The following is a 56,648-nucleotide window of genomic DNA, read 5'->3' as shown; positions in this document are numbered from 1 at the left end:
AGCAGCAGCGCTTCCCGGCATCACCGGCGATAACCTGCTCGCGCTGTTGGAAGCCCGTCTGGACAACGCCGTGTACCGTTTGGGCATTGCCTCGACGCGTCGCGCTGCCCGCCAGCTCGTTGGTCACAAGCACATCACCGTAAACGGTGAAGTGGTGAACATCCCTTCGTACCACCTCCGTCCCGGCGACATTGTTGCCGTTCGGGAGAAGTCGAAGTCGTTGGAAGCCATCACCACGAGCCTTTCGGTTCGCAACTCGCGCCAGTTCTCCTGGCTGGAGTGGGACGGCAAGGAGTTGGCTGGCAAGTTCATCAACGCCCCCGCCCGTGAGCTGATTCCGGAGAAAATCACCGAGCAGCTCATCGTCGAACTGTATTCGAAGTAAATAGCGCTACTGGTAGCGGCCCGGCAATTTGTCGGGCCGCTCTTGTGCTTATACTTCACCCAATTTTTTTACATTTTTTACGCCCCACATATGTCAATCTTAGCTTTTCAGATGCCGGAGAAAGTGGTGATGGAGAAATCCGACGACTTCACCGGGACGTTTGAATTTAAGCCGCTCGAGAAGGGCTACGGCGTCACCATTGGCAATGCGCTGCGTCGCATTCTGTTGTCGTCGCTGGAGGGTTTCGCCATCACGTCGGTGCGCACCAACAGCGTGCTGCACGAGTTTTCGACCATCGAAGGGGTGATTGAGGACATGTCCGAAATCATCCTGAACTTGAAGATGGTCCGCTTCAAGAAAGTGAGCGATGCCATCTCGGATAAAATTACGGTGCGCGTGAAAGGCCAGGATTCCTTTTCGGGCGCTGATATTGCCAAGTTCGCCAGCGGCTTTGAAGTACTGAACCCTGACCACGTGATTGCTCACCTGGACCCCAGTACCGAGCTGGAGTTTGAGTTGACGATTGCCCGTGGCCGTGGCTACGTGCCCGCCGACGAGAACAAGCCGGCTGACCAGGTTTTCGGTCAGATTGCCATCGATGCTATCTACACGCCTATTAAGAACGTGAAGTACAGCATTGAGAACACCCGCGTGGAGCAGAAGACCGACTATGAGAAGCTCGTTATCGAGATTCAGACCGACGGTTCGATTCACCCGGAGGAGGCACTGAAAGGTGCGGCCAATATTCTCATTCAGCACTTTATGTTGTTCTCGGACAACACGATGACCCTCGAGGGTCCTCGTGTAACGGAGGACGAGCCGATTGATGAGGAAACCATGCAGATGCGCAAGATGCTCAAGACTCCTTTGGAGGACATGGAGCTCAGCGTACGCGCCAAGAACTGCCTCAAGGCTGCCGACATCAAGACGATGGGCGAACTGGTGCAGCTCGAAATCGCCGACATGATGAAATTCCGCAACTTTGGCAAGAAGAGCCTGACCGAGCTGGAAAACCTCGTTGAAGAGCGTGGTTTGGAGTTTGGGATGGACCTGGGCAAGTATCGCCTGGAGGAAGACTAGATTTTATAGTGTGGAGATGTGATAATGTGGAAATGTGAGCTTCGCGCTCAGCCCACAACTTTCACATCTCCACATTTTTTATTTTCACATTTTATCCACAGTGTGCCCAAGGGGCAGCGGTTCTAATGAGGCCTTTTTGGCCCGCCGTGGTCGCCGCCCGCAAGCACACACTTTTTCAAACGTCCAATGCGACACGGAAGAAAGATTAACCATTTGGGCCGGACTACCGCCCACCGTCACGCCATGTTGTCGAACATGTCGTCTTCGCTCATCCTGTACAAGCGCGTTACCACGACGGTAGCTAAGGCCAAGGCCCTGCGCAAGTACATCGAGCCGCTGCTGACCAAGTCTAAAGACGATACGACGCACTCGCGTCGCATGGTGTTCGCTGCGTTGCAGGACAAGGAGTCGATTAAGGAGTTGTTTGGTAATATTTCGGGCAAAATTGCTAACCGTCCCGGTGGCTATACCCGCATTCTGAAGCTGAGCGATACCCGTTTGGGTGACAACGCCGAGATGTGCATCATCGAGCTGGTGGACTTCAACGAAACGTTGATGGACGCTAAGACGGCTGCTGCAGAAAAGGCTACTGCTACGACCCGTCGTTCGCGCAGCCGTGGTGGTAAGAAAGCCGCTGGCGACGACGCTACTTCGGCTACCGAAGTAACCGGCGAAGCTGTAGCTCCTGCCGCTGTAGTTGAGCACTCGGCTCCGGCTGACACTGCTACTGAAACCGTTAAGGATGGCGAGAGCCGCGAAGAGGCTAAGGCTGACGAAGCTGGTGCTTAATTCGTAGCAATTGCTATAAAGTGAAAAGGGACGCTCCGTAAGGGCGTCCCTTTTTTTGCGCGAAATTTTGCCGTGGCCAGACTAAATCCTACGGCTTGTCGGGGCTGATTCAATCGTTAGCACAGGCAAGGGATGACGCGTTTGCGAAGGCTTTGATATGCTCTTTTACCGGGTGAATTGTGCTTATGCCGGCTGATTCGCGTACGTTTGCAGCATATTTAACTGTTAACAAAACGACTTGCTATGAGCTTCATCTCGCAAATTCACGCTCGCCAGATTTTTGATTCCCGCGGTAATCCGACGGTAGAAGTTGATGTTACGCTCGATTCGGGCGTGGTAGGCCGCGCCGCCGTTCCTTCGGGTGCCAGCACCGGCAAACATGAGGCGGTGGAAATGCGCGACAACGATAAGTCGATGTACATGGGCAAAGGCGTGCTGAAAGCCGTGGAGAACGTGAATTCGCGCATTGCGGAGGAACTGGTGGGCTTCTCGGTGTATGAGCAAGCCTTGCTCGATAAAATAATGATTGAGCTGGACGGCACGCCTAATAAAGCTAACCTGGGGGCTAATGCCATTCTGGGCGTGAGCCTGGCTGCTGCCCGTGCTGCGGCGCAGGATGCGGGCATGCCGCTATACCGCTACATCGGTGGGGTAGGGGCTTCGACGCTGCCGGTGCCGATGATGAACATCCTGAACGGCGGCTCGCACGCCGACAACTCGATTGACTTCCAGGAGTTCATGATTATGCCCACGGGCGCTTCGTCGTTCTCGGAAGCATTGCGCTGGGGTACGGAGATTTTCCACCACCTGAAAGACGTGCTGAAAAAGCAGGGCTTTAGCACCAACGTGGGTGACGAGGGCGGCTTTGCGCCGAACATCAAATCGAACGAGGACGCTATTAAAATTGTGTTGCAGGCCATTGAAACGGCTGGCTACCGCCCCGGCGAGGACGTGTTCATTGCCATGGATGCGGCCGTGTCGGAATTCTACGAGGATGGTGTGTACCACTTCAAGAAGAGCACCGGCGACAAGCTGACTTCGAGCCAGATGGTGGACTACTGGGCTGACTGGGTTAAGAAATACCCCATCATCAGCTTGGAAGATGGCATGGATGAGGATGACTGGAGCGGCTGGAAGAGCCTGACGGAGCGCGTGGGCAAGCAGACCCAGCTGGTGGGCGACGACCTGTTCGTGACCAATGTGGACCGCCTGCAGCGCGGCATCGACGAGAATATTGCCAATGCCATTCTCATCAAGGTGAACCAGATTGGCACGCTGACGGAAACCATCGCCGCCGTGAACCTGGGCCGTCGCAATGGCTACAAGAGCATCATGAGCCATCGCTCGGGTGAGACGGAGGACAGCACAATTGCCGATTTGGCCGTGGCGCTGAATACCGGCCAGATTAAGACGGGCTCGGCTTCGCGCTCGGACCGGATGGCGAAGTACAACCAGTTGCTCCGCATTGAGGAGGAACTTGGTGAGGTGGCGTACTTCCCTGGCAAGAAGATGTAAGTAATCACCTAGTTAGGATACCAAACGACCAATTTCGCATTAGCGGAATTGGTCGTTTGTATTACCTTTATAGCGATGAATCTACCTTCCTTCATTAGCCCGATACTTCGGGTAGTGCGCAGCTTCTATTTTCTGACCGGCGTGGGCTTTTTAGTCTGGATGCTGGTGTTCGATGCCAACGACGTGGGCAAGCAGTTCGACATCTACCAGAAATGGACGGAGTTGCGCAATGAGAAGCAATACTACCTCGACAACATTGAGGTGGTGAAAAAAGACCGGGCCGAACTGATGAGCTCGCCAGCATTGCTGGAAAAATTTGCGCGGGAGAAATACCTGATGAAACGCCCCGGTGAGGACGTATTCGTGTTGGTGCCCCAAAGCGATAATCAATAACGGGAAACGCAGGAAGTGTAGTGATATGGCAATATTGTTGCGTAAAATCTGTGTCCGTATGAATTGCTGGAATTTCTACTAATTCTCCTTTTATTTTTAATCCTTTCCACATGAAGCAACCCTACGACGCGATTTTCCGGAAACCTGTGCGCTGGTGCGTATTGGTGGCCGCGCTGCTCTGGAGCCAGCTGGCGAATGCGCAGACCTACCTTTTGCCGGTTTCGGGCATTACCACTGTAACGACCTGCGCGGGTACGCTCTACGACGATGGCGGGGCGGCGGGGCCTTATTCGGCCAATGCGTTGGGGGGGGGCTACGATGGTGCCCGCCACGGCCGGCAATAAAATCCGGCTGCAATTCAGCCAGTTCAACATTGACCCTTACTACGATGTGGTGCGGATTTATTACGGCAGCTCGACTTCGGCCCCGCTCATTGGGGAGTACACCAACTACAACCTGCCCCCCGCTTCGGTATATGCCACCAACGCCACGGGCAGCCTGACGGTCGTACTCCAAAGTGACTACTACTACTACTACTACTACTACCTGAGCGGCATTGAAGCAGTTACTTCGTGCGTGACGACGATGCCGCTGGCCGATTTGGCCGTGCAGGGGGCGTCGGTTAGTCCGCTGAGCACGGTGGCCGGCAACACGGTGTCGCTGAGCTGCTCCATCTATAACATTGGGGCGGGCGTGGCTACCAGCAGCAACGTAGGGTATTATTTCTCGACTGATGCTATACTGGATGCCAGCGACGTGCTGCTGGGCAATTCGACGGGCTACGCGCTGAATCCGGGCTTGTCGAGCAGCCGTTACGCTTCGGTTACCATTCCGGCTACGACTGCCCCGGGCAGCTATTACATCCTGTTTGCTGGCGACTACCTGAACCAGGTGAGTGAGAGCAACGAAAATAATAATGTGGCTTCGGTGAACGTGACAGTGGTAGCGCCCAGCATTGACCTGACCATTCTGCAGCCTTCGGTGACGCCAACGACTACGGCCGTGGGTACGCCGATATCCATGAGCTGCTCCATTCTGAACACGGGCAATGCCGTGGCACCCAGTAGCAGCATGGGCTTCTACATCTCGACGAACAATACGCTGGATGCTTAATGACATCCTGCTGACTTCGCAGTACAGTGGGCCGCTCACGACGACGTATTCGTCGTCGCGCTACGGCACGGCGGCCATTCCGACGGGCCTGACGCCCGGGACGTACTACATTTTGTTTGTAGCGGATTATCAGGGCCAGGTAGCGGAGACGAATGAGAACAACAACGTTGCTTCTGTGGTAATTACGGTGGCCCCTCCCGGCGTGGATTTGATAGTGCAGCAGCCCTCGCTCTACTACAGCTCGACCGTGCCGGGTGGTACGGTGCAGGCCTCGGCATCGGTATTTACCAAGGCAACGTGACTGCTACGAGCAGCACGCTGGGCTTTTACCTTTCAACCAATACTACGCTGGATGTCAGCGACGTGTTGCTGTCGACCGTGACGGGCGGTGCATTGGCTGCCAACTTGTCGTCGTACCGCTCGGCTAACCTGACGGTGCCAGTAGGTACGGCGGCGGGTAGTTACTACGTGCTGTTCGTGGCCGACCCGGCCAACGCCGTGACGGAAACCAATGAGACCAACAACGTAAGCAGCCTGGCCCTGACGGTAATTGCGCCGACGGTGGACCTGTCGGTGACTTATCCATATGTATCGCCGACTACGGTGGCGGCAGGGGCCAGCGCCAATGCTTCGTGCTACCTCAACAACCTGGGCAATGCGGTAGCCAGCCCGGCTAAGTGCTTGTTCCAAATTAAATAGTTGATGCATTTGGCATAACTAACTGATAGCAAACAAGAAAGAGAAAGGCTAAAAGCTAATGGTTCTGCACTTAACATTGGCTTTTATTTGTCGACTGACAACGTGTTCAGCGCGAACGATGTGCTGGTGGGCAGCCAGCCGAATACCACGCTGTACGGCGGTGGCTATCTGAGCATCTACTCGAATATTACGGTGCCGACCGGCACGGCTACGGGCACGTACTACGTGCTGTTTGTGGCCGCCCCGGCCAACCTGGTGGCCGAAACCAACGAGAACAACAACGTGGCCAGCACCACCATTCAGGTAGTGGCTCCGGGCATCGACCTGCAGATTTCGCAGGTGTTCATGAACCTCACGTCGGTGGCCCCCGGCACGTCGGTTGGGGTTACGTCTTATATCTACAACTCGGGCAACACTACCTCGCCGAGCAGCAACGTGGGCTACTACCTGTCGAGCAACACCACCTTGGATGCCAACGACATGCTGATGAGTACCACCACCGGCGGCCAGCTGGGGGCCAACCAGTCGTCGACCTCGTATAGCAGCGTAACCGTTCCCACGGGTACTGCCGCCGGCAACTACTACCTGCTGGCCGTAGCCGACCCCACGAACGTGGTGAGTGAAACCAACGAAAATAACAACGTGGGCTATTACCAGTTTACGGTGACAGGTCCCTTCACGGGCATTATCGTGCCTTACAGCGGCAGCAATACCGTGACCACCTGCAACACGACGGTGTATGACCACGGTGGATTTGGCAACTACTCGGACAATGCCAACGGTACGCTGACCATTAACCCCGGCACGGCCAACAGCCGCATCCAGCTTTCGTTCAACTCATTTGTGTTGGAAGGCTGCTGCGACCGATTAATGATTTACGATGGCCCGAATGCCCAGTCGCCGCTGCTGGCCACGCTCACGGCCATGCCGTCGCTGCCCATCATGGCTACCAACTCGACCGGTGTCCTAACGCTGGTGTTCACGAGCGATGGCAGCGTGACGTACGCGGGCTTTGATGCCGCCGTGACCTGCGTAACCGCTCCCGTGGTGCTGCCCGACCTACTGCTGACGCAGATTGGCGCTTCGCCTTCGTCGGTACCCGCCGGGGGCAACCTCTCGCTGAGTGCCACAGTGGCCAACCAGGGCGGCGGCTCGGCGGCCAACTCGGCCGTGGGGTACTACCTCTCCACCAACCAGACGCTGGATGCCAGCGACATTCTGCTGGGCAGCAGCGCCGGCACTTCCCTGGCGGTCAGCGCGAGCGCCACCCACCAGCTGGTGGCCGCAGTGCCGGCCAGCGTGACGCCCGGGGCGTACTACGTGCTATTTATGGCCGACCCGCTGAACGTGGTGGCTGAATCGAACGAAACTAACAACCTGGCATCGCTGGCCGTGACGGTAACCACCGGCCTGGCTGCCCGCGAGCAAACGGCTGGCTACAGCGTGGCCGTGGCACCCAATCCCGTGGCCAATGGCAATGCCCTGCGCGTGCAAATGACCGGAGTGGGCGCTACCTGCACGGCTTCGGTGGACCTGTTCAATGCCCTGGGGCAGCGCGTGAGCTCGCAGCAGCTGCAGTTGGGTACCGGCCGTGCCAATCAGGCTGAGATTTCGATGCGTGGCCTGGCTACTGGGGTGTATGTGCTGCACCTCACCGGCCCAAACCTGAACGTGACCCGGCGCGTGGTAATCGAATAACCTGCACAAGCGAACCGGCCTCACCCGTGGGCCGCCGCCCCCGCTTATTTTTGGCCATGCAAGCACCCCCCAACCCCTAACCGAATGCAGTGGCTTCCCGCCGCCAGCGCAGGCTTGCTGCTGCTGAGTCTCACGGCCGTGGGAATGGGCCGCAGTGGCTTGAAAGGCATGCAGCATAACGCACGGCGGCCCAGCCAGAGCCAGGCAGCGGGCCAGTTCCTGCGGGCAGTATTGCGCGCCAATTATTCGGGGGCTTATGGCCGGTTGGCACCGGAAGTGCGGCAGGGGATTAGCCTGCCGAGGTTTGTTGCTGCTGCCCGGCCACTCTGGAAAAGCGGCCAGCGGCCCGGTCGCGGCACGGCCATCGAACTATACAAGCTGGGAATGCGGCTGGGCGATAAGGGCAGCTCGCGGCTGTTCTACAGCTTTTCCTTCGCGGCTGATTCGAGCCTGCGAATCCCATCGGAGTTGCTGGAAGTTACGTTTCGGGACACGGCCAGCCGGGCAGTGCTGGACTTTAGCCTGCGCCCCAACGGCGTAGCGGTGCCAAACAAGCCAACCGGCACAAAACCGCACGGCCGGTAGCAGCTGGTGATTCAGGCTCTGCGCGGGCGTTTGCTAATCTAAGCAGTTTATGGCAGGCATATTTTGCCCAGGCTGATGTCGGGGTTGCCCGCAATGGTTTCGTTAGCCAGCACGGCGAATAGCACGGCTTCTTTGGCATCGGCGGGGATGCCCAGTGCGTCGATGGGTGCAATGCGGACGGCGGGTAGGTGCCGTTGCAGGGCCTGAAGCAGCGCGCTATTGTGGCTGCCGCCGCCGCTTACGTAGCAGGTCGCGTCGGGCTGTTCGGTGGCCGGGAAGCACTGGTGAACGGCAGTGGCTACGCCGGTAGCCGTTAGCTCGACCAGGGTGGCCAACACATCGGCGGGTGGGAGGGAGGAAGTACCGGTTGTAATCTGCGCCTCGTGCAGGTAGGCGGGGGCAAACAGCTCGGGGCCGGTGGTTTTGGGCAGTGGCGCGGCGAAGAACGGATGGTTCAGCAGCTCCCGCAGCAGGGCTGCATGAACGGTGCCACTGGCCGCAATGGCACCGTTCTCATCGTACTCGCGGCCCGGGAAATGCTGCCGCGTCACGGCATCGAGCAGGGTATTGCCGGGGCCGGTGTCGGTGGTGAGGGGCAGGCCGGCGGCGGGCTGGGCCGGCAGGTAGGTGAAGTTGGCAATGCCGCCCAGGTTGAGCAGCAGGCGGTTTTCGGTGGGCGAAGCAAATAACAGCTGGTCGGCGTAGCCGGCCAGCGGGGCACCCTCAAAGCCGTGGGCTACGTGTTTTTGCCGGAAATCGGCCACGGTGCTGATGCCGGTGAGCGCCGCCAGGTGGTCGCCATCGCCGATTTGCAGCGTGGCATGGTATGGAAATTCAGCATGCTGATGCTGATGGTGCGGGGCGTGCCAGATGGTTTGGCCGTGGCTGGCAATGAGGTCGACCTCGGCCACCGCCACCTGCCACGATTGCAGGCAGACCAGCACCATTTCCGCGTGTTGCCGAGCCACCTCAGCGTTTAGGATGGCCACGTCCTGCAACGCCACCGTGGGCTGCGAGATGGCCCGCAGCCGCTGCCGGAATTCCGCAGAATAGGGCAGGGTGGTAAAATGCTCCAGTGTGGTCTGTAGCCCCGCACCATGGCCTTCGCAGTGGCACAGGGCCACGTCCAGCCCATCGAGCGAAGTGCCCGACATGAGGCCGATGATGCGGCGGCTGGGCTGCTGCGCCACGGCGACAAGACGAGCGAGGTAGGGATTCACGGGTAGGCCTTTGAGAATTTTGCGAGAGTATAAAAAGCAGTTTGTGTCCCGTTGTGCCGATTGGCCGGGGGCTAACCGATTTTCTTGCCCGCCATGGCTTGCTGAATGGAAATGTTCATCACGCGCTCGGCATAGGGGCGGGTCAGCTCATCGAGCTCGTCCATGGCTTTCAGAATGGGGTCGCGCTCAGTGCCGGCCAGCGCGGCTTGCACGATGGCTACCTGGGCTGCGGTGGCAGTCAGCTCAGTTTCGGTGAGGTGCTGGCGGTTTTTGCGGGTGAAATTACTCACCTGGTACAACAGCTGCTCGGCGGCGGTGCGGGCTTCGATGAGCAAGCGCGCGGCTACATCGTCCTTGGCATTCACCAGCGAATCCATCAGCATCTGCTCCACTTGCTCATCGGTGAGGCCGTACTGGGGCTTTATTTCCACCTGCTGGCGCGTGTTGGAGCGCAGCTCGATGGCTTCCACTTGCAGGATGCCATCGGCGTTCAGCAGGAAGTTCACATCGACCTTGGGCAGGCCGGCGGGCATGGCCGGGATGCCAGTGAGGATGAATTCGCCCAGCTTGCGGTTCTGGCTCACGAGGTCGCGCTCGCCTTGGTACACGGCGATTTTCAGGTTCACCTGCCCATCCACGCTGGTGGTGTACTGGCGGCCGGCCTTGGTTGGGATTTTCGAGTTGCGCGGGATAATTGGGTCCAGCAGGCCGCCCAGCGTTTCGATGCCCAGCGTGAGCGGCGTCACATCGAGCAGCAGCACGTCGCGCCGGTTGCCGGCCAAAATATCGGCCTGAATGGCTGCGCCCAGGGCCACCACCTCATCCGGATTCAGCGAGTTATTAGCCGGCTGCCCGAAGAACTCCGAAACCGCGTCGTACACCAGCGGCACGCGGGTGGAGCCGCCTACCAGCAGTACGGCATCCAGTTTGGTTTCGAGCTTAGCATCGGCCAGGGCCTGGCGGCAGGCGGCAATGGTGCGGTCCACCAGCGGGCGAATCAGCGCATCGAATTGCGTGCGGGTAAGCGTAACGGGGATGTTGCGGCCGGCCTCATCGGTGAGGTGGGTCGTAAAATCGTCGTGCTGGCTGAGGTATTTCTTGGCTATCTCGGCGGCCAGGCGCAGCTGCTGCTGCAGGTGCGGGTTGGTGTGGAAGGTATCCGAAAGGCCGAAGGTGGCCGTCCAATGGTCCACCACAGCGCGGTCGAGGTCGTCGCCCCCGAGGTAGGTGTCGCCGTTGGTGCTCAGTACCTCAAAAATGCCCTGCTGAATGCGCAGAATGCTGATATCGAAGGTGCCGCCGCCGAGGTCGTACACGGCCACGGTTTTCTCCTCGTCGGGGTCGAGGCCGATGCCGTAGGCCAGGGCCGCCGCCGTAGGCTCGTTCACGATGCGCAGCACTTCGAGGCCGGCCAGACGGCCCGCATCACGCGTGGCCTGGCGCTGCGAGTCGTTGAAATAAGCCGGCACGGTGATAACGGCGCGGTTTACCGGGGTTTTGAGGGCGTGCTCGGCGCGGGCCCGCAACTCCCGCAGGATATCCGCCGAAAGCTCAATAGGGGAGAAGAACCGGTCATCGACCCGGATTTTTACCAAGCCTTCGGAATTATCGTCGATAACCTTGTAGCCGAGCTGGCTGGCGTGCTGGCCCAGGTCGCGGTAGCTTTTGCCCAGCAGGCGCTTCACGGAGTAGATGGTGCGCTGCGGGTCGGTGAGGAGGTACTCACGCGCATCGGTACCAACGATGGGGTCGGCCCTATCGGCGGGAAAATGTACCACCGATGGCACAATGGTGCCCCGGCCCAAATCATTTATGGCGGCGGGCTGGCGGCTTTCGGGGTGCACGTAGGCCACAAGGCTATTGGTGGTGCCCAGGTCGATGCCGACAATGATTTCTTCCTGCTGAAAGCTGCCGGTGGCCAGATTGATTGATACTGTAGCCATATAAACGAGGGGCTACCACTACCGGTAACCCGAAAAATGAAAATAAAAGGTGCCAAAAAGCGCGTTGCAAAAGTACGGGGTAAAGCCCGCCCTCCTGTGGGATGGTAAAGGGCCTCAAAGCATATGAACAGGACTTGCCAAAATCTTATTGAACTATTATTAGAAAAATCAAAACCGAAGTTGCGAGTCTGAACGTAGAGAAAGAACAGCTGTGTAGTCAAGCTCGAAAAGGCCACATGACGGAGTTGTTTAGAAAGTCACAAAAGGTACTCAAACGGTGATGCAGAGCGCAGCGCAGCATCTTGCTCGCATCGTTGAACGGGCCTGACGATGCGAGCAAGATGCTGCGCTGCGCTCTGCATCACCGTTCGGGGACTTTCTAAACAGCTTCGACATAAGGTTTTGATGGTTGTACAGTCTAGCTTACAATTCATTTCAGGTTTCCTTACACCACACCTCCAACCCATTTCCCAAAAGTTTTTTATGAAAAATTTACTTACTCGTCCTCTGTTCCAGGCTGCTCTGCTCGCAACCGCGGCAGGAGGTGTGGTGGCCCTAAGCAGCCAGCACAACACGCTGGAGGCCTCCAGCCACCGCGAAGCTCCGCTCATCGCCGACGACCCGTTGGCTGATAACACCGACCTGTACGCCTTCCGTAGCCCCGACTCGCCTAACAACGACGGTGCCGCCAGCGTAACCATCATTGCCAACTACATTCCGTTGGAGCTGCCCCAGGGCGGACCTAACTACAACACCTTCGGCGAGAACATCCGCTACGAAATTCACGTGAAAAACAACTCGGCTACGGCCGGCGACGACATCACGTACCGTTTCACGTTCACCCGTGCCAACCAGGACCCCACCACGTTCTTCAATATCCGTCTGGGTATGCAGAACCTGAAGACTACTTACATCGTCGAAAAAAGCGTAGGTGGTGGTGCTTTCACCAACGTAACCGTGGGTACAGGCATCGTACCTCCCCCCAACGTCGGCCCGCGCTCCATCAATGGTGCTGCTGGCTTGAACCAGGCGGCCACGTATGCTACGTTGATGAACAACGCCATTATGACGCTGCCGGACGGTACCAAAATCTTCTGCGGTGCCACCGACGACCCGTTCTTTGCTGACCTGGGCGGCATCTTCGACCTGGGCGGCATTCGTGCCCCCGGCGCAGCCCGCGATGGCCTCGCTCGCAAGAACACCCACGCCATTGCGCTGCAAATTCCGGTAACGGTGCTGGCCAAGACGGGCACTGCTGCCCTGACCAGCGCAACCAACATTCTCGATTCCAACTACATCATCGGTGTGTGGGCTTCGGCCAGCCGTCCGGCTACCCGGGTACTTTCGGCCACGGGTGCTGCGTCTACCGTATCGGGCAACTATGTGCAGGTATCGCGCATCGGTATGCCTTTGCTGAACGAAGTAATCAACCCCATCGGAGCTAAGGATGCCTGGAACGCGGGCACTCCTTACGCCGAGGTTGCCGCTACGGACGAATACCTGTCGAACCCGGAGCTGGGCCTGTACATGGCCGATAACACGCCTTCGGCTACGACGGCTCCCAAGCCGGCTGGCCAGACTTACTACGGTGAGGCGGTACCGGGCCTCGGCCCGCTGCGTATTCAGAGCAAGTCGCTGGCCGGCACCGCCGGTCTGCCCCCTGCTGGTTTCGACTTCCGCAACGGTGCTGCCGGCCTGAGCGGCCTGGCTGGCAATGCTGTCCTGAACGGCACGGCGCTGGCCACTACTGGTCCTGCTCCTTATGGCGCGTACCTGCTACGTGCCGGCAAGCCGCGCTCGGTCGATATCCTGCCGATTTTCCATACTGGTGTACCCAATTACCCTCCTTATCAGCTGGCAACCGGCAAAAACGGTAACCCGCTGGCCGCTGGCAAGCCCTTCATCAATAACTTCCTGTTGGTGGGTGGCTCGGCAAGCAACCCCGGTGGCGACATGCTGCGCCTGAACATGGCCGTACCGCCTACGGCTCGTAACTCGGCTAACTTCAGCTCGGAAGGCCTGCTGGCCGCCGCTGTACTGGGCCTGACGAACACGACCTACAACGGCAGCACGGCCGTGCAGAACATCCCCAACATGGACGGCTTCCCGAACGGTCGTCGCCTCGAGGATGACGTGACCCGCATCGAGCTGCAAGCCGTGGGTGGTGTGGTACTGGCCGCCATCGGCCTGTGGTACGACGACTACGCTGCTGGCTCCGCTAACCCCGTTACCCCACAGTTGGGCAACGTGCTGACCTTCAACGCTGGCGTAACTGCCAACGATACGACGTTCAAAGCTGCGTTCCCGTACTCGCAGACGCCCTGGAGCGGCACCAATGCTCAGCGCATAGCTCTGGCTCAGCGTGCTTCGGGCCTCGGATTGTCGCCTAACCTGACCGTGGCTCAGGCCTACCCCAACCCCTTCGCCGACCGCACCACGCTGCGCTTTGAGCTGCCTACCAAAGGCACGATGAGCATTGTTATCAGCGACGTGGCTGGCCGCAAGGTGGCTACTATTGCCAAGGACAAATCCTTCGGCGCAGGTGCCAACGAGTTGGTATGGACGCCGGGCCGCGATGTGGCTCCCGGCCAGTACATCGCGACGCTGTACAACGGCAGCACCGTGGTACAATCGGTACGCATCGAGCGCCAGTAATCGGCACTAGAAGCTAATTGAAAAGAGCCGTCGTTTAGTCCTTGTCTGGACTGGCGGCGGCTCTTTCTTTAGGCGTTATTTTTACGGCTACTCCTCCACTCTGTCATCTTTCTCTGTCTTGAAAAAGTACTTATACCCCAGTCTATTAGTCGTTTTCGGCGTAATGGCGGCTGCCATTTTTTTCTTTAAAAAGCCGGAGGTTCGCACGCCGGAGCTGAAAGACCGGCGCGGTAGCCTGTCGGTTGGCAACGAATGGCTGAACACCAAAGCGGCCATTGAGGGCCTGCTGGCTAAGCTGCGCACTAACCCCAAGGACCAGAAGAGCCGCCTGCTGCTGGCCCAGGCCTACATGCAGGAGGGCCGCGTGACCGGCGACCACCCGTATTACGACGGCGCCGCCATGAACCTGCTGGAGCAGGTGCTGGCCGCCGAGCCCGAAAACTTTGAGGCCCTGTGCTGCAAAGCCTCGCTCTGCCTCACGCAGCACCACTTCGCCCAGGGCCTCGGCATTGCCGAGCAGGCCCAGAAGCTCAACCCCAACAGCGGCTTCGTGTATGGCCTGCTGACCGACGCCAATGTGGAAATGGGCCATTACGAGGAAGCCATTAAAATGGCCGACAAGATGAACCAGGTGCGCCCCGACCTGCCGGCCTACGCCCGGGTGAGCTACCTGCGCGAGATTTACGGCGACGTGCCCGGGGCCATTCAGGCTATGGATATGGCCGCCAAAGCCGGCTACATTGGCCTGGAGCAAACCGAATGGACTCGCGTGGCCCTCGGCCACCTCTACGAAGTGAGCGGCGACACGGCCCGTGCCCGGGGCTACTACCTCATGGCCCTGGCGGCCCGCCCCGGCTACGCGTATGCGCTGGCCGGCCTGGGCCGCATGGCGGCGGCCCGCAAGGATTACCCGCGTGCCATCAAGCTGTATCAGGAAGCCCGTATCACGGTGAAAGACTATGCTTTTGCCGATGAGCTGACCGACCTGTACCGCCAGAACGGCCAGCCCGACGAAGCTGATAAAATGGCCAAGGAGTCCATCGATATGTTGGCCAATGCCGCCAAGGAGGCCGACAGCAACGAGGAGATGGGCCACTATGCTGACCGCGAGTTGGCTTACGCCTACCTGAAAACCAATGAGTTGGACAAGGCCCTGGAGCACGCCAAAATAGAGTACGCCCGCCGCCCCGACAATATCGATGTGAACGAAACTATGGCTTGGGTGCTCTACAAGCGCGGGCAGTACGCCGAAGCCCAGAAGTACATGCAGGTGGCCCGCCGCACGGGCTCGAAAAACCCGGTGCTGCTGTGCCGCGCGGGCCTCATTATGAGTAAGATGGGTAAGATGGCCGAGGGCCAGGCGCTGATTGAGAACTCGCTGAAAACCGCGCCTTACCTCAATCCTGAAGTAGAAGCGGAAGGCAAGAAGCTGCTGGCGGCGCGGTAGGGTGCGGGGCTTGCCCCCGCCCGCCGTTCGCTCCATAATAATTCCGTTCAACGACGGGCGGGGGCAAGCCCCGCACCCTACCTATGACAACCCTTTTCCCGTTGCGAGGAATGCGTCTGCCGCGCCGCGCCCTGGTGGCCCTGCCGCTGCTGGTGGCGTTGCCAGCCGCCGCGCACGTCCTCAACACGGACCTGAGCAAGCTCTCGCGCACCGAGATTTTCTGGACTTACCTGCAGCTAGGCTTCACGCATATCATTCCGCTCGGGTTCGACCATATTCTCTTCATCATCAGTCTCTACATTCTGGAGCCGCGCCTGAAGCCGGTGCTCATGCAGGCCACGGCGTTTACGGTGGCGCACTCCATCACGCTGGGGCTGGCCATGTACGGGTTTATTCAGCCACCGTCGTCGGTTATCGAGCCGATTATTGCGCTGTCCATCCTGTTTGTGGCCATTGAGAACATTATTACCGACAAGCTCAACCCGTGGCGGCTTGTCATTGTGTTTGGCTTTGGGCTGGTGCACGGCATGGGCTTTGCCAGCGCCCTCACGGGCTTGGGGCTGCCGCAGAAAGACTATTTCGGCTCGCTCATTTCCTTCAATGTGGGCGTGGAGCTGGGCCAGGTTTCGGTGATATTGCTGTGCTGGGCGCTGGTAGGCCGCTGGGTGGCCGATAAGAGCTGGTACAAGCAGCGGGTCGTGATTCCGGTGTCGGTGGTTATCGGCCTGATAGCGGCTTACTGGACCGTAGAGCGGGTGTTTTTTGCCTGAATAATAAATTGAAATTCGCACACCCTCGCCGGGCCTTTTCGCCGTAGATAGCGCAAGCCCACCCCGCACTCATGGCCCTCCGCCCGTACTTCACGCTGCTGCTGCTGCTCAACTACCTGCTGGTAGTGGGAGCGGGCCTCGTGGAGCGTCCGGCGCGGGTGATTGACCGGCCCTTTGCCTACGTGCACAGCCACGATTGCCAACTGCGCCACACCCTGCGTCTGGGCTGTTTCGATGATTGCAACGGCGTGCAATACACCGTGAAAAAAACCGGCGAGCGGCCGCCTTTGCAACAGCTGCTTACCTCCCTCAAAGGCCTGGATACGCACTGCCTCACGGAGCTGCGGGTGGCGTTTGTACGGCCGGTTTTTACTGCTGCCGGGGCCCGGTGTGCAGCCCGCGTAGTGGCCGTGCCCGTGGGCTATCGGGGCCAGATTGAGTTGCCGCCCCGTCGGGGATAAGTTGAGTTTTGGCTGCGGTTGGGTTCGATTCCAGCTGTTGCCACCGGGCGCGGCTGCGATTAGCTGGTCGTGCCACTTCCTCTTATCCAATAATCCGACGCAGCCTGCCGGGCTACCGTGCCTGGGCGCGTTCAACTCCTCATTCCATGATTTTCCGGGCCAATTCTCTCCAACCCGTAGCGGGCGCTACGGGCGTTATCTCCCGCGTGCAGCTGCCCTCGGCGGGCCGCATTGCCAGCTCGTTGTTTGATGCGGGCAACAGCCGGACACTGCCAGCCATCAGTGAGACGGCCCTGCGCGACCAGCAGCGCGACCACCTGGCGCAGCAGCAGGCACAGCACCGGGCGCAGTGCCGCGCCAACTGCATGAGCAAGGCCAATTTCTAGTCGGCCTATTCTTCCCTTTTATTCAAATGAGCTGCTGGTGGGCGGTGCTTCGGCGCCGCCAGCCAGCCGCCTTGATTTCCGACTAGATGAAACAACTTCTTACTGCTTTATCGGCCTGGGGGCTTGTTCTCGGGCTGTTTTTATTGACCTGCCCGGCGCGGGCGCAGGGCACCGCCACGCTGCGCGGCACCGTGGCCGACTCCCTCTCGGGCCAGCCGCTGGCGGGCGTGAGCGTAGGGCTGCAAGGCCAGCCCGGCAGCACAGCCACCGATGCGCTGGGCAATTTTCGGCTGAGCGACCTCAAGCCCGCAGCCTACACGTTGCGGGTGGGGGCCCTCGGCTACCGCGCCCAGGCCGTGCCCGTGATGCTGAAAGCCGGCGAAACCCAGCGCCTCAACGTGCGCGTGGCCACCACCACGCTCAGCCTGGCCGAGGTGACCGTAAGCCAGCCCCGCGACCCCAACCAGAGCCTGGCCGCCATCTTGCACATCGACCAGCTGCTGCGGCCCGTGAACTCGGCGCAGGACTTGTTGCGCCTCGTGCCGGGCCTGTTTATCGCGCAGCACGCGGGCGGCGGCAAGGCCGAGCAAATTTTCCTGCGCGGCTTCGACTGCGACCACGGCACCGATTTCGCGGTGAGCGTGGACGGGCTGCCGGTGAACATGGTGAGCCACGCCCACGGCCAGGGCTACGCCGATTTTCACTTCGTAATTCCCGAAACGGTGGAGCAATTGAAGGTGTATAAGGGTCCGTATACGGCCCGGTTCGGCGATTTTGCCACGGCTGGCGCGGGCGAGTTCAGCACCAAAACCCGACTGGAGCACAGCCAGGTGAAGCTCGAAGTGGGCCAGTTTGCTACCCGCCGGGCGCTGGTGATGCTGGACCTGCTGGGGCCGGACCACCACCTGCTCAGCAAGCGCCCTGAAAGCGCCTACGTGGCGGCCGAGTACAACTTCACCAACTCGTATTTCGACCAGCCGCAGCACTTCAAGCGCTTCAATGGCATGGCTAAATACACCGGCCAGCTCTCCGACAAAACGGCGCTCACGGTGCTGGGCTCGCACTTCACCTCGAACTGGGACGCCAGCGGGCAGATTCCGGAGCGCGGCATCGAGCAGGGCATTATCTCGCGCTACGGCAGCATCGACCCCACCGAGGGCGGCCGCACCAGCCGCACCAACGCCAGCGTGGTGCTCACCACCGCGCTGCCGCACGATGCCGTGTTGCGCCAGCAGGCGTATTATTCGAAGTACGATTTCAGCCTGTTTTCCAACTTCACTTTCTTCCTGCACGACTCGATAAACGGCGACGAAATCAACCAGACCGACGACCGGAACCTCTTCGGCTACACGGCCACGTATGAGCGCGACGACCAGCTTGGGGCGCGCGCGCTGCACAGCACGCTGGGCGTGGGCACCCGCAACGATTTCTCGACGCTGGGCCTGCGCCACACCGTGCGGCGCGAAACGCTCGATACCATCAGCACGGGCCGGCTGTTCGAGCAGAACATCAACGTATACCTCGATGAAACCCTGACCCTGACCGACCGCCTCACGGTGAACGCGGCGGTGCGGGCCGACTTTTTCACCTTCGATTTCCGGGGCCGGCGGACTGATGAGGCCACCGGCCTAACCGCGCCGCTGGCGGGCCGCGTGGCCCGGGCCCGCGTGTCGCCCAAGCTCAACCTCTACTACCAGCTGTCGCCGGCCGTGCAGCTGTTTGCCCGTTCGGGTTTCGGCTTCCACTCGAATGATGCGCGGGGCGTGATTCAGGGCGTGAATGCCAATGTGCTGCCCCGCGCCATCGGCTCCGAAATCGGGAGCACGTTTAAACCGCTGCCCAGTCTGGTAGTGAATGCCGCCCTCTGGAGCCTGTATTTGCAGGACGAGCTGGTGTACGTGGGCGATGACGCCGTGGTGGAAAGTACCGGCCCCACCCAGCGCTACGGCCTCGATTTGTCGGTGCGCTACCAGCTGGGAAGCCGGTTGTTCCTCGATGGCGACTTCAACTACAACCACGGCCGCCAGCTCGACGCGCCCGAAAAGGCCAACTACATTCCGCTTGCGCCCACCTTCACCAGTACCGGCGGCCTCACCTACAAAGTCCCGAAAGGCTGGAGCGGCAGCCTGCGCTACCGCCACATCGACTCCCGCCCGGCCAACGACGACGGCAGCATCCGCGCCAAAGGCTACTTCCTGCTCGATGCTGTGCTGGCCTACACCACGCCGCGCTTCCAGATTGGGACTTCGGCCGAAAACCTGTTGAACGTGGAGTGGAACCAGGCCCAGTTCGCCACCCAGACCCGCCTGCCCGCCGAGCCTGCCGTTGGCGTTGATGAGCTGCACTTCACGCCCGGCACGCCATTTTATGCGAAGCTGAATGTGAGCGTGTTTTTTTAGGTCGTCCTGCTGCCCGCTGGCACGCGTCGCAGACGCGCGCCAGCGGGCAGCAGGACTCTTTCAATCAAAAAAAAGCCGCTCCGATTCATCGGAGCGGCTTTTTTTTGATTGAAAATGGCTGGTCGTTACTGCACTGCCACCTTCTGGCTCACATGAAACTCGGGTACGCTCAGCTGGTAAATACCGGCCGGCAGCGTCTTCTTCACGCCGAGGCGCAGCTCGTTCGTGCCGTTGTAGAGGCGCACAGTTTCCTGGTGCACCAGGCGGCCCGTCAGGTCGTGCAGCTGCACGGTGGCGGCCTGCTCGCGGTTGGCGGTAATCACCACATCGATGCGGTCGGCGGCGGTGGGGTTGGGGTACACCAGTACCTCGGCGGTGGGTACTTCCTTAGTGTTAGCCAGCACGGCGGCATCGCGGCGGCCGGTCATGGCGCCGGTTACCACGGTGGGAGCAGTGTAGGTGGCCTTCACGAACGCGCCCTGGCTGGGGTTGGCGGTGCTGGCGTTTTTGGCTTTCAGCGTGTACCAGCCTTCGGTGGTGGGCGTGTAGGTGCCCGTGAGGGTACCGGTGCCGGTTTGGCTGCTCACTACGGTGCCAGCGCTGTTGAGCACGGCCACCGTCAGGCTGCGCGTGGCATCGACGGGGAAAAGGGTGTAGGTGACGCCTTTGTTGGCGGCCACGTAGATGCGGCCGGCCGTGCGGTAGGCCGTGGAGGCGGCCGGCAGCTCACCACCCTGCATCAGGCTGCGGCTGTCGGAGTCGCCGAGGTCGTTGGCCAGCTCCCACTCCTGGGTGGTGGTCAGGGCGGGGCGGGTGTAGTCGGTCACGGCGTTGGTGGGCGCCCACACCGAGTAGCCCCGGCGGCCGCTGGCGGCCGTGCCGTTGCACGGCGGGGTGTTGATGGCCACGGTCTGGGTGCTGCTCACCGTGATGGTGGCAGTGCCATTTGCCCCGGAATAGTCCTTCAGCACGGTACCGGGCGCGAAATCGCAGCTCACCGTGTTGTTCTGCCAGGTGGTGAAGTTGTCGTTGATGCCGATGATGGCCTTGGTGCTGCGCTCAATCACGAGGTGGTCGGCGGCTTGGTAGCGCACTCTGTACGCGCCGTCCTTGAAATGCAGGTTCTGGTGGCACCACACCAGGTTCACGAGGTCGTCGCGGGTGGGCAGGTCCACGGTGCTTTTGGGGCTGTGCACGTAGCGCTTGCTGGTGTTGCCCACGTTGAACACGTCCTCAAAAAACAGCATCGGCGAGCCATCCATGGCCAGCGCGGCAGCATACACGGCCGAGAGGCGCGGGTCGAACGGGTCGATGTGCGGGGCCAGCTCCGAGCCGGTATTCCAGCCGGTGTAGTTGCCGTTGGCATCTACCTGGGGCCGCATCGTGTCGTGGTTGTTCACGAAGGGCACCGTACGGTGCACATACGTCCCGTTGATGTTCACCACCCGCGTGCCTTGCTGGTAGCTGGGCAGCGTGCCGATGTCGAAGCTGCCGCCCTGGCTCACAACGTTGTACAGGCCGTTGCGCAGCGAGAAGTCGAACGTGCCCGAGCGGTTGTTCACGTTGGCTACCCAGCCATCCATCTGGCTCGACGAGCCCACCCATTCACCCACGGCGTACATGGTGGCCCCGCCGTTGGCCCAGCCGGCGTTGCTCTGCATATTATACAGAAAGTCTTCGGAGGCGAAGTCGGGGAAGTGCTTCACCGCGTCCATTCGCACACCATCGAAACCGACCTGCTTCTTGTACCAAATCAGCCAGTTGCGGTTGCCGGTACGCATGTAGTCGCTGGCCTGCACGGGGTTATAGGTAGTGGCGTTGGAGCTTTGGCCGTAGGAGCCGGTGTAGTAGCTGATGTCGGGCCCAAACAAGGGGGCGTTCCAGTCGCCGGTGGTGGAATTATTTCCCTGGTTGGGGTTGAAATTCTCCCAGTTTTTCGAGAAGCGGCCCGAGCGGCTGAAATAATCTGCGGCGCTCTCGTCGGTCACCGGCTTAGCGTAGCTCACGTAGCGGAAGTTCTTGTACTTGCTGGTCGTGCCGTCTTCCCAGGCGGCGGGGTCCTGCCCGCCCGCACCGGTCGAGGAACCGGCCCCGTCGTTGTGGTTCAGCACCAGGTCCTGAATTACCTCCACGCCGTTGGCGTGCAGCACGGCCACGGCGCGCAGCAGCTCATCCTTCGTGCCCATACGGGTAGCCAGGAAGCCTTTCTGCCACTTATCGCCCAGGTCGTAGTTGTCGAAAGGGGAGTAGCCGTTGCCCTGGTTGGCGTTTTTGATGGTCGGCGGAATCCAGACGGCATCCACGCCCATGCTTTTCAGGCGCGGGGCCAGGTCGGCGAGGTAGTTGGCCCAGCCATTAGGATAGTTCGAGTTCCAGAAATCCCACCAGAAGCCCTGCATGACTACTTTTTGGGCGTAGGCAGCTTGGTTGCCGACCCCCAGCAACGCGATGGCCAGAGCTAAAGCAAACCGGAATCGTTTGCGGAACGGAAAACGCGGGGAAAAGTGCATCATGTGTGGGAATTGGGTTTTGTGAGGAAAAAATGAAGTACGGCTTGTTAATCAGTAGCAGCGCAAAAACAGCGATTTTGCTGCTATTACAGTGAATCAAGGTAGAAAAAATGGTTCGTATAACCTTGAAATGACAAAATATTATTTGTGCATTCGATTGCATTTTTTGAATAATTGTGCTATGTCAATAATTATTGTTCATCAGGTCGTGGAGGAGTGCTGGCGTTGTGCTCCGGGCCTTGGTTTCGCTCAGGCTCCGGCTTGGTTCGTTTTGGTAAAAGTGCCGGTTGGCGAGTGGTTGCTGCTGCAGCGCGCCGTAGTTTTGGCCCATGGTTAGGTTGAGAGAAGTAGGGGAGTTTGTCAGAGCGTCTGCCGGTAAGGCGCACATCATTGGTTGCCTGGCCGCCACGCTGCTCACCGCCGGCTGCCAGCTGCGCGCCGAGGAGGCGCAAACGCCCGCCAAAAAACGCGTCACTGCTGCTGCTGCCCTCACATCGGCCGCTGTGCCGGCGGTGGCCGTCCCGGTCCCCGATTCGCTGCGCCTGACCCCGGTGCCCGCGCTGGCCGCCGTGCCCGATACCCTGCGCCAGGCCATCGAGCAGCTGCACGCCGCCCTTGGTCCTGCCGCCGCCGCGCTACGCCCCGAAGTGCTGGAGCAGGCCTGCATTGGCTACCTCACACTGCACCCCACCGGCCGCATCGAGCGCGCCGGTCTGCTGGCCGTGGCCGATATGGACCTGCCCAACACCTCCGAACGCCTCTGGGTCATCGACCTGAAGGAAGCGAAAGTGCTGCACCGCAGCCTGGTGGCCCACGGCGAAGGCTCGGGCCACCTGCGCGCCCGCCGCTTTTCCGATAAAGATTCGTCGGCCTGCACCTCGCTGGGCTTCTACCGCACGGCGGGTACTTACGATGGTGTTCATGGCTACTCGCGCCGCATCGAAGGATTGGATAAAGGGCAAAATGCGAATGCCTTCGACCGCTACGTGGTGCTGCACGCCGCCGATTACGTCAGCCCGAAATACGTGCGCCAATACGGCCACCTGGGCTACAGCCGGGGCTGTCCGGCGCTGCCGCCCGCGCAGTTCAAGGCCATTATTGCCACGTTGCGGGTGGGCAGCATGCTGCTCATGAGCGGCCCCGGCCTGGCCTCGCGCTGGCTGGATGGGCCGGCCGCCGGCCGCCGGTTTTTGCAGCGCGGCTGGCGCTAGCCGGGTTGCATCCGGAGAAGCAACGGAATCATTTAGCTCGGCAAATCGTGTTTAAAGTAGCCGCCGGAATTCCCACTCCGTATAAAGCATCCGAAACAGCTGTCGCCCGTGCGCCGGCTGATTTTGCTTCTCCAACCAGCCACTTCGATTATGCATTCGCATCAGCCCAGCATCGTTCAGCGCAAACGCCAAGGCCTGCGTCGTCAGCGCATGGCGCGCCGCGTTCTGCCGTTTTTGGCCTCGTTGTTTTTGGCTACGCCCATGGCCGGCAATATTCAGCAGTCGGTGGCGGGCAGCTCGCGCAACGAGCTGCGGATGCCCAAAATAGAATTTTCGCCCAAAGCCCAGTTCGACCAGGAGCTGCGCACCACCTACAATGCCCTCGGGGCCGAGCAGGAAGGGCTGCGCTTTGAAACGTTCGCCAAGGCCATGACCGGCTACCTCAACCTGCGCCAGGCCGGCAAGCTGGCCGAGGACAAGCAGGTGCTGACGGTTATTGACTTCGACCTGCCCAGTACCGAAAAACGCCTCTGGGTGCTCGATTTGGGCAAGAAAGAAGTCCTCTTTCATACCCTCGTGGCTCACGGCCACAACTCGGGCGAGAATGAAGCCAGCAGCTTTTCCAACACCGACCAAAGCAATATGAGCAGCCTGGGCTTTTATGTCACCGGCAGCGAATACGAAGGCAAGCACGGCCATTCGCTGCGCCTCGAAGGCATGGACGAAGGCGTGAACAGCAACGCCGCTGCCCGTTCCATCGTGATGCACGGCGCCGATTATGTCAGCGAAGACTTCATTAAGCAGAATGGCCGCCTGGGTCGTAGCCTTGGCTGCCCGGCGCTGCCCATGGACCAGTATTCGCAGATTATCGACGTTGTGAACGGTGGCACTTGCCTGTTCCTCAACAAGTCGGACGCGGGTTACTCGTCGCAGTTTTTGAACCAGCAAGTGGCCATGGCTGCTATGGCGCCCCACGCCACGGCCCACGGCATCTCGTAGGTTTCAGCACTGCTGATATTATTGGAAAAGGCTCCCCGCGCAAGCAGGGAGCCTTTTTGTTTTTGGCTGGCTGTCGGAATAAAGACGAAGTGCTACAGCTTCACGCCAAACTTCGCGCCCACGCCTTCCAAATCCTTAACCACGGCATCGAGCAGCGGAATGCCGTCCAGCAATCGATGGGCGGCCATTTCGCGCTCGGGGTCGCCAGGGATGAGGACTTTTTTGCCTTCCACTGCCTGCGCTTGGCGGAAAGTTGAAATCCAGTTATCCATGTGCGCTTTAAACTCGTTGGCAGGCCGGAAGGCATCGACGCGCATGGCGCCGAAAAAGTGTCCCAGGCCCTGCCCCACGGGGTTGGCCGAGGGCTGTAGGAAGGCCACGAAGGGCGGCACCCACGGCCCATAGTTCGCGCCGGAGAGCACGGCCGAGAAAATATCGACCACCGCGCCCAAGCCGTAGCCCTTGTGCGAGCCGGTGGCCCCGCCCAGGGGCAGCAGCGCGCCGCCGTTTTTCACCGCGTTGGCATCGGTGCTGGGTTGGCCGTCGGCGGTTTGGGCCCAGCCTTCGGGCAGGGGCAGGCCCTTGCGCTGGGCAATTTCGAGCTTGCCGTTGGCGGCGGTGGTGGTGGCCATGTCGAGCACGAAATCAGACTGCTCGCCGGCGGGCACGGCTACGGCAATGGGGTTGGTGCCAAGCAGGCGGTCGAGCGAGAAGGTGGGCGCGACGAGCGGCGAGGCGTTGGTCATGGCAATGCCAATCATGTCGTGCGCCAGCGGCAGCATGGCGTGGTAGCCGGCAATGCCGAAGTGGTTGGAGTTCTTCACTGAAACCCAGCCGGTACCTGCCTGCCGGGCTTTCTCAATGGCCACGCGCATGGCCCGGGGGCCCACCACCAGGCCCAGGCCGCCGTCACCATCTACCACGGCGGTACTAGGCGTTTCGTAGGTGACGCCCACGCGGGGCGTGGCGTTGATGCGGCCGGCCTCCCACAGGCGCACGTAGCCCACGAGGCGGGCCACACCGTGGGAATCTACGCCGCGTAGGTCGGCCGAAAGCAGGGTTTCGGTGGCGAGGGTGGCATCCTCGGCCGGGCAGCCCATGGCGAGAAAAACGCTTTCGGTGAAGGTGAAAAGCTGGCTGTAGGAGAAGGTCATGTCTTGAGGAATCGGAGAAATGGGAACGTCATACCGAGCGCAGCGAAGCATCTTTACCGCCACCACTAATCCATTCGATTGGTTTAGTGGTGGCGGTAAAGATGCTTCGCTGCGCTCGGTATGACGCTCAAAGTAAATTATACGGCCAGTATCTCCGCCAAAACCCCTTCCTTCAGTGCGAAAGCCGACGCACGAATCCGCGTAATTTCCGTGATGCCCAGCACGAAATCAATTAGCACGGTGGCTACCACCATCATATTGGCCCGCATGGGCAGGATGCCGGGCAGGGCCTTGCGCTGCTCGTGGTTGCCGCCGAGCAGGTGGCGGTAGCTGCTTTGGAAGGATTCCAGCGCCAGCTCGGTGCAGGGCGGCAGCTCGGCCTCAGTACGCAACTGGCCAGCTTGCATGTCGGCCAGGCTGTCGAAGCTGCCGGATGCGCCGACGATGCCCACCGGCCGGTACTGCCGCACGGCTTCGATGAGCGGCGTGAGCATTGTGCCGAGGTACTGCTGCTCGGCCTCGACGGCGGCGGCGGGAAATACGCCGCTGGGGTCGGGAAAGAACATATCCAGCAGGCGCTGAGCCCCGATTTCGAAGCTCTGCTTCCAGAAAATGGTAGTCTGGTTGGCAATGATGAACTCCACCGAGCCGCCGCCGATGTCCATTATCAGCTGCGATTCCTTCCCCAAATCCACGGCCTGGCGCACCCCCTGGCAGATGAGCTCCGCCTCGCGCTCGCCAGAAATGACGTTGACCTGAATGCCGGTTTGCTCGAAAATGTCGCGCACCAAATCGGGACCATTTTTCGTGACGCGCATGGCGCTGGTGGCGGTGGCACGCACCTCCGTCACGGAGTGCAGCTCCATTTCCTCCTTGAAGCCGGCCAGCGTGTGCAGGGCGCGGTCGTAGGCCGCCGGGGCGATGATGCCCTGGCTGATGCCGCCCTCGCCCAGGCGTACGCCCGCTTTGGTGCGCAGCACGACCACCGGTTTCTGGCCGGGCGTGGTGGGCATTTCCACAATAAGCAGGTGGAAAGTGTTGGTGCCCATATCAATCAGGGCAAGGCGGCGGGGGTGAGGATGGGCGTGATGCATTGAGAAGAAAATATGGCAATGGCAACGAAGGGTACGACGGGCCTGTGCCGAAGCACCCTAAACATGCGCTTGCTTCCTACGTAAAGAAAGAGCGATGGCTGATAAAAATTTTATTTCAACGAAGAAGTGTCCGGTCTGCCAGCAGTGGTCGCACTGGCAGCAGCAAGCCACCGACCGCTGCGAACACTGCGGCGAGCTGCTGGACCCACGCACGCACGAGGAAACCCGGCAGCGCGCGGCTACGGAGCACCTGCGCGGGGGCATTCAGCTCGTGGAAATATACCCCGAAGATGGCGGCCTGGTGCGGTTTTTCAAGACTATTGTGCGGGGCGGGCAGCTGCTATTCGTGGCCATTCTGGGGTTTATTGTGTGGCTGGTAACCGCCTTGGCGGCCTGATATGCGGGTGCCGGCCGTGCTTCGCCACCCTTTGTTTTTAGGCAGCGCCCTGCTCTACGGCGGCTACCAGCTAAACAAGCACTGGCTGCACCTGGCGCTGCCGGCCGGGCTGGCGTCGTACTTGAACGATGTGCTTTTTCTCCCCCTAATGCTCAGCCTGGCCCTGGCCGCACACCAAACCGTGTACGGCCGTGGGGCCACGCTGCCCGGCACCTGGGTGCTGGCCGCCTGGGCCGGCGTAGCGCTGTGGTTCGAAGGCCTGCTGCCGCTCTGGTCGGCCCAGGCCGTGGCCGACCCGGCAGACGTGTTGGCCTACGCGGCCGGGGCGCTCATTTTTCAGCTGTGGATGAATAAGCGCGTGAGGTAAGCTTTAGCCTGCCGTGTTTTAATGAAGCTGTTTAGAAAGTCAAAGGACTCCCAAAAAAGCGCGAAATTTGAGGTGTAACACTCCTTTTTTCGCATTTTAATGGAAGTCCTGTCCAAAGATATGATTCGCCAATGGATTCTGCCCGCGCTCACCTTCTCCGCCCATGGCCGCCCCTCGGTCGTGGAGCCGGCCGAGTTGGTGGAAGCCATTCTCTACAAACTCAAAAGCGGCTGTCAATGGCGATTGTTGCCTGTTAAACAGTTTTTTACGGGCGCATCGCTGACCTGGCAGGGCGTGTACGCCCGCTTTAATGCGTGGCGCAAGGACGGGTCCTGGCAAGGGGTATGGCTCCGCTTGTTGCGCGAAAACGGGGCCCATCTGGACTGTTCCAGCGTCCAACTCGACGGCAGCCACACGCCCGCCAAGAACGGCGGGGAGGCCGTCGGCTATCAGGGCCGCAAGAAAGCCCGTACCACCACAGCCCTCTTCTTGGCCGATAACCGGGGACAACCGCTGGCCTGCGCCAGCCCGCAGGCGGGCAACCACCACGACACCCACCAGCTCAACGCCTTGTTCGGGGAAATCTGCGCCTCGCTCGAAGCGGCTAATATTCCCGTCGCCGGGCTGTTTCTGAACGCCGACAAAGCCTTTGACACCCAAGGCTTTCGTCAGGAATGCGCCCGGCGCGACATCGAGGCCAACATTCCCCGCAACCGCCGCGCCGCCGACTGGCAGACCGACGACGACACCTTTTTCGACCCCGAACTCTACCGCCGCCGCGTCGTGGTCGAACACGCCAACGCCTGGCTCGACGGCTTTAAAACCTTGCTCGTGCGCTACGAAACCAGCGTCGGCAATTGGCTGGCCTGGCACTGGCTCGCCTTCGTCGTCATCTTTTTGCGAAAAATTAATCAAAAGCCGACTTTCTAAACAGCTTCAATATCTTTTTTTCCAAAACGGCAAGCTAAAGTTTGCCTCACACGGCAAACCGGCAGAACGTGCCCAGCGGCAGCTTGCGCTGCCCGGCATCGTGCAGGTAAATCTCGCCCAGCTCGCGCACGGCCTTCTCGCCGGGGAAAATGGCGGTAGTCAGATTATCGAGAATCAGGGCTGAGAAGCCCAGCGAGTACAGGTTCACCACAAAGAAATGGTCCTCTGGGTCGAGGAGCTGCTGGCTGAGCTTGAGCATTTCGTTCAACTCGTCTTCGAGCTGCCATTTCTCACCGTTGGGGCCCCGGCCGTAGGCGGGCGGGTCGAGGATGAGGCCCTGATACTTGCTGCCGCGCTTCACTTCGCGCCGCACGTACTTCATGGCGTCTTCCACGAGCCAGCGCACGCCGTCGAGCTGGCTGGCTTCCATGTTGTCGCGGGCCCAGAAGTTCACCTGCTTCACCGAATCGAGGTGCGTGACGTCGGCGCCGGCGGCGCGGGCGGCCAGCGTGGCCGCGCCCGTGTAGGCAAACAGGTTGAGCACGCGCGGCAATTTGGCGCGGCGCTTTTTCGTCTGATTATAGATGAACTGCCAGTTGGGGTCCTGCTCCGGAAACAGGCCCACGTGCTTAAACGAGGACAGGCCCAGCCGGAATTTCAGCTTCAGGCCATCGGGCCGCTCGTAGGCAATGACCCACTGCTCGGGCATGTCGGGCTTGAGGCGCCACTGGCCCTTTTCGGTGGAGCCGGGCGCACGGGCGAAGGCCGCATCGGCCTTTTTCCATTCCTTGAGGGGCAAGTGCGGGTCCCAGATGGCTTGCGGCTCGGGGCGGGCCAGGATGTATTGGCCAAAGCGTTCGAGCTTCTGGAAGTTGCCGGAATCAATTAGCTCGTAGTCGGGCCAGGGCGAGGTGGTGAGGAAATCGTACATAGAGCGCGCAAAGGTAGGGGCCGTGCCCGGCAGGGTCGGCTAATTGGGTAGTAACCCGGTCCGAGCCTTTTGGGGTTTGGGGCCGTATAGGGGTACAACCAGCTTCCGGCTAGTTGTCGGTTGTTCGTTGTTAAGCAGTGATTCATAAGCAAACTACTTCAGCGTAAAATCAGATGTTTAAAATTCGTAAAGACCCTGAATTACCGGCTTGGGTATTCCTGGCCCTGCGGCTGGGTTCGCTGCTCGCCGTGGCCGTGGTAGCCGCCGTGGTTGTTAAATGCAGCGGGTACTAAAATCTGCGCGCGACATTTTGCGTCTCAACAGGCGCAGGCCACTTCGTGAACATTATGAATACCCAAAGGTGGATACTTGGCAATTACCCCTCTTCTGAAAGGCCGTTGGCAGTGTTCATCGAAAAGTAGCGACCCACCTTGCGAGTACCGCCTAGTTTTAGCAGATGTTAATGACTCTTGCCCCCTGGAAAACCTGCCTCGTTGCCTGCGTGCTGATGCTGACGGCCTGTTCATCGCCGGCGCAGCAGGCCGAGGTGCTGGTGCCGGATTCCTCCCTGGGGCCCCTCACCCCGCGCCGCGACGTATCGGAAGCGCCCTGGCGGGGCCGCGTGCTCGACCGCAACGATTCCGTGCTGGTGGCCACCCGGCCGGTGTACCTGCTCACCCTGCCGGTGCGCCCGCCGCTCGACTCCGCCGGCCTCAACCGCCTGCTGGGCTGGCGCGACAGTGCCTTGTGGCACCGCATTAGCGCAGCTCTGCCCTACGAAGGCGCCCGCCCCAAGGGAGGCGTGAAATTGCTGCTTACCAACGCGGAAGCCGAAAAAATACGCAAGCGCCAGAAGGAGTGGCCCATGCTCAGGCTCACGCAGCAAACCATGCGCACCTATACCACGAGCACGGGAGCACCCGTGCTTGGCTACGCCGCTGACCAGGCGCAGGCTTTCCTGCGCTCGGCCCAACGTTACCGTCGGGGCCGGTTCTACCGCCTGCGCAACGGTGGCGTCGAGAGCTACTACAACGGCCTGCTCAACGGCCGCCGCGGCATTCGGCACCCGCTCCTCGACTCCACGGGCCAGGAGCGCGGCAACTGGGCCGCCGACACCGCGTTTCAGCAAGGCCAGGACCTCCATCTGAGCCTCGATGCCCGGCTGCAGGCCTATGCCGAAAGCCTGATTGGCGGCCGCAAGGGCTACCTCGTAGCCCTCGACCCGCGCACCGGCGAAATTCTCTGCTTCGTATCAGGCCCCACGTTTTCGGCCCGCACCCTCACCGCGCCCGACCAGGCCGGCGTGCGCGCCAAGCTGCTGGAAAGCGAAGACATGCCCCTGATGAACCGGCCCGCCATGCTGGCCAACCCGCCGGGCTCGGTTTTTAAGCTCGTGAATGCCGCCGTGGCCCTGCAGCTGGGAGCTATCACGCCCCAAACCGGCTTTCGCTGCGACCAGTCGCTCATCAGCTGCGTGCACCACCACCCGGCCGGTAAAAACCTCACCCTAGGCCTGCAGTACAGCTGCAATCCCTATTTCTACCAGGTGATGCGCAATATCATCAGCCGCGTGCCCGACAGTCTGGCCACCGACACCGTGGCCGCCCGCCACGCCAACTTGGCCCAGTGGCGCCGCTACGTGCGGTCCTTCGGGCTCGACTCCGTGCTGGGCGTGGATGTGCCGCACGAAGCCCCCGGCTTCCTGCCCACCCCGGCCTACTACGACAAGGTCCGCCGCACCACGCACTGGACCTACCGTTCCATTTATTCGCTCAGCATCGGGCAGGGCGAAATCAATCTCACCGGCCTGCAAATGGCCAATATGGCCGCCATCATCGCCAACCGGGGCTGGTACATCCGGCCGCACCTGGTGCGCAGCGTGGGCGACAGCGGCCCGCTGCCCCGCTTCACCAAAAAGCACTACACCCTGGTCGATAGCGCCAACCTGGCCGCCCTCGTCCCCGGCATGATTGCCGTGATGCAGCGCGGCGGCACCGCCGAAACCTCCAGTCTGGCTGATGTAGGCATCACCGTGGCCGGCAAAACTGGCACCGTGCAAAACGACGAAGGCGACGACCACGCCACCTTCGTCGGCTTCGCCCCCGCCAACAACCCGCGCATTGCCGTGGCCGTGTACCTCGAAAATGCCGGTTTCGGGGCCACCGCCGCCGCCCCCTGCGCCGTGATGGTGATGGAGAAATACCTGAGGGGCAGCATCGCGCCCAAGCGCAAGCGTTGGGAGTCGCGCATCAAGCGCCGCGCTAAGATTGAGGATTAGGGCGACGCGGGCCGTGCCCCACAGGGGTCCCATGAGGCGCACACGGGGGGCGACGACGCCAGGGCCATTCATTACTTTTGCATCATGCAATTCCATAAATACCAGGGCACCGGCAATGACTTCGTCATGATTGACGACCGTGTCCATGCTTTCAATGAAACCGACCAGCCGCTGATTGCCCAGCTCTGCGACCGCCGCTTCGGCATTGGGGCCGATGGCCTGATTCTGCTGCGCAACAAGCCTGATTTCGATTTCGAAATGGTGTACTTCAACGCCGATGGCCGCCCCAGCTCCATGTGCGGCAACGGCGGCCGCTGCACCGTGGCCTTTGCCAAATACCTCGGCCTCATCGGCGACGAAACCCATTTTCTGGCCGTGGATGGCCCCCACGAAGCCCGCGTGGAGCCCGACGGCACTGTGCGCCTGCGCATGATTGATGTAGCCGCTGCCCAGAAAGCCGGGGTAGGGGAGGCCGACGTTTTCCTGCACACCGGCTCGCCCCACCACATTCATTTCCTCGACCCTGAAGGCGGTCAAAAACTGGTAGATTTCGACGTGTACGGCATCGGCCACGACATCCGCCACGACTCGGCCTACGACCCGGCCGGCACCAACGTCAACTTCGTGGAAATTCCCGCCGACCCCGCCCAGCCCTGGCCCGTGCGCACCTACGAGCGCGGCGTGGAAGACGAAACCCTGAGCTGCGGTACCGGCGTAACGGCCGTGGCCCTGGCTGCCTCGCAACGCGGCGCGGCCTCGCCCGTGCGCCTGCAAACCATGGGCGGCGAACTGGAAGTAAGCTTCGAGCAGCGTCCCGACGGTGGCTTCGAAAACGTATGGCTGAGTGGCCCGGCGGTGCGGGTTTTCGGCGGGGAGGTGTAAGGCGGGTCACCTCACCCCCTGACCCCCCTCTCCAAAAAAGAAGGGGCACCGGCTTTGCTCCAGACAGATGAAGCCGTTAATGAAAATAGCCCAGCGCAATGCGCCGGGCTATTTTCGTTTTATTCCTGCTCCGAACCGGTGCCCCCTCTCTGCGGGAGAGGGGGGCAGGGGTGAGGTTAACCGTGAGGCTACTTCTTCAGCATCGCCAGCAGCTCTTCAGCGGCTTTCTCCGACGAGGCGGGGTTCTGGCCCGTAATCAGGTTGCCGGCCGATACGACGTAGGGCTGCCAGTCGGCGCCTTTCGAGTACTGGCCGCCGTTTTCTTTCAGCATGTCTTCCACCAGGAAAGGCACTACGTTGGTCAGCTGCACGGCCTCTTCTTCAGTGTTGGTGAAGCCGGCTACCGACTTGCCTTTCACCAGCGGCTCGCCGTTGGCGGCTTTCACGTGGCGCAGCACGCCGGGGGCGTGGCACACGGCGGCTACCGGCTTGCCGGCGTTGTACATGGCTTCGATGAAGGCAATGGACTTCTTGTCTTCGGCCAAATCCCACAGGGGGCCGTGGCCGCCGGGGTAGAACACGGCGTCAAAATCTTCGGCCTTGATGGTGTCGAGCGTCACCGTGCTGGCCAGGGCTTGCTGGGCGGCGGTGTCGGCCTTGAAGCGCTTGGTGGCATCGGTCTGGGCGCTGGGGTCGTCGCTTTTGGGGTCGAGGGGCGGCTGGCCGCCTTTGGGCGAAGCGAGCGTAACATCAGCGCCGGCATCGATGAAGGTGTAGTAAGGCGCGGCGAATTCTTCGAGCCAGAAACCGGTTTTGTGGCCGGTGTTGCCGAGCTCGTCGTGCGAGGTCAAAATCATTGCAATTTTCATGGTATCTGGGTTTTAGTGGTAATGAAAAAAAAGAGCGGCCGGCGTTAGTCCAGCAGCTGGTAAAAAGTGACGGCGCGCTCGGCCAGCAGCGGCCCTATCTGCTTCACCACCAGCTCTTGGTAGTGGGCCGAGTCGCGGTGGGCTTCGAGGGCCGCCTGGTCGGCGTATTGCTCGTAGATGAAGAACTTAGTGGGCTCTTTCGGGTCCTGGTGCGCGGTGTACACCAGGTTGCCGGGCTCATCGGCCCGCACGGCGGCGGCGGCTTGTAACAGCAGCTGGCGCACGGTTTCTTCCTGGCCGGCCTGGGCCTGGAAGTGGGCCGCTACGCAGATAATGGATTTGTTGGAGGACATGGGATAGTGGGGGGATTGGATGATGTTGAAACGCTGTGAGAACGTCATGCCGAGCATTCTGCGCATCAAGCAGAGACCGAGGCATCTCGCGTGTGGCAGTAACTCACTCGCGAGAAAAGGATTAGTGGTGGCACGCGAGATGCTTCGGTCTCTGCTTGATGCGCAGAATGCTCAGCATGACCGCCTATTAGGCTATGTGCTGATTACGCCACTTTTACCACGGCCTTGCCGGTGTTCTCACCCTTAAATAAGCCCATGAAAGCGGCCGGAATCTGGTCGAAGCCTTCCGTAATGGTTTCCTCGCCTTTCAGCTGGCCGGCGGCGTACCACTCCGTGAGCTTGGCCACGCCCTCGGGCCAGCGGCTGTAGTAGTCGCTCACGATGAAGCCCTGCAGCTTAGTGCTGGTTTTCAGGAGCTTGCCTTCGGGGCGGGGGCCGGTGGGCGTTTCGGTAGCGTTGTAGGTCGAAATCTGACCGCATAGGGCAATGCGGGCGTGCTTGTTCAGCAGGTCGTACACGGCGTCGGTGATGGCCCCGCCCACGTTGTCGAAGTAGCAGTCCACGCCGTTGGGGGCGGCGGCGGCCAGGGCTTTGGCAATGTCGGGCGTGGTTTTATAGTTGATGGCTTCGTCAAAGCCCAGGGCTTTGAGGTGGGCCACCTTTTCGTCGGAGCCCGCCGTGCCAACCACCCGGCAGCCCTGAATTTTGGCCAGCTGGCCCACAATCAGGCCCACGGCCCCGGCCGCGCCGGATACCACCACCGTTTCGCCGGCCTTGGGCTGGCAGATGTCGAGCAGGCCAAAATAGGCCGTGAGGCCGGGCATGCCCAGCAGGCCCAGGAAGTAGCTGGCAGGGGCTTTATCTACCGGCACGGGGTTCAGTGTTTTGGCATCGGCCACGCTGAATTCCTGCCAAAGCAGGTTGCCCACTACGGTGGTGCCTACGGCCAAGTCCGGGCTTTGGCTTTCAATGACCTCGGCTACTACACCGCCCGCAATCGGCTGGCCCACTTCAAACGGTGCCACGTACGATTTTGCCGCGCTCATCCGGCCCCGCATGTAGGGGTCGACGGACACGTACCGCGTTTTCAGCAGCACCTGGCCGGCGGCAAGGGCAGGCGTTTCGCGGGTTTCGAACTGGAATTGCTCGGCCGTGGGCTCGCCCTGGGGGCGGCTGGCGAGCAGAATGGCTTGCGTTTTCATAGGAATAAGGTAGTGAGTTCAGCGAATAAAAAATAGCCGTGCCAGCGTGGTGGTGGCACGGCTATTTCAATCTGGCCGGCCCGAAAGCCAGCGTGCTTAGGCGTTGGTCGTGGTGGTAAGGCTCACCTCAATGTTGCCTTTGGTAGCGCGCGAATAGGGGCAGATGCCGTGAGCGGCTTCCACCAGCTCCTCGGCCTGCTTCTGTTCGAAGCCGGGCAGGTTTACGTGCAAATCGGCCGAGATGCCGTAGCCGCCGTCCTCCGCTTGGCCGAAGCCAATGAGGGCTTCCACGGTCACGTTTTCCAGGCGCACTTTGGCCTGGCGGGCGGCCACGCCCAGCGCGCCTTCGAAGCAGGCTGCGTAGCCGGCGGCAAACAGCTGCTCGGGGTTGGTAGCGCCGGTTTTGCCGGGGCCGCCCATCTCTTTGGGCGTGCTCAGGGTCAGGTTAAGAACGTTGTTGTTGGAGCTAATTTGGCCGTCGCGGCCGCCTTTGGCCAAAGCCTGGGCAGTGAAGATTTTTTCGATTTTCATCGGATTGGGTAAGAAAAAAAGTTAAGCGCTGGCCGCTAAGCCAACTGGGTAAGTAAATGGGTTAGGTGGGTGCGCAGGGCCGTTATCTCGCCTTCCGACATCTGCATCTTGTCGAGCATGAGCAGCGGAATCTGGTCGGCCCGGGCTTCGAGGGCCCGGCCTGCCGGCAGCAGCGCGATGATAACCGACCGCTCGTCGCGCGGGTCGCGGCGGCGGCTGAGCCACTGCTTCTGCTCCATGCGCTTGAGCAGCGGTGTGAGCGTGCCCGAGTCGAGCAGCAGCTTTTCACCCAACTCCTTCACCGTGAGCTTCTCGTGCTCCCATAGCAGCAGAAACACGAGATACTGCGGGTAGGTAAGGTCGAGAGCCTGCAACAGCGGCTGATAGGCCTTGGTGAGCAGCCGCGAAACGGCATAGAACGGGAAGCACAGCTGGTTTTCTAGCTTCAGCAGTGAGTTCTTAGCGGACGGTTCAGGAGGAGTTGCCATGGGGTTTCGAATAGGTAAACGGATAACGGTTGTGTAATGTTTGATTGTGCGCAATTTATTTTTTTAATCTTAAACGCGAGAACGTCCCGCCACAACCCCACCGCCCAATACCTTTGCCCCACCATGCACCTGCGCGCCCTCGAACCCGACGACCTCGAATTTCTCTACGCCCTCGAAAACGACCCCGACATCTGGGGCGTGTCGGATACGCTGGCGCCGGTGTCGCGCCACGCCCTGCGCGAATACCTGGCGCATGCCGGCGCGGATTTATACGTAGTGCGCCAGCTGCGGCTGGTGATTACTACTGAGATAGGTAGCCTTGCCGTGGGTGTGGTGGACCTTTTTGACTTCGACCCGCTGCACCTGCGGGCGGGTGTGGGCATCACCATTCTGGCCAGCGAGCGCCGCCACGGCTATGCCCGCCAGGCCCTGGAGCTGCTGAAAAACTACGCCCGCCAGCTGCTGCGCCTGCACCAGATTTACGCGACTGTAGGCACTGATAATACCGCGAGTTTGAAGCTGTTTCGGGCCGCTGGCTTTCGGCGCGTGGGCATTCGGCACGGTTGGCTGCGCACCGCCACCGGCTGGCAGGATGCCGTGGAATGGCAGTGCCTGCTCCAGCTTTATGCCGGGATATAAAATATATGATAAACTTATATTAGCCTGATAGCGTGTAGCGTTAGTAGGTGCTTAGCAAAGTAAGCCGGGGTATATCCTTTGGCCGAAGGGCTGCGTATACACTTGCAAGCGTTGCGGCTGCGTAGGTAGAGAGTCCCTCCGGCGCGGCGCGAAACCCCTTTTCCTGCTAATTTTCATGCCCCCTTCTTCGACGGTGGAAGTGCCTTTGCGCGCCTCTGCCACCGCTGCCCGGCCCAGCGAATCAGCTGCCGAAAATAACGCCCCTTATACGTTGCCCGACCTGGTGTGCTTTGCGCACTTGCATTGGGATTTCGTGTGGCAGCGCCCCCAGCACTTGCTGTCGCGCTTTGCCCAATACGGCCGGGTGTTTTATGTCGAAGACGCTTTCTGCCACAACGACAACCTGGTTGAGCCGCACGTTGAAATCAAGCTTCGCGACAACGGCGTGAAAGTGGTGGTGGTGCACCTGCCCGCGCGCCTGCGCGAAGACGAAGCCGCCGCCGACCAGGCCCAGTTCGAAGTCCTGAGTCACTATTTTGCCGAGCAGAGCGTCACGAACTACGTGTTCTGGTACTACACGCCCATGGCCCTGGGCAAGTCGCGCCAGTTCACGCCCAAGCTCACCGTGTATGACTGCATGGACGAGCTGGCGGCCTTCAAGTTTGCCCCGCCCGAGCTCAAAAAGCGCGAGCAGGAGCTCTTCGCCAAAGCCGACCTGGTGTTCACCGGCGGGCACACGCTCTACGAAGCCAAGCGCGAGCAGCACCCCGACGCGCACCCCTTCCCGAGCAGCATCGACAAAGCCCATTTTGGCCAGGCGCGGGGCCCCATGGCCGAGCCCGCCGACCAGGCCGGCATTGCGCACCCGCGCATCGGCTTTTTCGGCGTGGTGGACGAGCGGCTGGATATTGAGCTGCTGCGCGAGCTGGCGCAGAACCACGCCGAGTGGCAGTTTGTCATCATCGGCCCGGTGGTGAAGATTGACCCGGCTACCCTGCCGCGCACGCCCAACGTGCATTACCTCGGCGGCAAGGATTATAAGGAACTGCCTGCCTATTTAAAGGGTTGGGACGTAGCCACTCTGCTGTTTGCTGATAACGAAAGCACGAAGTTTATTTCGCCTACCAAAACGCCCGAATACCTCGCCGCCGGCAACCCCGTAGTGAGCACGCCCATCCGCGACGTGGTGCGGCCCTACGGCGACCTCAAGCTGGTGCACATTGCCGATAACGCCGCCGATTTCGGCGCCGCCATCGCCAAGGCCCTCACCCAGCGCACCGACGCCGACTGGCGGCAGCGCACCGATGATTACCTGGCCACCATTTCCTGGGACCAGACCTGGCAGCAGATGGTGAAACTGATGCAGGCGCGCCTGGGTGCCAAAAAGCCCGATGCTTCCACCACCATGACCGGTGTGCCGCTCATGCCCACCAAAGTATCGGAAGTAACGCTGCCGCCCATCGTCTAGCCTGTTGGTAGTCATAATGGACGGATCCAAGCCGCCGCAAGCTGGCGTAGCGTGCCTCCGAAACACGCATAAATTCTGATTATCAGTTAGTTAAAATAAAAATATATAACGCTCCCTTCTTACTGCTTTCCATACCCTGCACTATGTTTGATTACCTCATCGTTGGAGCCGGTTTTGCCGGTAGCGTGCTGGCCGAGCGGCTGGCCACCCGCAGCAACAAAAAAGTCCTTATAATTGACAAGCGCAGCCACATTGCCGGCAACGCCTACGACCATTACAACGAGGACGGTATTCTGGTGCACAAGTATGGCCCGCACATCTTTCACACCAATTCAAAAGACGTGTTCGAGTACCTGGGCAACTTCACCGACTGGCGTCCCTACGAGCACCGCGTGCTCGCCTCCGTGGATGGCCAGCACGTGCCGATGCCCATCAACCTCGACACCATCAACAAGCTCTACGGCCTGAACCTGACCAGCTTCGAGGTGGAAGAATTCTTCGCCTCCGTAGCCGAGCAGGTCGATGTCATCAAGACGTCGGAAGACGTGGTGGTGAGCAAAGTAGGCCGCGAGCTATACAACAAATTCTTTAAGAACTACACCAACAAGCAGTGGGGCCTCGACCCCTCGCAGCTCGATAAGTCCGTGACCAGCCGCGTGCCCACCCGTACTAACCGCGACGACCGGTACTTCACCGACACCTATCAGGCCATGCCCCTGCACGGCTACACCCGGATGTTTGAGAACATGCTCAACCACCCAAATATCAAGGTGATGCTGAACACGGATTACCACGAAATCATGGACTTCATTCCTTTTAAGGAAATGATTTTCACCGGTCCGGTAGATGAGTATTTCGACTTCAAGTTCGGCAAGCTGCCCTACCGCTCCCTCGAATTCCGGCACGAAACCTTGAACAAGGAGAAACACCTCGCCGCGCCCGTGGTGAACTACCCCAACGACAACCTCTATACGCGCATCACCGAGTTCAAGGCCCTCACCGGCCAGGAGCACCCCAAAACGGCCATTGTGTACGAATACCCGCAGGCCGAAGGCGACCCGTACTACCCCATCCCGATGCCCGAAAATGCCGAGCTGTACAGCAAGTACAAGAAGCTGGCCGACGAAACGTCGGGCGTGCATTTTGTCGGTCGCCTCGCCACCTATAAGTATTACAACATGGACCAGGTGGTGGCCCAGGCCCTAACGCTCTACAAGAAACTGACCGAGAAGGAAAACGTCAGCAAGCCCGTCCTGCCCGCCATTTCCGGCAGCACCGCGCTGGTCGAGAAGCTGATAAGCCGCTCGCCGAAGCAAGAGTAGCCGTAGCGTGGACTCTGCGAGTCCGCGTCTCGCCGCGCAGCGGCGAATGCGGGACTCCAACCGTCGCGCAAATCCCTACAACGACCATTCGCCGCATGGCGGCAAGAAGCGGACTCGCAGAGTCCACGCTACTGAGCGAGCCCCGTCAATTTGGCGGGGCTTTTTGTTTTGGGATGGTTTTAGCAGAACGCTCCGTAAATTTGAGGTGCGCGCAAACGCATTTCGCTATAAAAACTACCTGATGTTTGACTTCCTAGGCAAGACCGTCGCCAAAATATTCGGCTCCAAGTCGGAGCGTGATTTAAAGGAAATCGTGCCCTACGTGGCGCTGATTAATGCCGAATATGCCAAACTGGCCGGTTTGACCGATGACCAGCTGCGCGACCAGACCGATGTTGTGCGCGCTCGCATTGCCGAGCGCCTCGCCGGTCTCGACGGGCAGATTGCCGGCTTGCATCAGCAAATCGACACCCAGCCGCAGCTGGACGTGGCGCAGAAGGAAGTATTATTCGAGCAGATTGACGCGCTGGAAAAGCAGCGCAACAAGGACCTCGAAGCGGTGCTGCTGGAGGTGCTGCCGACGGCCTTCGCCATTGTGAAGGATACCGCCCGCCGCTACAAAGACAACGGCCAGCTCGTGGTAACCGCCAATGACCGCGACCGCGAATATGCCACCACGCACGGCAATGTGACCTTCGAGGGCGATAAGGCCATCTGGAGTAACAAATGGCTGGCTGCTGGCGCCGAAATCGTCTGGGACATGGTGCACTACGACGTGCAGCTGATTGGCGGCGTGGTGCTGCATCAGGGTAAAATCTCGGAAATGGCCACGGGTGAGGGCAAAACGCTGGTTTCAACGTTGCCTTCGTTCCTAAATGCGCTGTCGAAGCGCGGGGTGCACCTTGTTACTGTCAACGACTACCTGGCCAAGCGGGACTCCGAATGGAACGCGCCGCTGTTCGAATTCCACGGTATCACCGTGGACTGCATCGACAAGCACCAGCCCAACACGCCGGAGCGCCGCGCCGCCTATCAAGCCGACATTACCTACGGCACCAACAACGAGTTCGGCTTCGACTACCTGCGCGATAACATGGCGCGCGACCCCGAAGAATTGGTGCAGCGCAAGCACCATTTCGCGATGGTCGACGAAGTGGACTCCGTGCTGATTGACGATGCGCGGACGCCGCTCATCATCTCGGGTCCGGTGCCGCGCGGCGATGTGCACGAGTTCTACCAGCTCAAGCCGCGCATCCAGCGCATCGTGGATGAGCAGAAAAAGGTGGTGCAGGCCTACCTCGTGGAAGCCCGCAAGCAGATTGCAGCCGGTAAAACCGGGGTGGAGCCGGGCGACAAAAACGGCGAGGGTGGCCTCATGCTGTTCCGCGCCCACCGCGGCCTGCCCAAGAGCAAGCCCCTCATCAAGTACCTCTCGGAGCCCGGCATCCGCGCCATATTGCTGGCTACCGAGAACCACTACCTGGCCGACAACTCGCGCCAGATGCCCAAGGCTGATGAAACGCTGTTCTTCACCATTGACGAGAAGAACAACCAGATTGAACTGACCGAAAAAGGCCTGGATTTGATTACGGCGCAGGGCGAAGACCCGCAGCTGTTCATCATGCCCGACATCGGCATGGCCATTGCCGACATCGAGAAGAACACCGGCCTCAGCGCCGAAGACAAGCTCCAGCAGAAGGAAAAGCTGATGAGCGACTACAACGAAAAAAGCGAGCGGGTGCACACCGTGAACCAGCTGCTGAAAGCCTATACGCTGTTTGAGAAAGACGACCAGTACATCCTGACCGACGACGGCAAGGTGAAAATCGTGGACGAGCAGACCGGCCGCGTCATGGAAGGCCGCCGCTATTCCGACGGCCTGCACCAGGCCATCGAGGCCAAGGAAAATGTGCGCGTGGAAGACGCCACCCAGACCTACGCTACCGTGACGCTGCAGAACTACTTCCGCATGTACCACAAGCTGTGCGGCATGACTGGTACGGCCGAAACCGAAGCCGGCGAATTCTGGGAAATCTACAAGCTCGACGTGGTGGTGATTCCCACCAACCGGGTGATTTCGCGCCAGGACTCCGACGACCAGGTGTACAAAACGGTGCGTGAGAAATACAATGCCGTGGCCCTAGAAATCCAGAAGTTGGTAGAAGCCGGCCGCCCCGTGCTGGTAGGTACCACGTCGGTAGAAATTTCCGAGCTGATGTCGCGCATGCTGAAGCTGCGCGGCATCCAGCACCAGGTGCTCAATGCCAAGCAAAACCAGCGCGAGGCCGAGATTGTGGCCGCCGCCGGCTACCCTGGCACCGTAACCATCGCCACGAACATGGCCGGCCGGGGTACTGACATTAAGCTGCGCGAAACCTCTAAGGCGTCGGGTGGCCTGGCCATCATCGGCACCGAGCGCCACGAAAGCCGCCGGGTAGACCGCCAGCTGCGGGGCCGTGCCGGCCGCCAGGGCGACCCCGGCACCTCGCAGTTCTTCGTGAGCCTGGAGGACAACCTAATGCGCCTGTTCGGCTCTGACCGTATTGCCAAGCTGATGGACCGCATGGGCATGGAAGAGGGCGAAGTGATTCAGCACTCGATGATTACTAACTCCATCGAGCGCGCCCAGAAGAAAGTGGAGGAGAACAACTTCGGCACGCGTAAGCGCCTGCTGGAGTACGATGACGTGATGAACGCCCAGCGCGAAGTGGTGTATAAGCGCCGCCGCAACGCCCTGCACGGCGACCGCATGGAAGTCGATATCCTCAACATGATTTACGACGTGAGCGAGGACATCGCCGCCGGCCACAAAATCACGGGCGACTTCGAGGATTTCAAGCTGAACGTTATTAAGGTATTCGGCTACGATACTTACCTCTCGGCGCAGGATTTGACCAGCCTGCAGGTGCCGGCCCTGACCCAGAAGCTGTACGACGAGGCCCTGGGCTACTTCCAGAGCAAGAACGAGCACATCGCCAGTAACTCGCTGCCGCTGGTGAACGACTTGCTGAGCAATGGCGCGCCCTACGAGAACATCGCCGTGCCCTTCACTGACGGCAAGAAGCAGATTCAGGCCATTGCCAACCTGCGCCGCGCCCAGGCTACCGGCGGCCACGACATCCTCCGCCAGATGGAGAAAGTGGTGGTGCTAAGCGTAATTGACACTGCTTGGACCCAGCACCTGCGCCAGATGGACGACCTGAAACAGGTGGTGCAAAACGCGGTGTACGAGCAGAAAGACCCGCTGCTGGTGTATAAGTTCGAGAGCTTCGAGCTGTTTAAGCGCATGATTGGCAAGGTGAACGAGGAGACGACGGCCTTCCTCTTCCACGCCGACGTGCCGGTACAGCAAGGTGCCGTGGGCACGAACGAGGAGCAGGACTACTACCTCGAAGACGAGGAGCCCCAGCCCCAGCTCACCGTGGAGCACGAGAGCAACCTCGACTCGCTCGGGGCCGGCCCCGAAGATATCGGCCCCGATTACCAATCGCCCCAGGTAGCCGAGAAGCAAGTGCCTGTGCGCAGCCAAAAAATAGCCAATCGCAACGATAAAGTGAACGTGCAATACATGGACGGCACCGTGAAGCGCGACGTGAAATACAAGTCTGTGGAGCAGGACGTGGAAAGCGGCCGCGCCGTGCTGGTGGACTAGTTCCCAGTCCGGTTCTAAATTGAAAAAGGCGGCCTTCCCACTGGGGAGGCCGCCTTTTTTTCGGTTAGCGCTACTGCCAGAGCCTGCTGTTCTGGTCCATGATGTCGGCCACGAACTCGGCCAGCTCGCGGTAGGCAGCGGGCTGGGCTAGCTGAATGGCCCAGAGCAGGCGAATCAGCCGCGGGTTGTCTTCGGCGTCTTCGTCTTTCATTAGCTCGATGAAAGCCGATAGGGTGGGGGGCAGACCGAAGTCAGCCGGGGACAGGCCGGCGGCGTGGGCGGCTTCGAATATCCAGGTATCGCAGGCCGGCTCCATCACGATGAGGTAATGATTGGCGTGCGCCGGGTGCTGGTAGATGCAATAGCGGCAGTCGGGGCCGAGGCGGGCGGCCACGGGCCGAGAGTTGGCAAACGGGCGCAGATACTTCACGTCGGCGAACTTCTTGTCCTTATCCACCATGCCCACTACGAAGCGCCCGCGGCCCGACTCGGCTTGCTGGCTTAGCACGTTGGCTACTTTGGAGATGCCGTGCTGGTGATTGATGAAGGTGAGCCGGTCGGCGAGGAGGGTGCGGGTGAGGGCGGTATCGACGTGGCACTCGGGTACGAACAGGACGTTTTCAGGCATTGGAGGCCGCGCCGGTCGTGAACCGCTTCATGTTGTAGAATACATCGATGCCATCGGCGCGGATGCTGCGAATTTCCTCGTCGCTGAGCTGGTGCACCTTGGTCTGGTGGTCCTCGTAGTAGGCCGCAAACATGGCCAGCTCGCCGGCCTGCGCGTCGTCGGTGAGCATCGTTTCCAGTATCTCAGTGATGAGGTAGGGGCTATGCGTGTCGATGAAAAACTGATTATTGGTGCTCTCCACGATGCGCCGGCCCAGCTTCGATACATACACCGGGAAGGAGTGGGCCTCGGGCTCCTCGAACAGCAATACTGCGTCGTCGTTGCTCTCGATGGCCGCGAGGTAGAATATGATGCGTTGCAGGGTATCGGCTACGCTGGAATAGGGGTAGGAGTAGATAATGCCGTCCTGGTCCTTGATGATTTCGAGGCGGTGCTCGTCCATGCGAAGCTGGAGCTTCTGGCCGTAGCGCTCGAACATTTGCGCAATTTCTGCCCGTAACAGGGTGTAAGCTTGGATGATTTCGATTAAATTATTGCCACTAGGCGGGTTTAGATAAGCATCACCTGTCTCTTGGTTAATGAAAGTGTTTTTTATAAATGCGTAATTGCGCGGAAGTGAGCCTGTATTGAGATTGGCACCAAAATCAGTAAAGTCTGATTTGATTTTAACGCTGGAAAAGCTTGCGTTATTGAATGTTGTATAAAGGATGTTTTTAGCAGCAAACCCATTATGCATTTCCAGTTTTATATGCTCAAAAGGAATCTTGGATAATACACTGGCATGACTAGCCAAAGTGCTTCTATTGCTAGTTGTGGGAGGGAAACGTTTAAGCAGTTCGTTGTGAAGTTCCTTATCGCAAAACAAATATTCAAACTGTTTACTCTTACTTTCAAACAGCAAAACTGCCACATCCCTATCCGTCTCCACCTTAATCGTATTCCCCACCAGGTTATCATAAAACAGCTGCCGGGGCTCTTCGTACCGGATGAAGCTGCCCATGAACTTCTCGGTCTGCTCGTAGGTGATGCCGCCCAGCAGCGTCATAGCTTCCAGCAGGTTTGATTTGCCCACATTCGGCTCGCCGATAATAAGGTTCACGCGGCGGGGGTGGAGCGTGACGTCCTTGATGGACTTGAAATTCTGGATGCGCAGGAACTTGATGTCGTTTTCCATGAGGAGCGGAGCTTTGGCCAAAAGTACGGGCAAAGCGTAAGGTGTAGGCCAACGCCAGCACTACTGCCCGCCGTACCTTTGCCCCATGACCCTCGCTGCCCGAATCGACCACACCCTGCTGCGCCCCGATTGCACGGAAGCGCAAATCATTCAGCTCTGCGAAGAGGCCGCCGCCCACGGCTTCGCCACGGTGTGCGTACCGCCCTGCTACGTGGCCCTGGCTACGGCTAAGCTGGAAGGTGCGGCGGTGGGCATTTGCACTGTGGTGGGGTTTCCGCTGGGCTACGCCACCTCGGCCGTGAAGTTCAAGGAAGCCGAAGTGGCGCTCTATGACGGGGCCACGGAGCTCGACATGGTTATCAACATCTCGGCCCTGAAATCGGGCAAGGCTGACGCCATTCAGGCCGAAATTCTGGATTTGGCCGATTTGTGCCACGTCCATCAGGCCCTGCTCAAGGTTATCATCGAAACGGCCTTGCTCACGGAGGAGGAGATTATACTGGCCTGCCGCCTGTGCGTGGAAGGCGAGGCCGACTTCGTGAAAACCTCCACCGGCTTTGCCAGCCGGGGCGCGTCGGTGGCCGATACTGCGCTTCTGCGCCGCGTACTGCCCGATACCGTACGCATCAAGGCCGCCGGGGGCATCCGCACCCGCGAAGCCGCGCTGGCCCTGGTGGCGGCCGGGGCCGACCGTATCGGCGCATCCAATAGCCTGGCCATGATTGCTGAAACCGATGAACCGAATGCTGCCTAAGATGCTCGTTGCCTCCCTGTTTTTCGGGCTTACGGCCTGCGCCGGCACTACCCCGCAGGCCCCCCGCGCCAGCGCGCCCGTCGATACCACGCTCAAAAAAACCGCTGCCGCGCCCGCTCTACCCGCCGAGGACGTGACGAAGTATCGCCCCGCGTTTGCCGCGCCCAAAGTCACGCCCATCGCGGCCATCGCGCCCGCCAAAACAACCGTGCTGCCCACCAACCACGTCAACGCCCCGGTAGAGCAGCGCCTGCGCGACCAGGCCTTCACCAACCAGAACGTGAAGTATGCTCAGGGCTACCGCTTGCTGGTGTACCTCGGCCTGGAGCGCGACCAGGTGATGGCCATTCGGCGCGCCATTATCGGCCGCTACCCCGATGAGACGGACTACATTACCTTCAAATCGCCGGTCTACCGTCTTTATATCGGCGACTACCTCACCAAGCTGGAGGCTGCCCGCGCCATGGCCCGCCTGCGTGGTCTCACCCCCAAGCTGGAGCTCGAAACCACGCAAGTGCTGCTGAACAAGACCCCGTAGGGGAGGTAGAGGAAAGAACAAAAACTCCCCTCCTTACCAAGGAGGGGATATTTCAGCGAAGCTGAAATTGGGGTAGTTATGGCGTTGGATGATATCCGGACAGCCAGCCCAAACAATACCGATGCAATTCGTCCAACGCCCCTAACCACCCCCGTCCGAGCTTTTGGCTCGAACATCCCCTCCTTGGTAAGGAGGGGAGTTTGCCCGCCCAACGTCCATCTCGCCCATGTCCGACACCCTCATCCCCCGCATCCAGCAGCTCGCCGTTGCCCACGCTGCCGATACCGTAGCCCTGCGCCAGCACCTGCACGCGCACCCCGAGCTTTCCTTTGAGGAAGTGAACACCGCCGCCTTCGTTACACGGGAGCTGACGAAGCTGGGCCTCACGCCGCAGCCCATTGCCAATACCGGCGTGGTGGCCCTCATCGAAGGCTTGCCTGGCGGCCCCACCATTGCCCTGCGGGCCGATATGGATGCGCTGCCCATCACCGAAGCCAGCGACGTGCCCTACAAATCGACCAACCCCGGCGTGATGCACGCCTGCGGGCACGACGTGCACACGGCCTCGCTGCTGGGCGCGGCCCGCATCCTCAATGAGCTGAAAGGCGAGTTTAAAGGCACTGTGAAGCTCATGTTTCAGCCCGGCGAGGAGCGCCTGCCCGGCGGCGCTTCGCTGATGATAAAGGAGGGGGTCCTGGAGAATCCGGCCGTGGGCCAAGTACTTGGGCAGCATGTATTTCCGCACCTGCCGGCCGGTAAAATTGGCCTGCGCCCCGGCCGCTACATGGCCAGCACCGATGAGCTCTACCTCACCATCAAGGGCAAGGGTGGCCACGGCGCCATGCCCGAAATGAACCTTGACCCCGTGCTGGTGGCCGCCCACATCATCGTGGCCGCCCAGCAGATTGTGAGCCGCCGCGCCAACCCCAAAATCCCCTCGGTGCTGAGCTTCGGCAAGGTCATTGCCAACGGCGCCACCAACGTTATTCCCAACGAAGTGTACATCGAAGGCACCTTCCGTACCCTGAATGAGGAATGGCGCGCCGAGGCCCACCAGCACCTGCGCAAGCTCTGCGAAGGCCTGGCCGACAGCATGGGCGCGGTGTGCGAGCTCGAAATCCGGGTGGGCTACCCGTACCTGGAAAACGAGCCCGCCCTCACGGCCCGCGTACGCGCCGCCGCCGAAGAGTACCTCGGCCCCGAAAACGTAGTGGAGCTCGACCAGTGGATGGCCGCCGAGGACTTCGCCTACTTCTCGCAGGCCGCACCGGCCTGCTTCTACCGCCTTGGCACACGCCACGCCGATGGCCGCTTCGCCGCCTCCGTGCACACGCCCACCTTCGACATCGACGAGCAGGCGCTCACCACCGGCCCCGGCCTCATGGCCTGGCTGGCAATAAAGGAGTTGGGGCAGTAGACTCGTACCGTGGACGCTGCGAGTCCGCGCGTCGGTTGCTCCATCCTCGATACACCATTCGCGGACTCGCAGCGTCCATGGTACCTCTCCCTCATGAATCGATTTCTCTCCTGCTTCCTGCTGCTGGCCGCCCTGCTGGCCCAGCCCGCCGCCGCCCAAACGCGCCGCTCCATCTCCGGCCTGCAGCTCTGGCCCGAAGTGCAGGCCGAGTTGGCCCTGCCCGGCAACGACTACCTGCTCCTGACCGCGCACGGCCAGCAAAATACCGATAACAATCACCTGCTCGGGGCCGAACCTAAGCGCGTGCTGGGCTTCGATGAGCAGCGCCTGAACCTGGCCTACGAGCATTTTCTGAGCGAGCACTGGAGTCTGGGCGGCACCCTCGGCTACTTCACCGCCAGCAGCAAAGACTACCTGCTGATACCCGAAGTGCTGCTGCGCCACCGCAGCCCCCTCGGCCCACTCACCTTCGGCCAGCGCCTGAGCCTGGAGCGCGTTTTTCCCAGCGCCACCGGGGCCAAAAGCCAAACCAACGCCCGCCTCCGTGTCGACCTCGAAAAGCTGCTGCCCGTCGGCACCGGCGGCTTTGCCTTGCGCCCCCGCCTGAGCTATGAGGCCGACACCCACGTTCGCCTCCTCAAGGCCGACACCGACCCCGATGAGCGGTTTATCCAGTTCACCAGCCTGCGCGGCGAGGTGGGCTTCCGCGTGGCGGGCTTGTTCGATTTCACGCCTTGGTTTGCCTATCAGACCAACTACCTGGTCACGCTGCCCCAGTACAACGCGCAGGGCGTCCAGACCTCCGGCGGCAAGCTGAATGCCGTAACCCCGGTGCTGGGCCTCGATTTACGCTTCACCATCATTCAGGGCCAAAGCGCCGAAACCCGCCAGCAACTGCCCACGCAGCACTAAGAACCTATCCAGAAAGCACGTCATGCAGAGCGGAGCGAAGCATCTTTACCGCAACAGTAATCAGTTGCTACTGCGGTAAAGATGCTTCGCTCCGCTCTGCATGACGTGCTTTTTAGCCTAAGCCAGAACGGTCATTCCGATACTGGAGAAGTATGATGGAATATGCCTAACGGTTCCGCTCAGATTCCGCCGGTACCGGAATAACAACCCAGCGATGATGACAAAATTTTAGGCTTCAACTCGGGCTAAATAGTGTTCTGAATAGCTTTATTGGATGATTTTGTCATTAACATAATTATTTAATAATTCCATAATATATCATAATAAGACAAATTGTCTTAAAAATTGCGCATAAACTGGTTGGTATAGAATTTAAGGGAAGTAAGGTGTGCCGCCTGGCGGCTGTGATTTTATCACTTTCCTATAACATTCTATATATCAATAGCAACGCTGCTTTATAACAACCGCCCTTCCCTACGTCCCAGCCGCGTTTTGAGCGCTATGCTGGCCGACATGCTCCGCGAGCCGCAAACGGCCGCCGCGCCGGCCACCCCCGCCTTCGTACCCGCCGCCGACATCCTCGAAACCGCTGCTGGCTTTGAACTGCACCTGGCCCTGCCCGGCGTGAAAAAAGAAGCCGTCACCCTCGACTTCCTCGACGGTCAGCTTGTGGTGTCTGGCACCCGGCCTAGCCCGGCCGCTGCTGCTAAAGCAGCCGCTGCTCCCGCTACGGAAGCTGCAGCCAACGATAACGAAGCCACGCCCGCCGAGGCAGCTCCCGAGGCTCCGGCCACGCCTAAATTCCGCCGCATCGAAACCAGCTACGGCCAATTCTTGCGCACCTTCCGCCTGCCCGAAACGGTGAATGTGAAGGCCATTGCCGCCGAGCTGACCGACGGCATTCTACGCATAACGCTGCCCTTCGACATGGAAAAAGTGACCACCCAGCACATCGCAATTCGCTAAGCGCGGGATGATATATGAAAAAAAGGTACCTCTCGGGGTGCCTTTTTTGCCGCCGCCAGCGTTGTGCTGCTGATAAGCTTGGTTTGGCCTGTTTTCTGCTAAAAGCAACCTTGTCACGCGAAAGCGAATCTTTTCCGCGTTAAGCCGAAAATAACCTTGCCGGACTCATTCGGTTTTCATTCGGCTGATGTTAGACTAGTTCTCCAGTTCACCCATTCAACCTTTTTTCAATTTTTTCCCTTACCCATGCAAGCAAAACAAATGATGCTCGGCCTGCTCGGTTCCGCCATTCTTGGCGGGGGCGTGGCCGTGGGGGGATACAAGCTGCTCGAGCCCGCCCCCGTGGCACCTCAGTCCGTAGCCGCCGACCCCCAGGTGCGTTATACTTCCGAGATGAAGAGCACGCCCTACGCCGTGCCCGAGGGCCTGAACTTTGTGGCCGCCGCCGCTGCTGCAACTCCGGCCGTGGTGCACGTAATGACCGAATATGCCGCACCGGCTGTCGACCGGCGCCAGCAGCAGCAGATGGACCCTTTTCTGCGCCAGTTTTTTGGCGACCAGCTGGAGCAGTTTCATGGCCAGCAGCCGCAGGGTGGGGGCCAGGGCTCAGGCTCGGGCGTGATTATCGCCGCCAACGGCTACATCGTGACCAACAACCACGTTATCGACAAAGCCTCCAAGATTGAGGTAGTGCTGGACGACAAGCGCAAGTTTGAAGCGGAGCTGGTGGGCGCCGACCCTAACACCGACCTGGCCGTGCTGAAAGTGAAGGCTGACAACCTGCCCTTCATCAAGTACGGCAATTCCGACGACGTGAAAGTGGGCCAGTGGGTGCTTGCCGTGGGCAACCCCTTCAACCTGAACTCGACCGTGACGGCCGGCATCATTTCGGCCAAGGGCCGGAACATCGACATTCTGCGCCGCAAGGACAACATGGGCATCGAGTCGTTCATCCAGACCGATGCCGTGGTGAATCCCGGCAACTCGGGCGGGGCCCTGGTGAACCTCAACGGTGACCTGATTGGCATCAACTCGGCCATTGCCTCGCACACGGGCAGCTACGAGGGCTACTCCTTCGCCATTCCCAGCTCGCTGGCTAGCAAGGTGGTCGATGACCTGCTGAAATACAAAGTGGTGCAGCGCGCTCTGCTCGGCGTGCAGATTCAGGAAGTGGATGCCAAGCTGGCTTCCGAGAAGAAGCTGAACACTCTGAACGGCGTGTACGTGCAGGGCCTGACGGCCGGCAGCGCCGCTGCCCAGGCCGGCCTAAAAAAGGACGACATCATTACCCAAATCAACGGCGTGGCCGTGAATACTTCGTCGCAGCTGCAGGAGCAGGTGGCCCGTTTCCGGCCTGGCGACAAGATTAAGGTGAGCTACCTGCGGGGTGGCACCGCCGGCCTGGCCGAGGCTGTGCTGCGCAACGCCACGGGCACCACGGGCATTGTGCGCGAGGATGCCATGGCGGCCTCCATCAAGTACGAGGGCGCTACCATTGCGGCCGTGGAGCCCCGCGAGCTGGCCAAGCTGGGCCTGGAGGGTGGAGCCAAAATCAGCGGCATTAAGGGCAGCAATTTCCGCGAGACGGGCATGGCCGATGGCTTTATCATCACCCGCATCGACAAAAATCAGGTGACTAAGCCTGCCGACGTGAAAAACTTCCTCGACCAGGCCCGCGAAAGCTCGGGCGCGTTGGTAGAGGGCGTGTACCCCGACGGCCGCAAGGCGTACTACCCCATCGGGCAGGAATAGCCCGGCGTAGTTAACAGTTAACCCCTGAAAAAGCCTCTACCGCCTCGGTAGGGGCTTTTTTTGTGGGTGTTGGGCGGATGGTAGCGCTGTTCCATTATGGGACTGATTTGGGCCTGTTGGAATGGGAAGCCATAGGGGGCAGTTTGCTGCGTGCGAAAGAAGGTAGTAGGCTGATGGTCAGGGAAAATAATGAGCTGAAATGAATGGTTTTAGCGTATTTGGCTAATCCGAACCGGGTCATTTTAACGTATGTATTATCCCAAGTCGGGAGCAGGATAACTGTGAATTCAGAATTCCTTCTGTTGCGTGCCCAGCTTTCCCCTGTTAATGGAAAACGTAATCAACACCCTTTATATTCAGAATTTTAAGTCGATTCGGAATGCCGTGCTGCACCCGCGGCGGGTCAACCTTATCATTGGGCAGCCCAACGTGGGCAAGTCGACGGTACTGGAGGCCATGAGCCTGCTGGGGAGCTTTCCGATTGAGCAGAAGAAGCGGTTTATGCGCAGCTTTATTCGGTATGAAAAGCCCGCGCAGCTGTTCCACGACGGCCTGATGACGGCTCCCATCCGCGTCGAAACCGACCGTGATGTGTGCCTGCTGGGCCGCGTGGGTCAGGGCGAGAGCAAGCGCTTTCAGTACGGAGTATTCAGCCAGACGGCCTACCTGCTGCTGCGCGCTCAGCTGGGCCTGCCCCTGCTGGAAGGCCGGGGCCGCACCCGCACCAGCGACGACGCCTAGCTGCTGGCCCGCCTGCACGGCCACCTGGCCAGCGCCGCCGTGCTGCCCGAGCCCGGCTTTATCTACACCGAGTTCGACCGCGATGGCCGGACCGACCGGCCGGGTACCGGCGGGCGCTACCTGGCGTCGCGGCCGGCCTGGCAGCCCCGGGGCGTGAAATCCTACCGCTTCAAGCGCAACGCCCACCTCGACCGGCGCTACGCCGATGCCACCCTGCACCCGCCGCACGGCAACAACCTGGTGCAGGTGCTGGAGGCCAATGCCGACCTGCGCCACGAATTTGCCGCCCTCTTTGCCGACCACAACCTGCGCGTGCGCCCCGATGCCAACCGCTTCGAGGTGATGAAGGAGCTGGACGGCCTGAGCTTCGCCTATCCGTATTCGAGCAGCGGCGACACGTTGCAGCGCTACGGCTTCCATTTGGCGGCCATGGAGTCGAACCGCAATACCGTGATTTTGCTGGAAGAGCCCGAGGTGCACTCCTGTCCGCTCTACGTTTCGCAGCTGGCCGAGCGCATTGCTACCCAGCAGAACAACCAGTATTTCGTGACCACGCACAGCCCCGCCTTTTTCGATTCGGTGCTTGAAAACATGGTGCCTTATGAGAATCGGGTGACGGAGCTGGCTGTATTTGTGGTGTATTACAAGGACTTCCATACTAAAATCCGGCAGCTGTCGGACGAGGAGGTGCGGGGAATGCGCCGCAATAGCATCGACGTGTTCAACAATCTGCACCTGCTGGCCCAGGAGCCACGCAAGGTGTAGAAGGGCTTCGCTTCTGCTTTAATCGCAGAATGCTCAAGATGACAGGCGTTGGCAGAGGATGCCCGAGAATGGGGCTCGGTCCCGGCTAACTCCCCGGCAAACCGTAGCTTTGCCGCAGCAACATCCCACCCCCAACCGCCCCATGAAACAGGCCCTCGAAGAAGCTACCGCCGCCGACGTTACCGTTCCGCATCCTCACCACGACCCCCACGGCATTCAGGACGTGCTGCGCCAGCTGGGCGTGCAGCCCGACAACGCCGCCTACAGCACCGGCCGCACCTGGGGCGGTGCCCAGAATGCCGACCGCCGCGTCATCAACGCCCCCGCTGATGGCCGCCGCATTGCCAGCGTCGCCTTCGCCACTACCGACGACTACGAAGCGGTGGTGAAAGCCGCGCAGGAAGCCTACAAAACCTGGCGGCTGGTACCGGCCCCGAAGCGTGGCGAAATCGTACGCCAGATTGGTAATAAGCTGCGCGAGTTCAAGGAGCCGCTGGGCAAGCTGGTGAGCGCCGAGATGGGCAAAATCCTCCAGGAAGGCCTGGGCGAAGTGCAGGAGATGATTGACATCTGCGACTTTGCGGTGGGCCTTAGCCGGCAGCTGCACGGCTTCACCATGCACTCGGAGCGCCCCGCGCACCGGATGTACGACCAGTACCAGCCGCTCGGCATTGTGGGCATCATTTCGGCCTTCAACTTCCCGGTGGCCGTGTGGAGTTGGAACGCCATGCTGGCCGCCGTGTGCGGCGACGTGAGCATCTGGAAGCCCTCCGAGAAAACGCCCCTCACGGCCGTGGCCGTGCAGCACATCATCAAGGACGTGCTGGCCGAGAATGACATTGCCGAAGGCGTGTTCAGCGTAATTATCGGCGATGCGAAAATCGGGGCCGCCATGGCCGCCGATAAACGTCTGCCGCTGATTTCGGCCACCGGCAGCACCCGCATGGGTCGCAAGGTGGGCGAGGTAGTGGGCGCGCGCCTGGGCCGCGCCCTGCTGGAGCTGGGCGGCAACAACGCCATCATCGTAACCAAAAACGCCGACCTCAAAATCGCCATTCCGGCCATTGTGTTTGGGGCGGTGGGCACGGCCGGGCAGCGCTGCACCAGCACCCGCCGCGTGATTATCGAAGAGAGCATGTTTGAGGACGTGAAAAGCCGCCTGCTGGCCATTTATCCCAAGCTGCCCATCGGCCACCCGCTGCAAACCGGTACGCTGGTCGGCCCGCTCATTGATGCTGACGCGGTGAAAATGTTTGAAAAAGCATTAGTAGCGGTGCAGGCTGAAGGCGGCAAGCTGCTGGCCGGCGGCGAGGTGCTGAGCCGCCCCGAGCTGGACGGCGGCCACTACGTGACCCCGGCCCTGGTGGAAGTGGAAAACCACTACCACACGGTGCAGGAGGAAACCTTCGCGCCCATTCTCTACCTCATCAAGTACAGCGGCGACGTGGAAAACGCCATTGAGCTGCAAAACGAAGTGCGTCAGGGCCTGAGTAGCAGCATCTTCACGCTGAACATGCGCGAGGCTGAAGCCTTCCTGTCCGCCAGCGGCTCAGATTGCGGCATTGCCAACGTGAACATTGGCACGAGCGGAGCCGAAATCGGCGGCGCGTTTGGCGGCGAGAAGGAAACCGGCGGCGGCCGTGAATCGGGCTCCGACGCCTGGAAAGTGTACATGCGCCGCCAGACGAATACGATTAACTATTCCACTGAATTGCCGTTGGCGCAGGGCATTAAGTTTGACGTGTAGCGCCTGCTTTAGCTTGCGCCGTAACCCCAAAGCAAAGGCCCCGTCGAATCTCTCGGCGGGGCCTCTTTGTGTCTGGACTCAACTGTTTTATTGAGGAGTGCAGCGTATGTCGCCGTGGCCCTTGTATACCAAGCCGTTAGTATTTGATACCACATAATAAAGACGGTACAGCTCGTTGGGGCTAAGGCCAATTCGGGTGAGGTCGAGTATATAAGTGATGCCGTTGATGACACTCTGACGGTCAATTCGTTGCCGAATGTGGTAGTTGCGGTCGACCAACGTAGCGCTGACGGTGTAGCCGCCCGCTCCACTGGTTGGTGCATAGGTCTGCATCGTCCAATTGACTGCGCTGCTCGCAGGGTTGGGGAAAAGGCCGGTGTGGCAGGATGTGGCGCCTTGCTGCGGCCCGTTGAGGTCGAGGCCAAGGTCAGCGAAAAGAGCGCGCTCCTGCTTGTTCCACTCGCCGTCGGAAGTCCAGTCAGTAAGGTCGGCAGGGCCACCGGCCATGTTATTGCTGGTGCGATAGGTAATGCCTTCGCCTTCCCCAAAATCCATGATGGGGTTGGAGTCGGACTTGCTGCACCCCAGCAGGGTGGCGAGGAGCAGAATGGGTAAAAAACGCTGACGTATGGAAAGGAATTGATGGTGCGAAAGCGTCAAAGGTAAAAGCCGAAATCGGCTTGCGCCTACAGCAATTTGCGCAGCGCCCAGAGGCTCCAGATGATGACCATCAGGCCCACGCCCACGAACATCCAGCGGGTGGGCAGGCGGCCGGCCAGCTTGGCGGCGATGGGCGCGGCGGCCACCCCGCCCACGATGAGGCCGGCCACAATCTGCCAGTGCGAGAGCCCGCGCATGGTGAAAAACGTGAACGCGCTGGCAAACGTGACGAAAAACTCGACCAGGCTCACGGTGCCGATGACGAATTGTGGCGTGCGGCCGTTGGCAATGAGCGTGCTGGTCACCAGCGGCCCCCAGCCGCCTCCGCCGAAAGAATCGAGGAAGCCGCCGGCCCCGGCCAGCCAGCCGGCATTCTTCACCTTTTTGCGCTGCTGCGAGGCTGTGCGGAAAGCCTTGGCAATGATGCGCAAGCCCAGCAGGAGCAGGTACACGGCCAGTACCGGCTTGATGTAGCCGGCGTAGGTTTCGCCGAAATGCACCAACAAAAAGGCCCCGCTCACCGAGCCCGCGATGCCCGGCAGCAGCAGCACCCGGAACAGGCGCTTGTTCACGTTGCCAAACCGGTAGTGGTGGTAGCCCGATGCGCCGCTGGCAAACACTTCGGCCGTATGGATGCTGGCACTCACCGATACCGGGCTCAGCCCCAGCGACATGAGACTGATGGCCGACACCACGCCGTAGCCCATGCCCAGCACGCCGTCCACCATTTGAGCCACGAAGCCCACGGCCACGAAGGTATAGAACATGCCCGACGAGCGCGCCAGCTGCCAGACCTGCGCCGGGGTGAAGTAGTAGGAGATAATGTTGAGGAGGATGAAAACCGCGAAGGTGAACAGCGCGGCTGTGGCCACGCGCCGCCAGTAGGCGGTGGCGGGCGTTTCGTAGGCCGGGCCATTGGCCAGCTCGGCGGTCACGGCGTTCAGCGACTTCACTTTCTCAGCAAAATCCCCTTGCAGGCGGCTGCGGATGACGGTCATCTGGCCCAGCACGGTGGCCAGCTCGGCGGGCAGCACTTCGGCCAGCACCTCGCGCAGGCGCTTGCCAATGGTGGGCGACTTGCCGTTGGTGGAAATGGCAATCTTCAAATCCCCTTTTTGCAGCACCGACGAGAGGTAGAAGTCGCACAGGGCGGGCGTATCGGCCACGTTGGTGAGCAGGTGGCGGGCGGCGGCGGCGCTGCCGATGTAGCGGTGCAGCGCCACGTCGTCGGTGGCCAGGAACAGAATGTCGGCCCCGTCGAGGTCGGAATCCTGGTAGGGGCGCTGGTGCAGCTGCACCCTGGGGTGGCGGGCGGCCAGCTCGCGCAGCTCGGGCAGCAGGAGCGGGGCTACCACCGTCACGGCCGTGGCGGGGCTGTTGCGCAGGATGGCCCCCAGCTTTTCCAGGCCCACGTTGCCGCCACCCACCAGCAGTACCCGCATGTTTTCCAGCTTCAGGAAGATGGGAAACAGGTTGTTAGCCGGCAGGGCTGGCGGGCCGGTATTGGGTGGCAGCGGAGCCACCGCCGGGCCGGTCGGGTCGGAGGAGTCAGAATCCATAGCTCAGAAAGATACTGGAATTAAGCGTGAAAATCCAGCCCAAACAGCGTGGCTTTCACCACGCCGGTGCGCACTACGAAATCGCCAAAGCCTTCGCCGGGCTGGCGCTCGACGGCGTAGGCGGCCAGCAGGGGCGCGAGCTCGCGCAGAATGCCGTCCTCGTCGAGCATTTCGCGGTACAGCTTGTTGAGGCGCTCGCCAGCGTGGTTAGCTCCGAGGT

The 56,648-nt window shown here is 60.4% G+C and carries 53 protein-coding genes and 1 pseudogene (2 of these 54 running past the window's edge); 37 read left to right on the top strand and 17 right to left on the bottom strand.

What is annotated here, in order from left to right; genetic code table 11:
* The 11 genes from rpsD to KQ659_RS17270 all read left to right on the top strand — a co-directional run.
* Positions 1 to 385: the 3' portion of a 30S ribosomal protein S4 gene (gene rpsD / locus KQ659_RS17315; RefSeq protein WP_168672166.1), read on the top strand. 221 nt of this gene lie to the left of the window's left edge; only the last 385 of its 606 coding nucleotides appear in the window; the start codon falls outside the window, past its left edge; its stop codon occupies positions 383 to 385.
* Between the two features lie 90 nt (positions 386 to 475).
* Positions 476 to 1,465, top strand: coding sequence for a DNA-directed RNA polymerase subunit alpha (locus tag KQ659_RS17310; RefSeq protein ID WP_168672165.1), 990 nt, complete (start codon positions 476 to 478; stop codon positions 1,463 to 1,465).
* A gap of 186 nt (positions 1,466 to 1,651) precedes the next feature.
* Positions 1,652 to 2,254 (top strand): 50S ribosomal protein L17, encoded by a 603-nt coding sequence (gene rplQ, locus KQ659_RS17305; RefSeq protein WP_216679915.1) that lies wholly within the window; start codon positions 1,652 to 1,654, stop codon positions 2,252 to 2,254.
* A 243-nt stretch (positions 2,255 to 2,497) separates the two neighbouring features.
* Positions 2,498 to 3,769, top strand: coding sequence for a phosphopyruvate hydratase (eno, locus tag KQ659_RS17300; RefSeq protein ID WP_168672163.1), 1,272 nt, complete (start codon positions 2,498 to 2,500; stop codon positions 3,767 to 3,769).
* Positions 3,770 to 3,844: 75 nt separating this feature from the next.
* Complete coding sequence (locus tag KQ659_RS17295; RefSeq protein WP_216679916.1) at positions 3,845 to 4,162, top strand: FtsB family cell division protein; 318 nt, start codon at positions 3,845 to 3,847, stop codon at positions 4,160 to 4,162.
* Between the two features lie 110 nt (positions 4,163 to 4,272).
* Positions 4,273 to 4,506: a hypothetical protein gene (locus tag KQ659_RS17290; protein ID WP_216679917.1), complete on the top strand. Its 234-nt coding sequence runs from the start codon at positions 4,273 to 4,275 to the stop codon at positions 4,504 to 4,506.
* Positions 4,460 to 5,275: a CARDB domain-containing protein gene (locus KQ659_RS17285; RefSeq protein WP_216688128.1), complete on the top strand. Its 816-nt coding sequence runs from the start codon at positions 4,460 to 4,462 to the stop codon at positions 5,273 to 5,275. Before KQ659_RS17290 ends, KQ659_RS17285 begins: the two co-directional genes overlap by 47 nt.
* A complete protein-coding gene (locus KQ659_RS21590; RefSeq protein WP_216679919.1) occupies positions 5,268 to 5,576 on the top strand; it encodes a CARDB domain-containing protein in 309 nt (102 codons plus the stop codon). The genes KQ659_RS17285 and KQ659_RS21590 overlap by 8 nt, the downstream gene beginning before the upstream one ends.
* Positions 5,573 to 5,974 (top strand): CARDB domain-containing protein, encoded by a 402-nt coding sequence (locus tag KQ659_RS17280; protein ID WP_216679920.1) that lies wholly within the window; start codon positions 5,573 to 5,575, stop codon positions 5,972 to 5,974. The genes KQ659_RS21590 and KQ659_RS17280 overlap by 4 nt, the downstream gene beginning before the upstream one ends.
* Positions 5,975 to 6,049: 75 nt before the next feature.
* Positions 6,050 to 7,672, top strand: a complete 1,623-nt coding sequence (locus KQ659_RS17275) for a CARDB domain-containing protein (RefSeq protein ID WP_226915908.1) — start codon at positions 6,050 to 6,052, stop codon at positions 7,670 to 7,672.
* 84 nt (positions 7,673 to 7,756) lie between these two features.
* Entirely contained in the window at positions 7,757 to 8,257 is a 501-nt protein-coding gene (locus KQ659_RS17270; RefSeq protein WP_216688129.1) for a hypothetical protein, read from the top strand.
* Positions 8,258 to 8,304: 47 nt separating this feature from the next.
* Here KQ659_RS17270 and KQ659_RS17265 read toward each other — a convergent pair whose 3' ends face one another.
* Positions 8,305 to 9,477, bottom strand: coding sequence for an anhydro-N-acetylmuramic acid kinase (locus KQ659_RS17265; protein ID WP_226930025.1), 1,173 nt, complete (start codon positions 9,475 to 9,477; stop codon positions 8,305 to 8,307).
* A gap of 71 nt (positions 9,478 to 9,548) precedes the next feature.
* Positions 9,549 to 11,420: a Fe-S protein assembly chaperone HscA gene (gene hscA / locus KQ659_RS17260; protein WP_216688130.1), complete on the bottom strand. Its 1,872-nt coding sequence runs from the start codon at positions 11,418 to 11,420 to the stop codon at positions 9,549 to 9,551.
* Between the two features lie 483 nt (positions 11,421 to 11,903).
* On the opposite strand from hscA, the gene KQ659_RS17255 reads away from it, so the two are divergent.
* From KQ659_RS17255 to KQ659_RS17230, 6 genes are all read left to right on the top strand, one after another.
* Entirely contained in the window at positions 11,904 to 14,075 is a 2,172-nt protein-coding gene (locus tag KQ659_RS17255) for a DUF4331 family protein (RefSeq protein ID WP_216679924.1), read from the top strand.
* Between the two features lie 118 nt (positions 14,076 to 14,193).
* Entirely contained in the window at positions 14,194 to 15,522 is a 1,329-nt protein-coding gene (locus KQ659_RS17250; RefSeq protein WP_216685976.1) for a tetratricopeptide repeat protein, read from the top strand.
* Positions 15,523 to 15,605: 83 nt separating this feature from the next.
* Entirely contained in the window at positions 15,606 to 16,292 is a 687-nt protein-coding gene (locus KQ659_RS17245; RefSeq protein WP_226930024.1) for a HupE/UreJ family protein, read from the top strand.
* A gap of 71 nt (positions 16,293 to 16,363) precedes the next feature.
* Positions 16,364 to 16,753: a hypothetical protein gene (locus tag KQ659_RS17240; protein WP_216688131.1), complete on the top strand. Its 390-nt coding sequence runs from the start codon at positions 16,364 to 16,366 to the stop codon at positions 16,751 to 16,753.
* 146 nt (positions 16,754 to 16,899) lie between these two features.
* Positions 16,900 to 17,139 carry a hypothetical protein gene (locus KQ659_RS17235; protein ID WP_216688132.1) on the top strand — a complete coding sequence of 80 codons (240 nt, stop codon included), beginning with the start codon at positions 16,900 to 16,902 and terminating at the stop codon, positions 17,137 to 17,139.
* Positions 17,140 to 17,225: 86 nt separating this feature from the next.
* A complete protein-coding gene (locus KQ659_RS17230) occupies positions 17,226 to 19,538 on the top strand; it encodes a TonB-dependent receptor (protein ID WP_216688133.1) in 2,313 nt (770 codons plus the stop codon).
* 125 nt (positions 19,539 to 19,663) lie between these two features.
* Here the strand turns inward: KQ659_RS17230 and KQ659_RS22175 are convergent, their stop codons facing one another.
* Both KQ659_RS22175 and KQ659_RS22170 read right to left on the bottom strand, forming a co-directional pair.
* Positions 19,664 to 19,966 (bottom strand): T9SS type A sorting domain-containing protein, encoded by a 303-nt coding sequence (locus KQ659_RS22175; protein WP_408610795.1) that lies wholly within the window; start codon positions 19,964 to 19,966, stop codon positions 19,664 to 19,666.
* Positions 19,967 to 20,911: 945 nt separating this feature from the next.
* Positions 20,912 to 21,847 (bottom strand): annotated as a pseudogene (locus tag KQ659_RS22170) (alpha-amylase family glycosyl hydrolase); the annotation flags it as partial.
* Positions 21,848 to 22,377: 530 nt separating this feature from the next.
* Between KQ659_RS22170 and KQ659_RS17220 the strand changes: the two are divergent.
* Together KQ659_RS17220 and KQ659_RS17215 are read left to right on the top strand one after the other, a co-directional pair.
* Positions 22,378 to 23,259, top strand: coding sequence for a murein L,D-transpeptidase catalytic domain family protein (locus KQ659_RS17220; RefSeq protein ID WP_216679930.1), 882 nt, complete (start codon positions 22,378 to 22,380; stop codon positions 23,257 to 23,259).
* 150 nt (positions 23,260 to 23,409) lie between these two features.
* Complete coding sequence (locus KQ659_RS17215) at positions 23,410 to 24,258, top strand: murein L,D-transpeptidase catalytic domain family protein (RefSeq protein WP_216679931.1); 849 nt, start codon at positions 23,410 to 23,412, stop codon at positions 24,256 to 24,258.
* A gap of 92 nt (positions 24,259 to 24,350) precedes the next feature.
* On the opposite strand, the gene KQ659_RS17210 is transcribed toward KQ659_RS17215, so the two are convergent.
* Positions 24,351 to 25,412, bottom strand: coding sequence for an Ldh family oxidoreductase (locus KQ659_RS17210; protein ID WP_216679932.1), 1,062 nt, complete (start codon positions 25,410 to 25,412; stop codon positions 24,351 to 24,353).
* 137 nt (positions 25,413 to 25,549) lie between these two features.
* Positions 25,550 to 26,506 carry a Ppx/GppA phosphatase family protein gene (locus KQ659_RS17205; protein ID WP_216688134.1) on the bottom strand — a complete coding sequence of 319 codons (957 nt, stop codon included), beginning with the start codon at positions 26,504 to 26,506 and terminating at the stop codon, positions 25,550 to 25,552.
* Between the two features lie 94 nt (positions 26,507 to 26,600).
* Between KQ659_RS17205 and KQ659_RS17200 the strand changes: the two genes are divergently transcribed.
* The 3 genes from KQ659_RS17200 to KQ659_RS17190 all read left to right on the top strand — a co-directional run bounded on the left by KQ659_RS17200 (position 26,601) and on the right by KQ659_RS17190 (position 28,200).
* Positions 26,601 to 26,903, top strand: coding sequence for a hypothetical protein (locus KQ659_RS17200; RefSeq protein WP_216679934.1), 303 nt, complete (start codon positions 26,601 to 26,603; stop codon positions 26,901 to 26,903).
* Between the two features lie 31 nt (positions 26,904 to 26,934).
* Positions 26,935 to 27,270, top strand: coding sequence for a magnesium citrate secondary transporter (locus KQ659_RS17195; RefSeq protein WP_216679935.1), 336 nt, complete (start codon positions 26,935 to 26,937; stop codon positions 27,268 to 27,270).
* Positions 27,271 to 27,369: 99 nt separating this feature from the next.
* Entirely contained in the window at positions 27,370 to 28,200 is an 831-nt protein-coding gene (locus tag KQ659_RS17190) for an IS5 family transposase (protein ID WP_216678791.1), read from the top strand.
* Positions 28,201 to 28,246: 46 nt separating this feature from the next.
* On the opposite strand, the gene KQ659_RS17185 is transcribed toward KQ659_RS17190, so the two are convergent.
* On the bottom strand, positions 28,247 to 29,131 hold the full coding sequence (locus KQ659_RS17185) for a class I SAM-dependent methyltransferase (RefSeq protein WP_216688135.1): 885 nt from the start codon (positions 29,129 to 29,131) through the stop codon (positions 28,247 to 28,249).
* Positions 29,132 to 29,594: 463 nt separating this feature from the next.
* Here KQ659_RS17185 and KQ659_RS17180 point away from each other — a divergent pair, with 463 nt between their 5' ends.
* Complete coding sequence (locus tag KQ659_RS17180; RefSeq protein WP_216679937.1) at positions 29,595 to 31,409, top strand: peptidoglycan D,D-transpeptidase FtsI family protein; 1,815 nt, start codon at positions 29,595 to 29,597, stop codon at positions 31,407 to 31,409.
* Positions 31,410 to 31,493: 84 nt separating this feature from the next.
* The gene (gene dapF / locus KQ659_RS17175; protein ID WP_216679938.1) at positions 31,494 to 32,291 is read left to right on the top strand and encodes a diaminopimelate epimerase; all 798 of its coding nucleotides are present in this window, start codon (positions 31,494 to 31,496) and stop codon (positions 32,289 to 32,291) included.
* A gap of 188 nt (positions 32,292 to 32,479) precedes the next feature.
* Here dapF and KQ659_RS17170 read toward each other — a convergent pair whose 3' ends face one another.
* The 5 genes from KQ659_RS17170 to KQ659_RS17150 all read right to left on the bottom strand — a co-directional run bounded on the left by KQ659_RS17170 (position 32,480) and on the right by KQ659_RS17150 (position 35,734).
* On the bottom strand, positions 32,480 to 33,160 hold the full coding sequence (locus KQ659_RS17170) for a type 1 glutamine amidotransferase domain-containing protein (protein ID WP_216679939.1): 681 nt from the start codon (positions 33,158 to 33,160) through the stop codon (positions 32,480 to 32,482).
* A gap of 44 nt (positions 33,161 to 33,204) precedes the next feature.
* Positions 33,205 to 33,513 carry a putative quinol monooxygenase gene (locus KQ659_RS17165; RefSeq protein ID WP_216679940.1) on the bottom strand — a complete coding sequence of 103 codons (309 nt, stop codon included), beginning with the start codon at positions 33,511 to 33,513 and terminating at the stop codon, positions 33,205 to 33,207.
* Between the two features lie 203 nt (positions 33,514 to 33,716).
* Positions 33,717 to 34,715, bottom strand: a complete 999-nt coding sequence (locus KQ659_RS17160) for an NADP-dependent oxidoreductase (protein ID WP_216679941.1) — start codon at positions 34,713 to 34,715, stop codon at positions 33,717 to 33,719.
* A gap of 96 nt (positions 34,716 to 34,811) precedes the next feature.
* On the bottom strand, positions 34,812 to 35,246 hold the full coding sequence (locus KQ659_RS17155) for an organic hydroperoxide resistance protein (RefSeq protein WP_216679942.1): 435 nt from the start codon (positions 35,244 to 35,246) through the stop codon (positions 34,812 to 34,814).
* A 35-nt stretch (positions 35,247 to 35,281) separates the two neighbouring features.
* Entirely contained in the window at positions 35,282 to 35,734 is a 453-nt protein-coding gene (locus tag KQ659_RS17150; protein ID WP_216679943.1) for a MarR family winged helix-turn-helix transcriptional regulator, read from the bottom strand.
* Positions 35,735 to 35,857: 123 nt separating this feature from the next.
* Here KQ659_RS17150 and KQ659_RS17145 point away from each other — a divergent pair, with 123 nt between their 5' ends.
* From KQ659_RS17145 to secA, 4 genes are all read left to right on the top strand, one after another.
* The gene (locus KQ659_RS17145) at positions 35,858 to 36,373 is read left to right on the top strand and encodes a GNAT family N-acetyltransferase (RefSeq protein WP_216679944.1); all 516 of its coding nucleotides are present in this window, start codon (positions 35,858 to 35,860) and stop codon (positions 36,371 to 36,373) included.
* A gap of 175 nt (positions 36,374 to 36,548) precedes the next feature.
* Positions 36,549 to 37,841, top strand: coding sequence for a glycosyltransferase family 1 protein (locus KQ659_RS17140; protein WP_216679945.1), 1,293 nt, complete (start codon positions 36,549 to 36,551; stop codon positions 37,839 to 37,841).
* A 143-nt stretch (positions 37,842 to 37,984) separates the two neighbouring features.
* Entirely contained in the window at positions 37,985 to 39,163 is a 1,179-nt protein-coding gene (glf, locus tag KQ659_RS17135) for a UDP-galactopyranose mutase (RefSeq protein ID WP_216679946.1), read from the top strand.
* Between the two features lie 241 nt (positions 39,164 to 39,404).
* Complete coding sequence (secA, locus tag KQ659_RS17130; RefSeq protein ID WP_216685988.1) at positions 39,405 to 42,815, top strand: preprotein translocase subunit SecA; 3,411 nt, start codon at positions 39,405 to 39,407, stop codon at positions 42,813 to 42,815.
* 70 nt (positions 42,816 to 42,885) lie between these two features.
* Here the strand turns inward: secA and KQ659_RS17125 are convergent, their stop codons facing one another.
* Together KQ659_RS17125 and KQ659_RS17120 are read right to left on the bottom strand one after the other, a co-directional pair.
* The gene (locus KQ659_RS17125) at positions 42,886 to 43,443 is read right to left on the bottom strand and encodes a hypothetical protein (protein WP_216688136.1); all 558 of its coding nucleotides are present in this window, start codon (positions 43,441 to 43,443) and stop codon (positions 42,886 to 42,888) included.
* Complete coding sequence (locus tag KQ659_RS17120) at positions 43,436 to 44,617, bottom strand: AAA family ATPase (protein WP_216688137.1); 1,182 nt, start codon at positions 44,615 to 44,617, stop codon at positions 43,436 to 43,438. Before KQ659_RS17120 ends, KQ659_RS17125 begins: the two co-directional genes overlap by 8 nt.
* An 85-nt stretch (positions 44,618 to 44,702) precedes the next feature.
* Between KQ659_RS17120 and deoC the strand changes: the two genes are divergently transcribed.
* The 9 genes from deoC to amaB all read left to right on the top strand — a co-directional run bounded on the left by deoC (position 44,703) and on the right by amaB (position 54,209).
* The gene (deoC, locus tag KQ659_RS17115) at positions 44,703 to 45,371 is read left to right on the top strand and encodes a deoxyribose-phosphate aldolase (RefSeq protein ID WP_216688138.1); all 669 of its coding nucleotides are present in this window, start codon (positions 44,703 to 44,705) and stop codon (positions 45,369 to 45,371) included.
* Between the two features lies 1 nt (position 45,372).
* Entirely contained in the window at positions 45,373 to 45,909 is a 537-nt protein-coding gene (locus KQ659_RS17110; protein ID WP_216688139.1) for a sporulation protein, read from the top strand.
* Positions 45,910 to 46,135: 226 nt separating this feature from the next.
* Positions 46,136 to 47,326: a M20 metallopeptidase family protein gene (locus KQ659_RS17105; RefSeq protein ID WP_216688140.1), complete on the top strand. Its 1,191-nt coding sequence runs from the start codon at positions 46,136 to 46,138 to the stop codon at positions 47,324 to 47,326.
* A gap of 93 nt (positions 47,327 to 47,419) precedes the next feature.
* A complete protein-coding gene (locus tag KQ659_RS17100) occupies positions 47,420 to 48,238 on the top strand; it encodes a hypothetical protein (protein ID WP_216679954.1) in 819 nt (272 codons plus the stop codon).
* A 501-nt stretch (positions 48,239 to 48,739) separates the two neighbouring features.
* Complete coding sequence (locus KQ659_RS17095; RefSeq protein ID WP_216685991.1) at positions 48,740 to 49,204, top strand: Hsp20/alpha crystallin family protein; 465 nt, start codon at positions 48,740 to 48,742, stop codon at positions 49,202 to 49,204.
* Between the two features lie 246 nt (positions 49,205 to 49,450).
* Positions 49,451 to 50,956, top strand: coding sequence for a S1C family serine protease (locus KQ659_RS17090; protein WP_226930021.1), 1,506 nt, complete (start codon positions 49,451 to 49,453; stop codon positions 50,954 to 50,956).
* Positions 50,957 to 51,283: 327 nt separating this feature from the next.
* Positions 51,284 to 51,697 (top strand): AAA family ATPase, encoded by a 414-nt coding sequence (locus tag KQ659_RS17085; protein WP_216688141.1) that lies wholly within the window; start codon positions 51,284 to 51,286, stop codon positions 51,695 to 51,697.
* A 39-nt stretch (positions 51,698 to 51,736) separates the two neighbouring features.
* Positions 51,737 to 52,462: an OLD family protein gene (locus tag KQ659_RS17080; RefSeq protein WP_216688142.1), complete on the top strand. Its 726-nt coding sequence runs from the start codon at positions 51,737 to 51,739 to the stop codon at positions 52,460 to 52,462.
* A 142-nt stretch (positions 52,463 to 52,604) separates the two neighbouring features.
* Complete coding sequence (gene amaB, locus KQ659_RS17075; protein WP_216688143.1) at positions 52,605 to 54,209, top strand: L-piperidine-6-carboxylate dehydrogenase; 1,605 nt, start codon at positions 52,605 to 52,607, stop codon at positions 54,207 to 54,209.
* A gap of 87 nt (positions 54,210 to 54,296) precedes the next feature.
* On the opposite strand, the gene KQ659_RS17070 is transcribed toward amaB, so the two are convergent.
* The 3 genes from KQ659_RS17070 to KQ659_RS17055 form a co-directional block, all read right to left on the bottom strand.
* Positions 54,297 to 54,764, bottom strand: a complete 468-nt coding sequence (locus KQ659_RS17070; protein ID WP_216688144.1) for a hypothetical protein — start codon at positions 54,762 to 54,764, stop codon at positions 54,297 to 54,299.
* 131 nt (positions 54,765 to 54,895) lie between these two features.
* On the bottom strand, positions 54,896 to 56,428 hold the full coding sequence (locus KQ659_RS21935) for a TSUP family transporter (RefSeq protein WP_216688145.1): 1,533 nt from the start codon (positions 56,426 to 56,428) through the stop codon (positions 54,896 to 54,898).
* Between the two features lie 20 nt (positions 56,429 to 56,448).
* Positions 56,449 to 56,648 carry the 3' portion of an NADPH-dependent assimilatory sulfite reductase hemoprotein subunit gene (locus tag KQ659_RS17055; RefSeq protein WP_216688146.1) on the bottom strand. The gene runs 1,507 nt beyond the window's last position, so the window shows 200 of its 1,707 coding nt (coding positions 1,508–1,707); its start codon lies off the right edge, out of view — the gene reads right to left on this strand; the stop codon is at positions 56,449 to 56,451.

This window comes from Hymenobacter siberiensis, assembly GCF_018967865.2.
Taxonomy (GTDB): Bacteria; Bacteroidota; Bacteroidia; order Cytophagales; family Hymenobacteraceae; genus Hymenobacter; species Hymenobacter siberiensis.
Note: the sequence above shows the minus strand (reverse complement) of the source record. Positions and strands in the feature narration are given on the sequence as shown.

Bases quoted from the DNA above. Each gene is read 5' to 3' on its own strand.
- KQ659_RS17310 (WP_168672165.1), top strand. From the start codon at position 476: ATGTCAATCTTAGCTTTTCAGATGCCGGAGAAAGTGGTGATGGAGAAA.
- rplQ (WP_216679915.1), top strand. From the start codon at position 1,652: ATGCGACACGGAAGAAAGATTAACCATTTGGGCCGGACTACCGCCCAC.
- eno (WP_168672163.1), top strand. From the start codon at position 2,498: ATGAGCTTCATCTCGCAAATTCACGCTCGCCAGATTTTTGATTCCCGC.
- KQ659_RS17295 (WP_216679916.1), top strand. From the start codon at position 3,845: ATGAATCTACCTTCCTTCATTAGCCCGATACTTCGGGTAGTGCGCAGC.
- KQ659_RS17290 (WP_216679917.1), top strand. From the start codon at position 4,273: ATGAAGCAACCCTACGACGCGATTTTCCGGAAACCTGTGCGCTGGTGC.
- KQ659_RS17285 (WP_216688128.1), top strand. From the start codon at position 4,460: ATGCGTTGGGGGGGGGCTACGATGGTGCCCGCCACGGCCGGCAATAAA.
- KQ659_RS21590 (WP_216679919.1), top strand. From the start codon at position 5,268: ATGCTTAATGACATCCTGCTGACTTCGCAGTACAGTGGGCCGCTCACG.
- KQ659_RS17270 (WP_216688129.1), top strand. From the start codon at position 7,757: ATGCAGTGGCTTCCCGCCGCCAGCGCAGGCTTGCTGCTGCTGAGTCTC.
- hscA (WP_216688130.1), bottom strand. From the start codon at position 11,420: ATGGCTACAGTATCAATCAATCTGGCCACCGGCAGCTTTCAGCAGGAA.
- KQ659_RS17255 (WP_216679924.1), top strand. From the start codon at position 11,904: ATGAAAAATTTACTTACTCGTCCTCTGTTCCAGGCTGCTCTGCTCGCA.
- KQ659_RS17245 (WP_226930024.1), top strand. From the start codon at position 15,606: ATGACAACCCTTTTCCCGTTGCGAGGAATGCGTCTGCCGCGCCGCGCC.
- KQ659_RS17240 (WP_216688131.1), top strand. From the start codon at position 16,364: ATGGCCCTCCGCCCGTACTTCACGCTGCTGCTGCTGCTCAACTACCTG.
- KQ659_RS17235 (WP_216688132.1), top strand. From the start codon at position 16,900: ATGATTTTCCGGGCCAATTCTCTCCAACCCGTAGCGGGCGCTACGGGC.
- KQ659_RS17230 (WP_216688133.1), top strand. From the start codon at position 17,226: ATGAAACAACTTCTTACTGCTTTATCGGCCTGGGGGCTTGTTCTCGGG.
- KQ659_RS22175 (WP_408610795.1), bottom strand. From the start codon at position 19,966: ATGACCGGCCGCCGCGATGCCGCCGTGCTGGCTAACACTAAGGAAGTA.
- KQ659_RS17220 (WP_216679930.1), top strand. From the start codon at position 22,378: ATGGTTAGGTTGAGAGAAGTAGGGGAGTTTGTCAGAGCGTCTGCCGGT.
- KQ659_RS17215 (WP_216679931.1), top strand. From the start codon at position 23,410: ATGCATTCGCATCAGCCCAGCATCGTTCAGCGCAAACGCCAAGGCCTG.
- KQ659_RS17210 (WP_216679932.1), bottom strand. From the start codon at position 25,412: ATGACCTTCTCCTACAGCCAGCTTTTCACCTTCACCGAAAGCGTTTTT.
- KQ659_RS17205 (WP_216688134.1), bottom strand. From the start codon at position 26,506: ATGCATCACGCCCATCCTCACCCCCGCCGCCTTGCCCTGATTGATATG.
- KQ659_RS17200 (WP_216679934.1), top strand. From the start codon at position 26,601: ATGGCTGATAAAAATTTTATTTCAACGAAGAAGTGTCCGGTCTGCCAG.
- KQ659_RS17190 (WP_216678791.1), top strand. From the start codon at position 27,370: ATGGAAGTCCTGTCCAAAGATATGATTCGCCAATGGATTCTGCCCGCG.
- KQ659_RS17185 (WP_216688135.1), bottom strand. From the start codon at position 29,131: ATGTACGATTTCCTCACCACCTCGCCCTGGCCCGACTACGAGCTAATT.
- KQ659_RS17180 (WP_216679937.1), top strand. From the start codon at position 29,595: ATGACTCTTGCCCCCTGGAAAACCTGCCTCGTTGCCTGCGTGCTGATG.
- dapF (WP_216679938.1), top strand. From the start codon at position 31,494: ATGCAATTCCATAAATACCAGGGCACCGGCAATGACTTCGTCATGATT.
- KQ659_RS17170 (WP_216679939.1), bottom strand. From the start codon at position 33,160: ATGAAAATTGCAATGATTTTGACCTCGCACGACGAGCTCGGCAACACC.
- KQ659_RS17165 (WP_216679940.1), bottom strand. From the start codon at position 33,513: ATGTCCTCCAACAAATCCATTATCTGCGTAGCGGCCCACTTCCAGGCC.
- KQ659_RS17160 (WP_216679941.1), bottom strand. From the start codon at position 34,715: ATGAAAACGCAAGCCATTCTGCTCGCCAGCCGCCCCCAGGGCGAGCCC.
- KQ659_RS17155 (WP_216679942.1), bottom strand. From the start codon at position 35,246: ATGAAAATCGAAAAAATCTTCACTGCCCAGGCTTTGGCCAAAGGCGGC.
- KQ659_RS17150 (WP_216679943.1), bottom strand. From the start codon at position 35,734: ATGGCAACTCCTCCTGAACCGTCCGCTAAGAACTCACTGCTGAAGCTA.
- KQ659_RS17145 (WP_216679944.1), top strand. From the start codon at position 35,858: ATGCACCTGCGCGCCCTCGAACCCGACGACCTCGAATTTCTCTACGCC.
- KQ659_RS17140 (WP_216679945.1), top strand. From the start codon at position 36,549: ATGCCCCCTTCTTCGACGGTGGAAGTGCCTTTGCGCGCCTCTGCCACC.
- glf (WP_216679946.1), top strand. From the start codon at position 37,985: ATGTTTGATTACCTCATCGTTGGAGCCGGTTTTGCCGGTAGCGTGCTG.
- secA (WP_216685988.1), top strand. From the start codon at position 39,405: ATGTTTGACTTCCTAGGCAAGACCGTCGCCAAAATATTCGGCTCCAAG.
- KQ659_RS17125 (WP_216688136.1), bottom strand. From the start codon at position 43,443: ATGCCTGAAAACGTCCTGTTCGTACCCGAGTGCCACGTCGATACCGCC.
- KQ659_RS17120 (WP_216688137.1), bottom strand. From the start codon at position 44,617: ATGGAAAACGACATCAAGTTCCTGCGCATCCAGAATTTCAAGTCCATC.
- deoC (WP_216688138.1), top strand. From the start codon at position 44,703: ATGACCCTCGCTGCCCGAATCGACCACACCCTGCTGCGCCCCGATTGC.
- KQ659_RS17110 (WP_216688139.1), top strand. From the start codon at position 45,373: ATGCTCGTTGCCTCCCTGTTTTTCGGGCTTACGGCCTGCGCCGGCACT.
- KQ659_RS17105 (WP_216688140.1), top strand. From the start codon at position 46,136: ATGTCCGACACCCTCATCCCCCGCATCCAGCAGCTCGCCGTTGCCCAC.
- KQ659_RS17100 (WP_216679954.1), top strand. From the start codon at position 47,420: ATGAATCGATTTCTCTCCTGCTTCCTGCTGCTGGCCGCCCTGCTGGCC.
- KQ659_RS17095 (WP_216685991.1), top strand. From the start codon at position 48,740: ATGCTGGCCGACATGCTCCGCGAGCCGCAAACGGCCGCCGCGCCGGCC.
- KQ659_RS17090 (WP_226930021.1), top strand. From the start codon at position 49,451: ATGCAAGCAAAACAAATGATGCTCGGCCTGCTCGGTTCCGCCATTCTT.
- KQ659_RS17085 (WP_216688141.1), top strand. From the start codon at position 51,284: ATGGAAAACGTAATCAACACCCTTTATATTCAGAATTTTAAGTCGATT.
- amaB (WP_216688143.1), top strand. From the start codon at position 52,605: ATGAAACAGGCCCTCGAAGAAGCTACCGCCGCCGACGTTACCGTTCCG.
- KQ659_RS17070 (WP_216688144.1), bottom strand. From the start codon at position 54,764: ATGGATTTTGGGGAAGGCGAAGGCATTACCTATCGCACCAGCAATAAC.
- KQ659_RS21935 (WP_216688145.1), bottom strand. From the start codon at position 56,428: ATGGATTCTGACTCCTCCGACCCGACCGGCCCGGCGGTGGCTCCGCTG.